Source organism: Streptomyces sp. NPDC046303, assembly GCF_055588085.1.
The window spans coordinates 56,309-111,089 of record NZ_JBVJFA010000021.1 but is presented as its reverse complement, the minus strand read 5'-3'; the positions used below and the strand labels follow the sequence as shown (position 1 = coordinate 111,089).

Annotated in this window: 52 protein-coding genes (2 of these 52 cut by a window edge); 31 read left to right on the top strand and 21 right to left on the bottom strand. The window is 73.9% G+C overall.

The annotated features are described in order from the left end of the window. The 7 genes from ACZ6I1_RS22665 to ACZ6I1_RS22635 form a co-directional block, all read left to right on the top strand. Window positions 1–903: the 3' portion of a ParA family protein gene (locus tag ACZ6I1_RS22665; RefSeq protein ID WP_362398297.1), read on the top strand. The gene continues 135 nt to the left of window position 1, outside the view; the window shows 903 of its 1,038 coding nt (coding positions 136–1,038); its start codon lies off the left edge, out of view; the stop codon is at window positions 901–903. Then, complete coding sequence (locus tag ACZ6I1_RS22660; protein ID WP_469289855.1) at window positions 888–1,397, top strand: hypothetical protein; 510 nt, start codon at window positions 888–890, stop codon at window positions 1,395–1,397. The genes ACZ6I1_RS22665 and ACZ6I1_RS22660 overlap by 16 nt, the downstream gene beginning before the upstream one ends. Before the next feature lie 1,930 nt (window positions 1,398–3,327). Next, the gene (locus ACZ6I1_RS22655) at window positions 3,328–4,107 is read left to right on the top strand and encodes a segregation and condensation protein A (protein WP_469289853.1); all 780 of its coding nucleotides are present in this window, start codon (window positions 3,328–3,330) and stop codon (window positions 4,105–4,107) included. Next, on the top strand, window positions 4,104–4,730 hold the full coding sequence (gene scpB, locus ACZ6I1_RS22650) for an SMC-Scp complex subunit ScpB (protein WP_469289852.1): 627 nt from the start codon (window positions 4,104–4,106) through the stop codon (window positions 4,728–4,730). The genes ACZ6I1_RS22655 and scpB overlap by 4 nt, the downstream gene beginning before the upstream one ends. Beyond that, entirely contained in the window at window positions 4,730–6,124 is a 1,395-nt protein-coding gene (locus tag ACZ6I1_RS22645) for a pseudouridine synthase (protein ID WP_469289850.1), read from the top strand. Before scpB ends, ACZ6I1_RS22645 begins: the two co-directional genes overlap by 1 nt. Window positions 6,125–6,282: 158 nt before the next feature. Next, complete coding sequence (locus ACZ6I1_RS22640; RefSeq protein ID WP_469289848.1) at window positions 6,283–7,053, top strand: NUDIX hydrolase; 771 nt, start codon at window positions 6,283–6,285, stop codon at window positions 7,051–7,053. Beyond that, a complete protein-coding gene (locus ACZ6I1_RS22635; protein ID WP_469289846.1) occupies window positions 7,050–8,078 on the top strand; it encodes an ADP-ribosylglycohydrolase family protein in 1,029 nt (342 codons plus the stop codon). The genes ACZ6I1_RS22640 and ACZ6I1_RS22635 overlap by 4 nt, the downstream gene beginning before the upstream one ends. Window positions 8,079–8,230: 152 nt before the next feature. On the opposite strand, the gene ACZ6I1_RS22630 is transcribed toward ACZ6I1_RS22635, so the two are convergent. The 3 genes from ACZ6I1_RS22630 to ACZ6I1_RS22620 are packed head-to-tail and all read right to left on the bottom strand — an operon-like array spanning window position 8,231 to window position 9,790. Beyond that, a complete protein-coding gene (locus tag ACZ6I1_RS22630) occupies window positions 8,231–8,911 on the bottom strand; it encodes a nucleotidyltransferase domain-containing protein (protein ID WP_469289845.1) in 681 nt (226 codons plus the stop codon). Window positions 8,912–8,939: 28 nt separating this feature from the next. After that, window positions 8,940–9,368, bottom strand: a complete 429-nt coding sequence (locus tag ACZ6I1_RS22625; RefSeq protein WP_469289843.1) for a Rieske (2Fe-2S) protein — start codon at window positions 9,366–9,368, stop codon at window positions 8,940–8,942. A 56-nt stretch (window positions 9,369–9,424) separates the two neighbouring features. Then, window positions 9,425–9,790 (bottom strand): DUF952 domain-containing protein, encoded by a 366-nt coding sequence (locus ACZ6I1_RS22620; protein WP_469289841.1) that lies wholly within the window; start codon window positions 9,788–9,790, stop codon window positions 9,425–9,427. A gap of 115 nt (window positions 9,791–9,905) precedes the next feature. Between ACZ6I1_RS22620 and ACZ6I1_RS22615 the strand changes: the two genes are divergently transcribed. The 5 genes from ACZ6I1_RS22615 (at window position 9,906) to der (ending at window position 14,681) form a co-directional block, all read left to right on the top strand. Further along, window positions 9,906–10,379 (top strand): YidB family protein, encoded by a 474-nt coding sequence (locus tag ACZ6I1_RS22615; protein ID WP_469289840.1) that lies wholly within the window; start codon window positions 9,906–9,908, stop codon window positions 10,377–10,379. A 112-nt stretch (window positions 10,380–10,491) separates the two neighbouring features. Next, window positions 10,492–11,592, top strand: coding sequence for a prephenate dehydrogenase (locus ACZ6I1_RS22610; RefSeq protein ID WP_469289900.1), 1,101 nt, complete (start codon window positions 10,492–10,494; stop codon window positions 11,590–11,592). Window positions 11,593–11,763: 171 nt separating this feature from the next. Further along, the gene (gene cmk, locus ACZ6I1_RS22605; protein WP_469289838.1) at window positions 11,764–12,498 is read left to right on the top strand and encodes a (d)CMP kinase; all 735 of its coding nucleotides are present in this window, start codon (window positions 11,764–11,766) and stop codon (window positions 12,496–12,498) included. Then, entirely contained in the window at window positions 12,426–13,142 is a 717-nt protein-coding gene (locus ACZ6I1_RS22600; RefSeq protein WP_469289836.1) for a lysophospholipid acyltransferase family protein, read from the top strand. The genes cmk and ACZ6I1_RS22600 overlap by 73 nt, the downstream gene beginning before the upstream one ends. A 75-nt stretch (window positions 13,143–13,217) precedes the next feature. Beyond that, window positions 13,218–14,681: a ribosome biogenesis GTPase Der gene (gene der / locus ACZ6I1_RS22595; protein ID WP_469289834.1), complete on the top strand. Its 1,464-nt coding sequence runs from the start codon at window positions 13,218–13,220 to the stop codon at window positions 14,679–14,681. Window positions 14,682–14,693: 12 nt separating this feature from the next. Here the strand turns inward: der and ACZ6I1_RS22590 are convergent, their stop codons facing one another. Then, the gene (locus tag ACZ6I1_RS22590) at window positions 14,694–15,089 is read right to left on the bottom strand and encodes a hypothetical protein (protein ID WP_469289832.1); all 396 of its coding nucleotides are present in this window, start codon (window positions 15,087–15,089) and stop codon (window positions 14,694–14,696) included. Window positions 15,090–15,206: 117 nt separating this feature from the next. Further along, the gene (locus ACZ6I1_RS22585; RefSeq protein ID WP_469289830.1) at window positions 15,207–16,013 is read right to left on the bottom strand and encodes a hypothetical protein; all 807 of its coding nucleotides are present in this window, start codon (window positions 16,011–16,013) and stop codon (window positions 15,207–15,209) included. Between the two features lie 295 nt (window positions 16,014–16,308). Between ACZ6I1_RS22585 and ACZ6I1_RS22580 the strand changes: the two genes are divergently transcribed. Together ACZ6I1_RS22580 and ACZ6I1_RS22575 are read left to right on the top strand one after the other, a co-directional pair. Beyond that, entirely contained in the window at window positions 16,309–17,085 is a 777-nt protein-coding gene (locus ACZ6I1_RS22580) for a LysM peptidoglycan-binding domain-containing protein (protein ID WP_469289828.1), read from the top strand. Window positions 17,086–17,116: 31 nt separating this feature from the next. Next, window positions 17,117–18,085, top strand: coding sequence for a helix-turn-helix transcriptional regulator (locus ACZ6I1_RS22575; RefSeq protein WP_469289826.1), 969 nt, complete (start codon window positions 17,117–17,119; stop codon window positions 18,083–18,085). Window positions 18,086–18,389: 304 nt separating this feature from the next. Here ACZ6I1_RS22575 and ACZ6I1_RS22570 read toward each other — a convergent pair whose 3' ends face one another. Both ACZ6I1_RS22570 and ACZ6I1_RS22565 read right to left on the bottom strand, forming a co-directional pair. Further along, window positions 18,390–19,454 carry a phosphatase PAP2 family protein gene (locus ACZ6I1_RS22570; protein ID WP_469289824.1) on the bottom strand — a complete coding sequence of 355 codons (1,065 nt, stop codon included), beginning with the start codon at window positions 19,452–19,454 and terminating at the stop codon, window positions 18,390–18,392. Between the two features lie 225 nt (window positions 19,455–19,679). Next, complete coding sequence (locus ACZ6I1_RS22565; protein ID WP_469289822.1) at window positions 19,680–20,816, bottom strand: hypothetical protein; 1,137 nt, start codon at window positions 20,814–20,816, stop codon at window positions 19,680–19,682. 278 nt (window positions 20,817–21,094) lie between these two features. Here ACZ6I1_RS22565 and ACZ6I1_RS22560 point away from each other — a divergent pair, with 278 nt between their 5' ends. Together ACZ6I1_RS22560 and ACZ6I1_RS22555 are read left to right on the top strand one after the other, a co-directional pair. Next, window positions 21,095–22,807, top strand: a complete 1,713-nt coding sequence (locus tag ACZ6I1_RS22560) for an MFS transporter (RefSeq protein ID WP_469289820.1) — start codon at window positions 21,095–21,097, stop codon at window positions 22,805–22,807. 111 nt (window positions 22,808–22,918) lie between these two features. Further along, window positions 22,919–24,091 carry an acyl-CoA dehydrogenase family protein gene (locus ACZ6I1_RS22555; protein ID WP_469289818.1) on the top strand — a complete coding sequence of 391 codons (1,173 nt, stop codon included), beginning with the start codon at window positions 22,919–22,921 and terminating at the stop codon, window positions 24,089–24,091. A gap of 9 nt (window positions 24,092–24,100) precedes the next feature. Here ACZ6I1_RS22555 and ACZ6I1_RS22550 read toward each other — a convergent pair whose 3' ends face one another. After that, window positions 24,101–24,550 (bottom strand): cell division protein SepF, encoded by a 450-nt coding sequence (locus ACZ6I1_RS22550; RefSeq protein WP_469289816.1) that lies wholly within the window; start codon window positions 24,548–24,550, stop codon window positions 24,101–24,103. Window positions 24,551–24,833: 283 nt separating this feature from the next. On the opposite strand from ACZ6I1_RS22550, the gene ACZ6I1_RS22545 reads away from it, so the two are divergent. The 4 genes from ACZ6I1_RS22545 to ACZ6I1_RS22530 all read left to right on the top strand — a co-directional run bounded on the left by ACZ6I1_RS22545 (window position 24,834) and on the right by ACZ6I1_RS22530 (window position 28,741). Next, window positions 24,834–26,156: a DUF5685 family protein gene (locus ACZ6I1_RS22545; RefSeq protein ID WP_469289898.1), complete on the top strand. Its 1,323-nt coding sequence runs from the start codon at window positions 24,834–24,836 to the stop codon at window positions 26,154–26,156. A 123-nt stretch (window positions 26,157–26,279) separates the two neighbouring features. Next, complete coding sequence (locus ACZ6I1_RS22540; protein WP_469289814.1) at window positions 26,280–26,822, top strand: DUF1684 domain-containing protein; 543 nt, start codon at window positions 26,280–26,282, stop codon at window positions 26,820–26,822. Between the two features lie 135 nt (window positions 26,823–26,957). Then, window positions 26,958–27,842, top strand: a complete 885-nt coding sequence (locus ACZ6I1_RS22535; RefSeq protein ID WP_469289812.1) for a S1 family peptidase — start codon at window positions 26,958–26,960, stop codon at window positions 27,840–27,842. A 98-nt stretch (window positions 27,843–27,940) separates the two neighbouring features. After that, a complete protein-coding gene (locus ACZ6I1_RS22530; protein ID WP_469289810.1) occupies window positions 27,941–28,741 on the top strand; it encodes a hypothetical protein in 801 nt (266 codons plus the stop codon). Here ACZ6I1_RS22530 and ACZ6I1_RS22525 read toward each other — a convergent pair. Continuing rightward, complete coding sequence (locus ACZ6I1_RS22525) at window positions 28,674–29,534, bottom strand: alpha/beta fold hydrolase (protein WP_469289808.1); 861 nt, start codon at window positions 29,532–29,534, stop codon at window positions 28,674–28,676. The two genes, ACZ6I1_RS22530 and ACZ6I1_RS22525, sit on opposite strands and share 68 nt — an antisense overlap. A 96-nt stretch (window positions 29,535–29,630) precedes the next feature. On the opposite strand from ACZ6I1_RS22525, the gene ACZ6I1_RS22520 reads away from it, so the two are divergent. Beyond that, window positions 29,631–29,813 (top strand): hypothetical protein, encoded by a 183-nt coding sequence (locus tag ACZ6I1_RS22520; RefSeq protein ID WP_469289806.1) that lies wholly within the window; start codon window positions 29,631–29,633, stop codon window positions 29,811–29,813. A gap of 20 nt (window positions 29,814–29,833) precedes the next feature. Further along, entirely contained in the window at window positions 29,834–32,113 is a 2,280-nt protein-coding gene (fxsBH, locus tag ACZ6I1_RS22515; protein WP_469289804.1) for a radical SAM/SPASM protein FxsBH, inactivated beta-hydroxylase extension form, read from the top strand. Between the two features lie 27 nt (window positions 32,114–32,140). Here the strand turns inward: fxsBH and ACZ6I1_RS22510 are convergent, their stop codons facing one another. Next, window positions 32,141–33,259: a DUF3533 domain-containing protein gene (locus tag ACZ6I1_RS22510; protein WP_469289802.1), complete on the bottom strand. Its 1,119-nt coding sequence runs from the start codon at window positions 33,257–33,259 to the stop codon at window positions 32,141–32,143. 156 nt (window positions 33,260–33,415) lie between these two features. On the opposite strand from ACZ6I1_RS22510, the gene ACZ6I1_RS22505 reads away from it, so the two are divergent. The 3 genes from ACZ6I1_RS22505 to ACZ6I1_RS22495 all read left to right on the top strand — a co-directional run bounded on the left by ACZ6I1_RS22505 (window position 33,416) and on the right by ACZ6I1_RS22495 (window position 39,143). Continuing rightward, window positions 33,416–37,042 carry a DNA polymerase III subunit alpha gene (locus tag ACZ6I1_RS22505; RefSeq protein ID WP_469289800.1) on the top strand — a complete coding sequence of 1,209 codons (3,627 nt, stop codon included), beginning with the start codon at window positions 33,416–33,418 and terminating at the stop codon, window positions 37,040–37,042. Further along, window positions 37,039–38,094 (top strand): DNA polymerase Y family protein, encoded by a 1,056-nt coding sequence (locus ACZ6I1_RS22500; RefSeq protein WP_469289798.1) that lies wholly within the window; start codon window positions 37,039–37,041, stop codon window positions 38,092–38,094. The genes ACZ6I1_RS22505 and ACZ6I1_RS22500 overlap by 4 nt, the downstream gene beginning before the upstream one ends. Before the next feature lie 188 nt (window positions 38,095–38,282). Beyond that, window positions 38,283–39,143 (top strand): esterase/lipase family protein, encoded by an 861-nt coding sequence (locus ACZ6I1_RS22495; protein WP_469289796.1) that lies wholly within the window; start codon window positions 38,283–38,285, stop codon window positions 39,141–39,143. A gap of 54 nt (window positions 39,144–39,197) precedes the next feature. On the opposite strand, the gene ACZ6I1_RS22490 is transcribed toward ACZ6I1_RS22495, so the two are convergent. The 3 genes from ACZ6I1_RS22490 to ACZ6I1_RS22480 form a co-directional block, all read right to left on the bottom strand. Next, on the bottom strand, window positions 39,198–40,241 hold the full coding sequence (locus ACZ6I1_RS22490) for a lytic polysaccharide monooxygenase (RefSeq protein WP_469289794.1): 1,044 nt from the start codon (window positions 40,239–40,241) through the stop codon (window positions 39,198–39,200). 227 nt (window positions 40,242–40,468) lie between these two features. Further along, window positions 40,469–40,951 (bottom strand): ribonuclease FAU-1 family protein, encoded by a 483-nt coding sequence (locus tag ACZ6I1_RS22485; protein ID WP_469289792.1) that lies wholly within the window; start codon window positions 40,949–40,951, stop codon window positions 40,469–40,471. Further along, a complete protein-coding gene (locus ACZ6I1_RS22480; protein ID WP_469289790.1) occupies window positions 40,936–41,898 on the bottom strand; it encodes a GNAT family N-acetyltransferase in 963 nt (320 codons plus the stop codon). The genes ACZ6I1_RS22485 and ACZ6I1_RS22480 overlap by 16 nt, the downstream gene beginning before the upstream one ends. Before the next feature lie 52 nt (window positions 41,899–41,950). Between ACZ6I1_RS22480 and ACZ6I1_RS22475 the strand changes: the two genes are divergently transcribed. After that, on the top strand, window positions 41,951–42,355 hold the full coding sequence (locus ACZ6I1_RS22475; RefSeq protein WP_469289788.1) for a GntR family transcriptional regulator: 405 nt from the start codon (window positions 41,951–41,953) through the stop codon (window positions 42,353–42,355). A gap of 90 nt (window positions 42,356–42,445) precedes the next feature. Here the strand turns inward: ACZ6I1_RS22475 and ACZ6I1_RS22470 are convergent, their stop codons facing one another. Further along, window positions 42,446–43,543 (bottom strand): DUF5925 domain-containing protein, encoded by a 1,098-nt coding sequence (locus tag ACZ6I1_RS22470; protein ID WP_469289786.1) that lies wholly within the window; start codon window positions 43,541–43,543, stop codon window positions 42,446–42,448. Between the two features lie 206 nt (window positions 43,544–43,749). Here ACZ6I1_RS22470 and ACZ6I1_RS22465 point away from each other — a divergent pair, with 206 nt between their 5' ends. Next, complete coding sequence (locus ACZ6I1_RS22465; protein WP_469289896.1) at window positions 43,750–44,556, top strand: SGNH/GDSL hydrolase family protein; 807 nt, start codon at window positions 43,750–43,752, stop codon at window positions 44,554–44,556. A gap of 4 nt (window positions 44,557–44,560) precedes the next feature. On the opposite strand, the gene ACZ6I1_RS22460 is transcribed toward ACZ6I1_RS22465, so the two are convergent. After that, a complete protein-coding gene (locus tag ACZ6I1_RS22460) occupies window positions 44,561–46,270 on the bottom strand; it encodes a serine/threonine-protein kinase (RefSeq protein ID WP_469289784.1) in 1,710 nt (569 codons plus the stop codon). 260 nt (window positions 46,271–46,530) lie between these two features. Between ACZ6I1_RS22460 and ACZ6I1_RS22455 the strand changes: the two genes are divergently transcribed. Beyond that, a complete protein-coding gene (locus ACZ6I1_RS22455) occupies window positions 46,531–46,800 on the top strand; it encodes a hypothetical protein (RefSeq protein ID WP_374773277.1) in 270 nt (89 codons plus the stop codon). 57 nt (window positions 46,801–46,857) lie between these two features. On the opposite strand, the gene ACZ6I1_RS22450 is transcribed toward ACZ6I1_RS22455, so the two are convergent. The 3 genes from ACZ6I1_RS22450 to ACZ6I1_RS22440 are packed head-to-tail and all read right to left on the bottom strand — an operon-like array spanning window position 46,858 to window position 49,945. Next, entirely contained in the window at window positions 46,858–48,075 is a 1,218-nt protein-coding gene (locus tag ACZ6I1_RS22450) for a CaiB/BaiF CoA transferase family protein (RefSeq protein WP_469289782.1), read from the bottom strand. A gap of 56 nt (window positions 48,076–48,131) precedes the next feature. Then, a complete protein-coding gene (locus ACZ6I1_RS22445) occupies window positions 48,132–48,923 on the bottom strand; it encodes an ABC transporter permease (RefSeq protein WP_469289780.1) in 792 nt (263 codons plus the stop codon). Further along, the gene (locus ACZ6I1_RS22440) at window positions 48,920–49,945 is read right to left on the bottom strand and encodes an ATP-binding cassette domain-containing protein (protein ID WP_469289778.1); all 1,026 of its coding nucleotides are present in this window, start codon (window positions 49,943–49,945) and stop codon (window positions 48,920–48,922) included. Before ACZ6I1_RS22440 ends, ACZ6I1_RS22445 begins: the two co-directional genes overlap by 4 nt. Window positions 49,946–50,018: 73 nt before the next feature. Between ACZ6I1_RS22440 and ACZ6I1_RS22435 the strand changes: the two genes are divergently transcribed. Beyond that, the gene (locus ACZ6I1_RS22435; protein ID WP_469289776.1) at window positions 50,019–50,744 is read left to right on the top strand and encodes a TetR/AcrR family transcriptional regulator; all 726 of its coding nucleotides are present in this window, start codon (window positions 50,019–50,021) and stop codon (window positions 50,742–50,744) included. Between the two features lie 106 nt (window positions 50,745–50,850). Here the strand turns inward: ACZ6I1_RS22435 and ACZ6I1_RS22430 are convergent, their stop codons facing one another. Beyond that, a complete protein-coding gene (locus tag ACZ6I1_RS22430) occupies window positions 50,851–51,975 on the bottom strand; it encodes a type ISP restriction/modification enzyme (RefSeq protein WP_469289894.1) in 1,125 nt (374 codons plus the stop codon). Window positions 51,976–52,118: 143 nt separating this feature from the next. On the opposite strand from ACZ6I1_RS22430, the gene ACZ6I1_RS22425 reads away from it, so the two are divergent. Continuing rightward, complete coding sequence (locus ACZ6I1_RS22425; protein ID WP_469289773.1) at window positions 52,119–52,283, top strand: hypothetical protein; 165 nt, start codon at window positions 52,119–52,121, stop codon at window positions 52,281–52,283. A 108-nt stretch (window positions 52,284–52,391) separates the two neighbouring features. Here the strand turns inward: ACZ6I1_RS22425 and ACZ6I1_RS22420 are convergent, their stop codons facing one another. Both ACZ6I1_RS22420 and hmgA read right to left on the bottom strand, forming a co-directional pair. Further along, on the bottom strand, window positions 52,392–53,141 hold the full coding sequence (locus ACZ6I1_RS22420) for a GntR family transcriptional regulator (protein WP_469289771.1): 750 nt from the start codon (window positions 53,139–53,141) through the stop codon (window positions 52,392–52,394). A gap of 75 nt (window positions 53,142–53,216) precedes the next feature. Continuing rightward, window positions 53,217–54,539 carry a homogentisate 1,2-dioxygenase gene (hmgA, locus tag ACZ6I1_RS22415; RefSeq protein ID WP_469289769.1) on the bottom strand — a complete coding sequence of 441 codons (1,323 nt, stop codon included), beginning with the start codon at window positions 54,537–54,539 and terminating at the stop codon, window positions 53,217–53,219. Between the two features lie 158 nt (window positions 54,540–54,697). Between hmgA and ACZ6I1_RS22410 the strand changes: the two genes are divergently transcribed. Further along, on the top strand, window positions 54,698–54,781 hold the start of the coding sequence (locus tag ACZ6I1_RS22410) for a right-handed parallel beta-helix repeat-containing protein (RefSeq protein ID WP_469289767.1). It continues 2,082 nt past the right edge of the window; 84 of the gene's 2,166 nt are visible here — the first part of the coding sequence; it begins with the start codon at window positions 54,698–54,700; its stop codon lies beyond the right edge, outside the window.

Below are 54,781 nucleotides of genomic sequence, written 5' to 3'. Positions count from 1 at the left end.
TACGAACCGGACCCCGAGTACGCGGCCACCCTCGCCCCCGACGCTGCCCGCCAGCGCCGTGAGCGGATCGGCCCGACCGGACGCCCGCTCCCGTACTTCCCCATCCCGGGTCCGCTGACCGACCACGGTCCGGCGAAGATCATCGCGATGTGCAACCAGAAGGGCGGCGTGGGCAAGACCACGTCGACCATCAACCTGGGCGCCGCGCTCGCCGAGTACGGGCGCCGCGTGCTGCTCGTCGACTTCGACCCGCAGGGCGCGCTGTCCGTGGGTCTCGGCGTGAACCCGATGGAACTCGACCTGACGGTCTACAACCTGCTCATGGAGCGGGGCATGTCGGCCGACGAGGTGCTGCTCAAGACGGCGGTCCCCAACATGGACCTGCTGCCGAGCAACATCGACCTGTCCGCTGCCGAAGTGCAGTTGGTCAGCGAGGTCGCGCGCGAGTCCACCCTGCAGCGGGCCCTGAAGCCCCTGATGGCCGACTACGACTACATCGTGATCGACTGTCAGCCCTCGCTCGGTCTGCTGACCGTGAACGCCCTGACGGCCGCTCACAAGGTCATCGTGCCGCTGGAATGCGAGTTCTTCGCACTGCGCGGCGTGGCCCTGCTGACCGAGACCATCGAGAAGGTGCAGGAGCGGCTCAACCCCGAGCTGGAGCTCGACGGCATCCTCGCCACGATGTACGACTCCCGTACGGTGCACAGCCGCGAGGTGCTGGCGCGCGTCGTCGAAGCCTTCGACGACCACGTCTACCACACGGTCATCGGCCGCACGGTGCGCTTCCCGGAGACCACGGTCGCCGGTGAGCCGATCACGACGTACGCCTCCAACTCGGTTGGCGCCGCCGCGTATCGCCAGCTCGCCAGGGAGGTGCTCGCCCGGTGTCACGCCGAGTGAGTCTGCCCGGAGCCGACGAACTGTTCCGTACGACCGGCGGGATGGCGCTCCAGTCCTCCTCGCCGAGGCGGGGCGCCGACGAGGCGCCCGCCGCCGAGCACGCGGCCTCCTCGGCCGAGGGCGCGGCGGGGGAGGGCCGGAGCCGGGAGGCCGAGGCCGGCACGGAAGCCGTGGTGGGAGCACCCCGGCGGCCGCAGGAAGGTTCTGTCAACGGAGCCTCCGCGGCCCCGGGGGCGGGCGGACGCGGCAAGGGCCAGGGCCGGGGCGCCAACCGGCGGCCCAGCGGCCGCGAGCGGCACGACGAGAAGATCACGGTCTACGTCTCCGCCGAGGAGCTGATGGACCTGGAACACGCGCGGCTGGTGCTGCGCGGTGAGCACGGCCTGGCGGTCGACCGCGGCCGCATCGTCCGCGAGGCGGTGGCGGTCGTCCTCGCCGACCTCGAATCCCGCGGGGACGCGAGCATCCTCGTCCGCAGACTCCGCGGCCGCTGACCGCCTGCGGCGCGCCCGCCCGTCAACGCCCCGGCCCCGACGCGGGCCGGTCCGCGCCGCCGGCAGCGCCCCCGCCCGGCCCCGGCCACGGGCCACCCCATGCCGCGGGACGTCTCACCGGCTCACGTCCCCCGACACGGCACGCCGCCGCACTGCCCGACCGCGGGCAACGCGTACGCCGTGACACGTGGCACCGGCACCTGCGCCCCGGCGGACCTTCCCGGCCGCCGCGGGTGGCCGGCCGGTGGGGGTGCCCCGGCGGGCTGCAAGCCCTCTGTTTGGTGGTGCGTGGCACCGGCACGCTCCGGTCCGGTGAACCTTCTCGCCGCGTGTGGCCGACCGCGCGTGCCGAAAGCCCTCGCACTTGGTGGTGCGCGGCACCGGCAGGTTGCGGTCCGGCGAACCTCCCCGGGAACCCCGCCTGGGGTCGGTGCCCGGGCCGCACAGCGCGTCCCGAGCGAGCGGGCCGCGGGCCCTCCGACTTCGTGGTGCGCGGCACCGGCAGGCTGCGGTCCGGCGAACCCTCCCGGTAACGCGCCTGGGGCCGGTGTCCGGGGCGGGCTGCCGGACCGCGCAGCGCGTCCCGAGCGGGCCGCAGGCCCTCCGCCTCCGGGCACTGCGTGTGGCCGTCCGGGGGGTCTCCGGCAGGGATGCCCCGGCGCACTGCCGGACCGCGCAAGCGCATCCCATGCGGGCCGCGAGCGGTCCGACCTCGTGGTGCCCGCGGCAACGGCACACCGTGACCGCGGTGAACCTTCCCGGGCTCCGCCCGGGGCCGTCTGACGGGAGTGGTCTCCGGCCGGATGCCCCGGCGGACCACCGGACCGCGCAAGCGCGTCCATTCGAGCTGCAAGCCCACCGACTTCGTAGTGCGTGGCACCGCCACACCGTGACCCGGCGAACCTCCGGCACCGCTGGGGGCATGGCCCCGGCCCGGCGCCGCGGCGGGCTGCCGGACCGCGCGAGCGCGTCCCGCCCTCCGACTTCGCGATGTGCGGAACCGGCACGCTGCGACCCGGTGAACCCGCCTGGGTCGTCCGGCCACGGAGGTGGCGACCGCACACGCGTCCCATGATGCGGCGCACTGGGCGCCGCGCCCCGGCGGAGCTGTCCGGCCCTCGGACTAGGCTGCGCGTACGCCGCCGTCCCCGCACCACCCTGGAACCCGATGTCCCTCCCCGCCGAACCCGGACGCCCGCCCCGCCGCCTTCTGGGCCGGGGCCCAGGCGTGCCGGGAGACGCCGCAGCGAGGCCTGCAGCGCTCGCTGAGCGGCCCGCACCGCCCGAAGGCGGGGCGGAGCACTCGGAGGCCTGCGAGGCCGCGGACGGAGCCCCTGGCGCCGAGAGGGCCGAGGGCCGGGCGGACGGGCTCCCTGGCGCCGGACGGGGCGAGGGTCGGGTGGCCGAGGAGGCCGCGGGGCCCGCCGCGCGGCCGGCGACGTCCGAGGCCGGGCCGGAGTCCCAAGACGCACCTGCACCGTCCGAGGGTGGGGCGGAGCTCACACCGGCCTCCGAGACCGCGGACGGGCCCCCTGGCGCCGGGCGGGCCGAGGTCCGGGCGACCGCGGCCCCCGTGTGCACCGCTGCGCGGCCGACGTCGTCCGAAGCCGGGCCGGAGTTCGACGGCCGGGCCCCTGGCGCCGGACGGGGCGAGGGTCGGGTGGCCGAGGACGCCGCGGGGCCCGCTGTGCGGCCGGCGGCGTTCGGGGCCGGGGCGGGGTTCCAAGACGGTGGGCACGGTTGTGCGGCCGTCGGTGCGCCTGCACCGTCCGAGGGTGGGGCGGAGCTCACACCGGCCTCCGAGACCGCGGACGGGCCCCCTGGCGCCGGACGGGCCGAGGTCCGGGCGGCCACGGCCCACGCGAGCCCCGGCGCAGGCGGCCCGGACGAGGGCACCGCGCAGCCCGCCGGAGGCGACGGGCGGTTTACGTTGCGGCTCGCGAACTTCGAGGGGCCCTTCGACCTGCTGCTCCAGCTGATCTCCCGGCACAAGCTCGACGTCACCGAGGTCGCGCTGTCCAAGGTCACCGACGAGTTCATGGCCCACATCCGCGCCATGGGCCCCGACTGGGACCTCGACCAGACCACCGAGTTCCTCGTGGTCGCCGCCACCCTGCTCGACCTGAAGGCCGCCCGGCTGCTGCCGGCCGCCGAGGTCGAGGACGAGGCCGACCTCGCCCTGCTGGAGGCCCGCGACCTGCTCTTCGCGCGCCTCCTCCAGTACCGGGCGTACAAACAGATCGCCGCGATCTTCGAGGAGCGCGCGGAGGCCGAGGGCAGGCGCTACCCGCGCACCGTCGGCCTCGAGCCGCACCACGCCGACCTGCTGCCCGAGGTCGTCATCACCATCGGTCCGGAAGGCTTCGCCCGCCTCGCCGTCAAGGCCATGCAGCCCAAGGCCAAGCCCCAGGTCTACGTGGACCACATCCACGCGCCGCTGGTCAGCGTGCGCGAGCAGGCCGGGCTCGTCGTCCGGATGCTGAAGACGCGCGGCGAAGCCACCTTCCAGGAGCTCACCGAGGACGCCGCGGACACCCTCACCGTCGTCGCGCGCTTCCTGGCGCTCCTGGAGCTCTACCGCGAGAAGGCGGTGGTCCTCGACCAGGAAGAGGCCCTGAAGACCCTCACCGTCCGCTGGAGCGGCGGGGACGGCGACGGCATGCCGACCGTGACCGACGAGTTCGACCAGATCGTGGAGGCCAAGGAATGAGCAGCGACGTGGCCGCGCTGGCGCTGAAGCCCGCGCTGGAAGCCGTCCTCATGGTCGTGGACGAGCCCGCGACGGAGGCGCACCTCGCCAAGGTGCTGGAGCGCACCCCGCGGGAGGTCGCGGACGCGCTGCGCCAGCTCGCCGACGAGTACACCCTCCAAGGGCGCGGATTCGAGCTGCGCCTGGTCGCCGGCGGGTGGCGGTTCTACACCCGGGCGGAGTTCGCGCCGGCCGTCGAGGGCTTCGTACTGGACGGCCAGCAGGCCCGTCTCACCCAGGCGGCGCTAGAGACCCTGGCGGTCGTCGCGTACCGCCAGCCGGTGAGCCGGTCGCGGGTCTCGGCGGTCCGCGGAGTCAACTGCGACGGGGTCATGCGCACCCTCCTCCAGCGCGGTCTGGTGGAGGAGGCGGGGACGGAACCCGAAACAGGTGCGATCCTGTACAGGACGACGAACCACTTTTTGGAGCGGATGGGCCTGCGCGGCCTGGACGAGCTCCCGGAGCTCGCGCCCTTCCTCCCCGAGGCGGACGCGATCGAAGCCGAGACGCAAGAAGGTGTGCCGTCGTTCGATCCGGACGCACCGGACACCGATGAAGACGACGACAAGACGACGGACATTTGATGCGAAGCAACGGCAACGGCGGCGGCAACAGGAACAGCGGCGGCGGCGGTGGTGGCGGACGCGGTGACTCCCGCGGCGCCGGCTCCTCCGGCGGCGGCTACCGCGGTGGCGGCTCCTCCGGCGGGGGCGGCTCCCGCGGCGGCTCCTCCGGCGGCGGCGGCTCCCGCGGCGGCTCTTCCGGCGGCGGTGGCTACCGCGGTGGCGGCTCCTCCGGCGGCGGCGGTTCCCGCGGCGGCTACCAGGGCGGCTCTTCCGGCGGCGGCTACCGCGGCGGCAGCTCCTCCGGCGGCGGCTACCAGGGCGGCGGCTACCAGGGCGGTGGCTCCGGCTCCCGTGACCGCGACCGCGAGCAGGCCCCCCAGCGTCCCCGCAACCCCCGCCCCGAGGAGCGCCGCTACGACGTCGGTCCCGAGGGCGAGCGCAGCGGCCGCTCGGGCCCCAAGGCCGGCGGCGGCGGTGCCCGCGGCGCGGCCGCGCGCGGTGGCGCCAAGGGCGGCCCCAAGACCTCCAAGACCCCCGGCATCGGCGGGGCCGGCGGCCCGCGCCGCGGCCCCGGCAGCCGCAGCGGCCAGTCCCGCCCGCGCGAGCTGGACGCGCGGATCGAGGAGCGCGTGCGCGACCGGTACGCCGACAAGCCCGTGATCAAGACGCCGAAGACCTTCCCGGGTGCCGAGGAGGAGGGTGAGCGCCTGCAGAAGGTGCTCGCCCGCGCCGGCATGGGTTCGCGCCGCGCCTGCGAGGAGCTCATCGAACAGGCCCGTGTCGAGGTCAACGGCGAGATCGTGCTGGAGCAGGGCAAGCGGGTCCTGCCGAAGGACGAGATCAAGGTGGACGGCCTGACCGTCGCCACCCAGTCGTACCTGTTCTTCGCGCTGAACAAGCCGGCCGGCGTCGTCTCCACCATGGAGGACCCGGACGGCCGCCAGTGCCTCGGCGACTACGTCACCAACCGTGAGACGCGTCTCTTCCACGTCGGCCGGCTCGACACCGAGACCGAGGGCATCATCCTGCTCACCAACCACGGTGAGCTGGCCCACCGCCTCACGCACCCGAAGTACGGCGTGAAGAAGACCTACGTCGCGGCCATCACCGGCCCGCTGCCGCGCGAGATCGGCAAGCGGCTCAAGGACGGCATCGAGCTGGAGGACGGGTACGCCCGCGCCGACCACTTCCGCGTCGTCGACCAGGTCGGCAAGAACTACCTGGTCGAGGTCACCCTCCACGAGGGCCGCAAGCACATCGTCCGCCGCATGATGGCCGAGGCCGGCTTCCCGGTCGAGAAGCTCGTCCGGACCTCCTTCGGGCCGATCGAGCTCGGCGACCAGAAGTCCGGCTGGCTGCGCCGCCTGACCAACACCGAGGTCGGCATGCTGATGCGCGAGGTCGGTCTGTAAGGCCCAGGCAGTACCGCCCGATCCCGGGCCGAAGAGCCCGCAGTGCCCCCGGCGCTGCGGGCTCTTCGCTTGCCCGACGACCCCCCGACTGTTTATAGTCAATTCGACTATTAATAGGCCGTCGGGGACGGCCTCCGCGCCCGTCCACAGGAGCCGCGATGACCGCCGGATACGACCCGGCCGCTTTCGTCCCGTTCGCGGTGACCGTCGACCTCGCCGTCTTCACCGTGCGCCGGGGGCTGCTGCACGTACTGCTGATCCGGCGCGGGCAGGAGCCGTACGAGGGGGCCTGGGCGCTCCCCGGCGGCTTCGTCGCACCCCGCGAGTCCGCGGAGACGGCCGCCCGCCGCGAACTGGCCGAGGAGACCGGCCTGCCGCAGGACGTGGTGGCGGCCCTGCACCTGGAGCAGCTGCGCACCTACAGCGAGCCGGACCGCGACCCCCGGATGCGGGTGGTTTCGGTGGCCTTCACGGCGCTGGTCGCGGACCTGCCGGAACCGGCGGAGGGGGGCGGCGGGGACGCGGTCCACGCCCGCTGGGTGCCCGTCGGCGAGGTCGGGTCCCGGCCGGGCCCCGGCCGGGGGGACCGCCGTCCCGTTCCGCTCGCCTTCGACCACGCCGTGATCCTGGCGGACGCGCGGGAACGGGTCCGCTCGAAGCTCGAGTACACCTGCCTGGCCACCGCCTTCTGCCCGCCCGAATTCACCCTCGGGGAGCTCCAGGCCGTCTACGAGACGGTCTGGGACACCGCCCTGGACCGCCCCAACTTCCGCCGCAAGGTCCTGGCCACACCCGGTTTCGTCGAGGCCGTACCGGGCGCCGCCCGGCTGACCGGAGGCCGCGGCAAACCGGCCGCCCTGTACCGGCCGGGACCGGCGACCGCCCTGCACCCGCCCCTGCTCCGCCCCTCGGAAGGAAACAAGCGATGACGACGATGTCCACGCCGACGAAGCGGGCCGCGACCGGCGCCCTGATCGGCCTGGCCCTGGGCGACGCCCTCGGCTTCCCGACGGAGTTCAACGACGTGCCGTCGATCCTGGCCAAGACCGGCCCGTGGCGGGAGATGAAGCTGCCCCGGCCGGCGATCGTCACGGACGACACCCAGATGACGCTCGCGCTGGCGCGGGGCATCCGGACGGCCCTGGAGGGGGGCCCGGTCGACCCGCCGCACCTCGCCGGTCCGGTCCGGGAGGAGTACGTCGCCTGGTACCACTCCCCGGAGAACAACCGGGCCCCGGGCAACACCTGCCTGACGGCCTGTGACCTGCTGGACGATCCGGAGCGGGACTGGCGCGACGCCAGCCGGCTCGGCTCCAAGGGCTGTGGCGCGAACATGCGCGTGGTCCCGGTGGGACTGGTCCCCGGCTGGACCGAGGAGGAGCGGGCCGGCGCCGCCCAGCTCCAGTCCGCCCTCACCCACGGCCACCCCACCGCGCTGGCCGCCTCCGACCTGACCGCACGGGCGGTGTACCTGCTGGCGCAGGGCGCCGAGGTGACGGGCCTGGTCGGACGGCTGCGCTCGTACGCCCTGGAGAACCGCACCCGCTACCACGAGCGGTGGCTCGGCGACCTGTGGATGCGGACGAGCTCCGACGCCTCCCCGGAGTCCTACATCGCGCGCGGCTGGGACGAGTGCCTGGCCGCCTTGGACCGCCTGTCCGCCGCCCTGCGCACGCCCTCCCCCGAGACCGACCCCTGCCTGACCACGGGCGAAGGCTGGATCGCGGAGGAGGCCCTCGCCACGGCCCTGCAGTGCTTCCTGCTCTTCCCCGACGAACCCCTCCTGGCCCTGCGCCGCGCCGCCTGCACGGCCGGCGACTCCGACTCCATCGCCTGCCTGGCCGGGGCCTTCGCCGGCGCCCACCTCGGCGGGGACGTCTGGCCCCGGGACTGGGAGGGCCGCATCGAGTACCGGGCCGAACTCCTCGCCTTCGGCGCCCTCTGGGATGCCTGATCCAAGCTGGACGCACTGACAACCGAAGTCGCTGCCGAGCACGGCGGGTACGAAGGTCCGGAACTCGGCGCGGTGCGCGAGGACTTCGAGGCGCTGCACGCGGTGCTCGACGCCGCGCAGGCCGCCTCCGCGGCGGGCGCGGCACGGCTGACCTACGCGGCCGAGGCGCGCCGGGTGCGCTGCAGGAAGTCCTCGACGCGGGCCCGGTCCGGCTCCGCCGGGAGGGGCGTCCCGGTCAGGGCGGTCTCCGTCTCCTCCTGGAGGCGGGACATCCAGGCGTCGACCTCGTCCCAGGTGGCCTCGCCGCGGCGGACCGCGAGGAGGCGCTCACGGTGCGGGCCCGCGTCGATCTCCAGGCGGCCCGTGCGCAGCAGGTCGCGGCAGGACAGGAGCAGGCGCAGCAGGTGCATGGCGTGCTTCCAGCGCGGGGCGCCGTGGATGCGGACGTCCGCGAGGAGTTTGCCGCGCTGGGAGGCCGCGTACCGGCTGAAGCTGGTGTGGGCCCGGCGGGAGAGGAAGGCCCCCCGGAGCGAGAGCAGTTCCTCGCCGACCGGGGGCAGCCGTTCCACCAAGGGGGAGTGGAGGCACTCCAGGATGTTCGGGTTGGCGCGCAGGGCCAGTTCGCAAAAGCGCTCCAGCTCCCACGAGAACTCCTCGTCCCGCGGGCCCTCCACGTGCGCGGGGGGCTTCTCGAACCGCCAGAACAGCGGCGTCGGGGCGAGGTAGACACCGCGCCGGTCGGTGTCGCTCGCCTCCGTCGCCAGCCCGAACGCCCGGGAGCCCATCACGCACTGGTACACCGTGTGGTCCCGTACCAGGGTCAGTTCGTCCATTCGGGGAGACTAGGGCCGTGGCCGGCCGCTAGGCGAGCGAGATACTGCCGTCCGCCGCGACCGTGATCTTCTTCTCCTCCAGCGGGCGGGTCGCCGGACCCTTGGTCACCGCGCCGTCCGTGTCCTTGAACTTGCTCATGTGGCAGGGGCAGACGATGGTGCCGTTCTCCACCGTGGTCACGAGGCAGCCCTGGTGGGGACAGACCGCCGAAAAACAGTGGAAGGACCCGGCGGTGGGCTGGGTGACCACCAGCTTCTCGGCCTTCAGGACCGTGCCGCCGCCGACGGGTACGTCGGCCGCCTTGGCGATGGCCTTAGCCGCGGGTGCGTTGGGCGCGGACTCGCTCGCGGGCGGCTTCTCGCCGCTGTCGCCGCAGGCGGTGAGCGCGCCTCCGGCCAGGACGGCCGCACCGGCCGTCAGTACGGTGCGCCGGGCGGTGGGCGTGGGCTCGCTCATGGTGTCTCCTCGCTTCGTGACCGGATGGCGTGCAGCATCCTGGCCTGCGGCGGGCTTCAGGAGAAGCCTGCCGCGCCGTTTCGGTGGCCCGGCTGCCACGGTGCCAGTGAGGCAGGACTGCCGGGTGGGCGTACGACCTCCCACACGCGGATCACGGCCTCCCGGTTCAACGGGCCGTGGACGTGCGGGTAGCGGCCGCCGGTTTCACCCTCGCGGCGGACCTCGGCGCTCAGGGCGTCCTCGTCGAGCTCCACCGCGAGCAGGATCCCCGGTACCCCGCGGTAGTGCGCGTCGGCGATCGCGAGCGCCGTGGGCCGGTCCGCCGAACAGTGCACGAAACCCTCCGAGTCGAGCGAGGGCGGGGCGTACGGCCGGTCGGGTGCGGCGGTCCAGTCGGCGAGCGGGACGAGGTGGAAGATCATGCCGTTCGTTCTACCGCAGGGCCCGGGGGCGGGCGGCGGGGGTCGTGCGCCAAGTGGCGGCACTGTGCGGTTCGGGTGACATTGTCCGTGTCTCGACGCCGGGTACGCCGCTTCCGTGCGGCCCGGTTCCTCCGTGAAAGGCAGGATCATGGCGGGTAACGACCTCGGCTCCCTTCTCGGCGGCCTCCTCGGCGGCGGCCAGGGCGGCGCCTCCGGCGGCGGCAACATCCTCGGCTCACTGCTCGGCTCGCTCACGGGCGGCGGCGGAGCGAGTGGTGCGCAGGCGGCCGGAGGCGGAGCGAACAACCCGCTCAGCGGCCTGCTGGAGATGCTCAGCAGGTCCGGCCTCCTCGACCAGGCGCAGTCCTGGGTCGGCCCCGGCGCGAACCAGCCGGTCAGCGCCGACCAGATCAAGGAGGCGCTGCCGGGCGACACGCTCCGGAAGGTCGCCGAAGAGTCGGGCGTCTCCACGGACCAGGCCGCCGACCAGATCGCCCGGGTGCTGCCGGCCGCGGTCGACAAGCTGACACCGAACGGCGCGGTGCCCTCGGGTTCCCTCGAGGACATCATCAAGGCCCAGAACCTCTGACGCGGTTGCCCGCCGGGGCCCGGCCGCCGTCCCACTGGGCGGGCGCCGGGCCCCCGCGCCGTCCCGGCTGGCTACCCTGGCCCGACAGCCCGTCACCTCGCCGAACGCAACCCTGGAGTGCCCCGTGAGAACCGCCGTCGTCATCGGAACCGGACTGATCGGCACCTCCGCGGCGCTCGCGCTGACCGCCCGCGGGATCACCGTCCACCTCGTCGACCACGACCCGGCCCAGGCGCACACCGCGGCCGCCCTCGGGGCCGGCACGGACGAGGCCCCCGAAGGCAGGGTCGACCTCGCGATCGTCGCCGTGCCCCCGGCCCACGTGGCGGCGACGCTCGCCGACGCGATCGGCCGCCGGGCGGCCCGCGCGTACGTGGACGTGGCCAGCGTCAAGGGCGGACCGCGCCGGGAGCTGGAGGCGCTCGGCGTGGACGTCGCGGAGTACATCGGCACGCACCCGATGGCGGGCAAGGAGCGGTCGGGCCCGATGGCCGCCACCGCGGACCTCTTCGAGGGCCGCCCCTGGGTGCTGACCCCCACCCGGGACACGGACCACGAGGTGCTGAACCTCGCCCTGGAGCTGGTGTCCCTGTGCCGGGCCGTACCCGTCGTGATGGACGCGGACGCCCACGACCGGGCCGTGGCGCTCGTCTCCCACACCCCGCAGCTGGTGTCGAGCATGGTCGCCGCACGGCTGGAGGAGGCCGACGAGACGGCCGTCCGGCTGTGCGGGCAGGGCATACGGGACGTCACCCGGATCGCGGCCTCCGACCCGCGGATGTGGGTGGAGATCCTGTCGGCGAACCCGGGCCCGGTCGCCGACGTGCTGGCCGGGATCGCGGCCGACCTGGAAGAGACCGTGGAGGCGCTGCGGAGCCTCCAGTCGGCCGACCTGGAGAAGCGGCGGGGCGGCGCCGCCGGGATCGAGGACGTGCTGCGGCGCGGGAACGCGGGCCGGGTCCGGGTGCCGGGCAAGCACGGCGCGGCGCCGACCGTGTACGAGACGGTGGCCGTGCTCATCTCCGACCAGCCCGGGGAGCTGGCGCGGATCTTCGCGGACGCGGGCCGGGCCGGGGTCAACATCGAGGACGTGCGGATCGAGCACGCGACGGGGCAGCAGGCCGGTCTCGTCCAGCTGATGGTGGAGCCGCGCGCCGTGGCCGGCCTGACGGCCGAGCTGCGCGAGCGCGGATGGGCCCTGCGACAGCAGTAGGCCCCCACCCTGTGCCCCCCGGCCGCACGTGCCGACCGGGGGGCGGCCGGCGGCGGGCCCGGGGGCGGGCCCGGACGGGCGGGGTCGGGGGCTCCCGGGGCCCGGTAACCTGGAGCAGGGGCGTTTTCGCGCGCCCAGACACGTACGCGCAACCAGGAAGGTGCCCGCACCGTGGAAACCGCAGCTCCGGCAGCCGTGATCGTCGCCATCGACGGTCCCTCCGGCACGGGCAAGTCCAGCACCTCCAAGGCCGTGGCCGCCAAGCTCGGGCTGCGCTACCTCGACACCGGCGCCCAGTACCGGGCCATCACCTGGTGGATGATCAGCAACGGCGTCGACACCGACGACCCGCAGGCCATCGCCGTCGCCGCGGGCAAGCCGTCGATCGTCTCCGGCACGGACCCGGCCGCGCCCACCATCACCGTGGACGGCCTGGACGCCTCCGGCCCCGTCCGCACCCAGGAAGTCACCGCCAAGGTCAGCGCCGTCAGCGCCGTCCCCGAGGTGCGCACCCTGATCACCGAGCTGCAGCGGTCCATCGCCGCCGAGGCGGCCGCCGAGGCCGACGGCATCGTCGTCGAGGGCCGGGACATCGGCACCACCGTGCTGCCCGACGCCGACCTCAAGATCTTCCTGACCGCCTCGCCCGAGGCGCGCGCCGCCCGGCGCAGCGGCGAGCTCCGCGGCAAGGAGGCCGCCGACCTCGCGGCCACCAAGGCGGCGCTGATCAAGCGCGACGCCGCGGACTCCGGCCGCAAGACCTCCCCGCTGGCCAAGGCCGGCGACGCCGTCGAGGTGGACACCACCGAGCTCACCCTCGACCAGGTCATCGAATGCGTCGTGACCCTCGTCGAGGAGCGGCGCAGCACCAGCGGGACCACACAGAAGCGGGCGGGCCGCAAGTGAGCGATACGCCCTCCCCCAAGGGTGCGGCGGTCGGCAGGCGCATCGGCATCGGGCTCATGTACGGGCTCTGGAAGCCCCGCGTGCTCGGCGCCTGGAAGGTGCCCGCCTCCGGCCCCGTCATCCTCGCCGTGAACCACTCGCACAACATCGACGGCCCGATGGTCATGGGCACCGCGCCCCGGCCCCTGCACTTCCTGATCAAGAAGGAGGCGTACGTCGGTCCGCTCGGCCCCTTCCTCGACGGGATCGGGCAGGTCAAGGTCGACCGCAGCGGCACCGACCGGACGGCGATAACCCGCGCCCTCGGCGTGCTCGACAATGGAGGTGCCCTCGGCATCTTCCCCGAGGGCACCCGGGGCGAGGGCGACTTCGCTTCACTGCGCGCCGGTCTCGCGTACTTCGCGGTCCGCAGCGGCGCGCCCATCGTGCCGGTGGCCGTGCTCGGCAGCGGCGACACCAAGGGCCGGCTCGTCAAGGGCCTGCCCGCTCTCAAGAGCCGGGTCGACGTCGTTTTCGGCTCGGCCTTCGACGCGGGGGACGGCAGTGGCCGCCGTACCCGCACCGCGCTGGACGAGGCCACCGTACGCATCCAGGACCGGCTGACCGCCCACCTGGCCGACGCCAAGCGCCTCACCGGCCGCTGAGCGAGACTTGACCTAGTAGTGGAACCGCGCTGCGCGGGCACCACCGACCACCACGAACGACGAGGAACGGACTTCATGAACGACCAGCACGACCACGGAGCACTTGGCGATGCCGAGTACGCGGAGTTCATGGAGCTCGCCGCGGAAGAAGGCTTCGACATCGAGGACGTCGAAGGCGCGATCGAGGAGGCCTCCGCCGGCCCCCTCCCCGTCCTCGCCGTCGTCGGCCGGCCGAACGTCGGCAAGTCGACCCTGGTGAACCGCATCATCGGCCGCCGCGAGGCGGTCGTCGAGGACAAGCCCGGCGTCACCCGCGACCGCGTCACGTACGAGGCCGAGTGGGCCGGCCGCCGCTTCAAGGTCGTCGACACCGGCGGCTGGGAGCAGGACGTCCTCGGCATCGACGCCTCCGTCGCCGCCCAGGCCGAGTACGCCATCGAGGCCGCCGACGCGGTCGTCTTCGTCGTCGACGCCAAGGTCGGCGCCACCGACACCGACGAGGCCGTCGTCCGCCTGCTGCGCAAGGCCAAGAAGCCCGTCGTGCTGTGCGCCAACAAGGTCGACGGCCAGAGCGGCGAGTCCGACGCGGCCTCGCTCTGGTCCCTGGGCCTCGGCATGCCGCACCCGGTCTCCTCGCTGCACGGCCGCGGTACCGGTGACATGCTGGACGCCGTCCTCGAGGCCCTGCCCGAGGCGCCCGAGCAGACCTTCGGCGGCGCCGCCCCCGGCGGCCCGCGCCGCATCGCGCTGATCGGCCGCCCGAACGTGGGCAAGTCCTCGCTGCTGAACAAGGTCGCGAAGGAGGACCGGGTCGTCGTCAACGAGCTGGCCGGCACCACCCGCGACCCGGTCGACGAGCTGATCGAGCTCGGCGGCATCACCTGGAAGTTCGTCGACACCGCCGGCATCCGCAAGAAGGTCCACCTCCAGCAGGGCGCCGACTACTACGCCTCGCTGCGCACCGCCGCCGCCGTCGAGAAGGCGGAGGTGGCGGTCATCCTGATCGACACCACCGAGACGATCAGCGTCCAGGACCAGCGCATCATCACGATGGCCGTCGAGGCGGGCCGCGCGATCGTGATCGCGTACAACAAGTGGGACGAGCTCGACGAGGAGCGCCGCTACTACCTCGAGCGCGAGATCGAAACCGAGATGCAGCAGGTCTCCTGGGCGCCCCGCGTGAACGTCTCGGCGCTCACCGGCCGCCACATGGAGAAGCTGGTCCCGGCGATCGAGACCGCCCTCGCGGGCTGGGAGACGCGCGTCCCCACGGGCCGGCTGAACGCCTTCCTCGGCGAGGTCGTCGCGGCCCACCCGCACCCGATCCGCGGCGGCAAGCAGCCCCGCATCCTGTTCGGGACCCAGGCGGGCAGCAAGCCGCCGCGGTTCGTCCTCTTCGCCTCCGGCTTCCTGGAGCACGGCTACCGGCGCTTCATCGAGCGCCGGCTGCGCGAGGAGTTCGGCTTCGAGGGCACCCCGATCCACATTTCGGTGCGGGTGCGCGAGAAGCGCGGCGCCCAGTACAAGAAGAAGAAGTAGGCGCTCCGGGGGTCAGTAGCCCCGGCGCGGAGCGGGCGGCAGGGCCGCCGGGATGGGCGTCATCCCGGTCTGGCGCTGCCGCCCGTCTGCGTATCCGGCGCCGCCCGCGTACGAGTACGCGGGTGCGGGCGTGGGTGCGGGCGCGGGCTGCGGCTGAGCCACGTAGGTGGGCTGCCAGTCGGTCCGCTGCCACGGGGAACCGTTCCAGCCGCTGTCGTACGAGCTGCCCGTGCCGGTGTACCCGCCCCCGTACGAGAAGGCCGTGAACCCGAGGTCCTCCTCGCCCGTACGGTCGCCCGGCAGCGCCCGGAAGGCGCGCAGGTACTCCGAGTACAGGGCGTCGTAGATCGGGGTGTGCGAGACGGGGCTCGTACGGGACGGGGCGCGGGAGGAGTCGTATGGATGCACGTATCAGCCAACGAAACCGGCGCCCTGCGGATGCGGGGTGACGGGCGGGAAAACGCGGATCGCCGCCGGGGTCGGCCCCGGCGGCGATCCGCGTTTTCCGTGCTGTGGTGCCGTGTGTCAGGCGCCCGGCGTACCGGCCAGGGGCATGGAAGCGGCCACGAGCTTGCCCGCGGCGGCGGCCTTGTCCAGGGCGTCGCGCAGCAGGTCCTCACGGGGCTGCTGGCCGATGGACCCGACCGGGGCGGCGTAGATGAGCACCCGCTGGGTCTTGTTGACGGCGTTGCGCCAGCCCTCGGTGACCGACAGCGCCTGGTGCGCCTGCCACCAGGCGACCGGGCGGCCGCCGTCGGCTCCCGGCTGCAGGACGGCGTGCAGCTGGCCGCCGGCGAGCAGGACGGACCACCCGCTCAGCGCGGTCGGCAGCTGCGCGGTGTCCGTGACGGGGATGAAGCCCTGCTCGATGAGGAGCGGGAGGAAGTCGTCGCCGGGGCCGTCACTGCCGGGTCGGGCGATCGGGGCGGTCGGCTCGACCACCAGGGCGGGGTGCAGCTCCCCGCCGATCAGGACCAGGCCGCTGGTGATGCCCAGGACGGCCTGGCCGCCGGGCACGTTCTGCGGGGCCTCGCCGGCGGCGGGCGAGGCCGGGCTGTCACCGGTGATGCTGGCGACGGCGCCCTGGAGCTGCTCCTCGGACACGGTCACCACCTGAGAGGGGATGCAGGTGGCATGGGCGAAGGCAAGGACGGCGGTCTCCTCGCCGACGAACAGCACCGTGCTGGTGCGGTCGTTCTCGGGGTCGCCCGGAGTGCGGCAGGAGGTGCAGTCGTAACTGCGCGGCGCGTCCTCGCCGACGAGCAGCCTGTCGGCTTCTTCGTCACCGATCTCGGCACGTACCTCATCACTGACGTCGAGCATGCGCGGCACGGGGTGGCTCCTCGGCATAGGTGCGGGGGCCGGGTGGTTCCCGGCTCGCCGGGCTCAACGGGGGAGCGGCGGCCGGGGTCACGCCATTGGAGGGAACGGAATCGAACCGGGCCCCCGTACGAGTGAACCGTCCGGCCGGGCCTTCGTTTCGTGCCAACTGTTTTCTGATTGTGCGCAGTTGATGGCCGTGATTGGCCGTTTGCGGGAGGGGTGGCCGGTCGGCCGACCGGGTGGGGTGCGGGGTCGCCCGGCGCGCCGGTCCCGGGGGGCCGCCGGCGCTGCGTAGCGTGACGCGATGCCCCACCTCCGGATCCGGCGTCGCCGGCGGGCCAGGGCCCGTCCCGTCGCCGCTGCCGTCGCCGCCGCGCTGGCTCTCGTACTCCCGGCCGGTGCGGCGGCGGCCCTCGCCCCGCCCCCGCCCGCCCCCGGGCCGGCGGGGGCGGCGCACCCCGGCTCGCCGGGGGTGATCGGAAACGGGCCGGGGGACTGCGGGCCGGGCGGGGAGTGGCCCTGGGACTGCATCGCCGACTGCGAGAGCAGCGGGCGGTGGGCGATCAACACCGGCAACGGGTTCTACGGAGGGCTGCAGTTCTGGCAGCCGACCTGGGAGGAGTACGGGGGGCTGCTGTTCGCGCCGCGCGCCGACCTGGCGAGCCGGATCCAGCAGATCAGGGTGGCGGAGGACGTGCTCGGCACGCGGGGCTGGGACGCCTGGCCGACGTGCTCGAAGCGGTACGGCCTGGCCGGGCGGATGCACGTGGTGCGGAGCGGGGACACGCTCGATTCGATCGCGCGGAAGCACCGGGTGGAGGGCGGCTGGCAGGCGCTGTACGCGGCGAACCGGGAGGTGGTCGGGGCGCGGCCCGAGGCGCTCGTGACGGGCACGCTTCTGGTCATTCCGGAGCGGCCGCCGGCCCCGCCCCCGGCCCGGCCACCGGGTCCGGTGGATCCGGGCCCGGTGCCGGTGGACCCGGGCCCGGTGGATCCGGGTCCGGTGGCTCCGGCCGGTCCGGCGCCCGTTCCGACGGCCCCTCCTCCGTCGCCCCGGCCGCTGCTCCCGTACCGGCCCTGAGGCGCGCGGGACGCGCTGGCAGACTTCGGCCATGCTCGAGACCTCCGCACGACTGCTGCGCCTGCTGTCCCTGTTGCAGGCCCACCGCGAATGGACCGGGGCGGACCTCGCCGACCGGCTCGGGGTGACGCCGCGGACCGTACGGCGGGACGTGGACCGGCTGCGGGAGCTGGGCTACCCGGTCAACGCCAGCCCCGGGACCGGCGGCGGCTACCAGTTGGGGGCCGGGGCCGAGCTGCCGCCGCTGCTGCTGGACGACGACGAGGCCGTCGCCGTCGCGGTCGGGCTGCGCACGGGCGCCGGCAACGGGGTCGAGGGGATCGGGGAGGCCTCCGTACGGGCCCTCGCCAAGCTGGAGCAGGTGCTGCCCTCGAGGCTGCGGCGCAGGGTGTCCGCGCTCAACGAGTTCACCGTGCCGATGCTGCGCGTGGCCGAGCGGTCCACCGTGGACCCCTCGGTGCTGACCGAGCTCGCCGCGGTGTGCCGCGACAGCGAGCGGCTCCGCTTCGGGTACCGCGACCACGAGGGCAACGTCACCCGCCGCACCGTCGAGCCGCACCGGCTGGTGTGCACCGAGCGGCGCTGGTACCTGGTCGCCTGGGACCTGGAACGCGAGGACTGGCGGACGTTCCGGGCGGACCGGATCGAGCCCGCCCCGCCCCACGGACCGCGGTTCGCGCCGCGCGAGCCGCCCGCCGGGGACCTCGCCGCGTACGTCTCGCAGGGCGTGTCGCAAAGGGCGTACGCGGCCCGGGCGGTGGTGCGGCTGAAGGTGTCCGCCGAGGAGGCGGGCCGGACCATCGGGCCGAGCAGCGGCGCCCTGGAGCCGGTCGACGGGCAGAGCTGCCTGCTGCGCACCGGAGCGGTCAGCCTGGACGTCCTGGTGATTCACCTCATGCTGCTCGGCTGTGAGTTCGAAGTGGTCGAGCCGCCGGAGCTGACGGACCGGATCAGGGCCGCGAGGGATCTGCTGGGGCGCGCCCTGGAGCCGCCGGGGTGAAGGAAATGTGGCGGACCTGAGGGGGATTCACCCGGTCTGGTCCACCGGTCCCGTGACAATCTCCTACCGGAATTCCAGAGGTTCGGCAGGGCGTTTCGGAAGAAATTCCAATGCGCCCGAACGGCGGGCGTGTCGCGGGCCGGAAAACAATTGGAGGTTGTCGATATTCTGTGACACAAGCGTGACCCGGGACGGACGAACGTGTCGGCGTGGCGCTGACGAACGGCGAAGGCGGGCCGGGTCGGTGACCCGGCCCGCCTTCCTGTCGCGGGGTGCGGTGGTGCGTACCGGCGCCCCGTGTCGTTCAGCCGCCGGCGACCGGGCGGGCCGCGGTGCTCCGGGCGGCGGCCCGCTCGCCGTGGGCCGGCCGGCGGCTGCCGGCCGGGGTGCCCGGGGTCCGCTCGGAGCGGATCAGGTGCGGCCGTGCGGTGATCAGAGCAGCCGGCCGGGGCGCCGGGGTGTGCACGGCCGCGGCGGCGTGCGCGGGGGCCGTCGTCGCGGGCTCCCCGGCGGTCTCCGTGGCGGCGGCGGGCTCGAGCCGCCACTTGCCGCCCGCGGACAGCAGCGGGGTGAGCGCGGAGACGACCGGCGCGGGCATGCGGCCGGTTTCGGCGCGGCGGCGCAGCAGTTCGCGCAGCTCGAAGACGTAGGCCTCGGTCCGGGCGATGAGCGGCTCGAACCAGGGCAGGGCCAGCAGGATCAGCAGACCCGCGGACCACCCGAGCAGCACGTCGCTGACCCAGTGCGTACCGAGGTAGACGGTGGTGGCGCCGACGCTCAGCGAGACGACGGCGGACACCACGGACAGCACCCGCCGGGTGACCACGGTCGACGCCAGGTAGGCGAGGATCCCCCAGGTCACGACGGCGTTGGCGGTGTGGCCGGAAGGGAATATATCGCCGCCCGCGAAGAGTTCGGCCGAACCGATCTCGGTGGCGTAGTGCGGGCCGAGCCGGCCGAGGCCGAGCTTGACGGACCCGACGGTGACGTTGAGCAGGAGCAGCGCCACGCCGAGCGTGATCAGCGGGCGGAGGGTGTGCTGTCGCCAGGAGCGCCAGCCGAGCCATGCGGCGACCATGACCGCGGTGGGTCCGCGCTGGCCCAGTACGACGAGGTAGTCGAGGAAGGCGTGCAGCTGCGGCCACTGCTCGTAGGGCCGGAAGAACATGACCTGCCAGTCCAGGCGGACGAGCCAGGACGTGGTCAGTACGGCCACCACGATCGCGAGATAGAAGGCGAGGGTCGATCCGAGGAGCACGACGCGGTGCCGGCTCATCTGCGGGGTTTGCAGATGAGCCGGTCGCTCTGGTTCCCGGTCCAGGCGGGCGAACACCCGCTCCAGACGGGTCAGGATTTGATCGGTACGCACTCAATCGACGTTACCGCGCGCCGATGCTCGGGCCGCGCGAATCGCGGGCTTTGTGATGACCATGTGATGTGGAGTTGGTCTCACGCGGGACTTAATTCCCAGCATTTCGGCAATGGTTGGAGCGTTCCCGATCCACCGCCCCGGCAATTGTTCCGCACACTTACCCGCACTTTATTCAGCGACGCGTTTCCTTTGCCGAACGATGGATCGGAATGATCCATTCCGCTATGGGGGTCCCGAGCCGTTCAGCCAGAACGCCCCGTAGACCGCCGAGACCAGGGCCGCCGCGCCCAGCGCCAGCGCCGCCCGCCGGGTCCGCCACCGCGCCAGAGCCACCGCCACCGGCAGCGCCAGCGGGAAGGCCGGCAGCAGGAGCCGGGGCTTGGAGCCGAAGTACCCGGACGCGCACAGCGCCAGCGCCACCACGATCCCGCCGTACACGAGCAGCGGCAGCGGCTGACGCTGCCGCACGCAGCGCACGTACAGCCAGAGCACCAGCACGACCCCCGCGATCAGTCCGAGCCCGGCCGCGAAGGCGGGCGAGGCGAGCTTCGCCCCGATGAACCGGGCGAAGGCCCAGCCGCCGTCGAAGCCGTTGCCCCAGCCCCCCTGCACGTCCAGGTAGCCGAACAGCCCGCCGCCGGTGCGCGCGCCGACCCACAGCACGTACGCCCCGGCCCCCAGCGGAGCCAGCAGCGCCCCGGCCGCCATCCGCCACGACCGCTCACCGCCGCGCCAGGCCAGTACGACGGCCACCCACACCGCCGCGACCGCCGCGGCGCCGACCGGGCGGGTCAGTCCCGCCCCGGCCGCGAGGAGGCCGGCCGTGAGCCACCGGCCGCGCAGGGCCCCGTACAGCGCCCAGGCGGCCAGCGCGGTGAACAACGACTCGCTGTAGGCCATCGACTGCACGATCCCGACGGGCAGCGCCGCCCAGACGGCGACGGCGAGCACGCCGGCCCGGCGGCCGTGCAGCAGCTCCGCCACGGCGAAGATCCCCCACGCCGCGGCGAGCCCCGCCAGCGCCGAGACCACCAGCCCCGCGGAGCCGTACGCCAGTCCCGTCGCCGCCGACACCAGCCGCTCCAGCCACGGCAGCAGCGGGAAGAACGCCAGGTTCGAGTGGACGTCCCCGTTCGGGAGGACCACCTCGTACCCGTACCCCTCGGCGGCGATGCGCGCGTACCAGAGCGAGTCCCAGCGCGCCGACAGCAGCGTGTGCGGGCTGCTGCCGGCCGCCGCGCACCACACCGCGAGCACGGCGACCCCGAGGACGCGCACCGCCGCGAACACGGCGAGCGCGGGCGCGGCGACGGCGAGCGTGGGCGCGGCCCGGCGGAATCCAAGATCTTTCACGGGCATGATTATCGGTGGCGCGCGCCGCGGCCGGCCGGGACCACGGGCCGTGAGCGCACGTGCACGAGGGGGAAGGGGCGGGACAGGGGAGTGGCGCACGCCACAGCGCGGCCTCCACCGGGATGAGAGCTTGACCACGTGTGGGGCAGGCGAACTCGCGTACGCTGACCGTTCACTCGCGTGTCGATGCCGGACCCCGTTGGACGCCGCACAGCGCACCACCCCCCGTGGCTCCGCAAGACGCTGGTCCGCCGAGCGCGAGGGATCACCTGGGAGGTACATGCATGTCGGGGACGAACGCGGCCGGAGTCCGGACCACTGGCCCCTGGCAGCGGCTCCGCGCGGCCTCCGGCGGCGGCAACCGCTGGGTCGTCCTGGCGGTGCTGTGCGTCAGCCTGGTCCTCGTCGCCCTCGACGCGACGATCCTGCACGTCGCCGTCCCCTCCCTCACCGAGGACCTGCGCCCCGGCTCCATCGAGCTCCTGTGGATCGTCGACGCCTACCCGCTGGTCTGCGCCGCGCTGCTGATCCTCTTCGGCACCCTCGGCGACCGGGTCGGCCGCCGCCGCATACTCCTGCTCGGCTACGGGCTCTTCGGCGTGGCCTCGGCCATGGCGGCCCTCGCCGACAACGCCCAGATCCTCATCGCCGCCCGCGCCCTGCTCGGCATCGGCGGCGCGATGATCATGCCCGCCACCCTGTCGATCCTGCGCCAGGTCTTCCCCGACCGGCGCGAGCGGGCCCTCGCCATCGGCATCTGGACCGCCGTCGCGGCGATCGGCGCCGCCAGCGGCCCCGTACTCGGCGGCTTCCTCGTCGAGCACTTCTGGTGGGGCTCCGTCTTCCTCATCAACATCCCGCTGATGGCACTGATCCTGCCGCTGGGGCGCTGGCTGCTCCCCGAGTCGAAGGGCTCCTCCGACGGACCGTGGGACGTGACCGGCGCGCTGATGGCCGCCGCCGGCGTGCTCGGGTCCGTACTCGGGATCAAGCGGCTGGGCGCCGAGCGGGACCTCCTCGACCTCGAGGCGCTGGCGCCGCTGGTGATCGGGGCGGCGCTGCTGGTCCTCTTCGTACGGCGGCAGAAGCGGCGTCCGCACCCGCTGATCGACATGCGGATGTTCTCCCGCGCCGCCTTCTCCACCTCCGTCGGCTGCATCGTGCTCGCCATGCTGGCCCTGGTCGGCCTGGAGCTGATCGCCGTCCAGTACCTCCAGCTGGTGCTGCACCTCAGCCCGCTGGAGACCGGTCTGCGGCTGCTGCCGCTGACCTTCGCCGCCATGGCCGCCGGGGCCACCGGGTCCTACACCCTGGCCCGGATCGGCCCGCGCACCATGGTCTCGCTGGGCTTCCTGCTCACCGCGTTCGCCGTGCTCCTGCTCACGCTGATGGGGCACCACGACCGGCCCGTCCTGCTGACGGCCGGCTTCATCCTGCTCGGGTTCGGGCTCCAGACCACCCTGTTCGCGGCGTACGAGTCCATGCTCAACGAGGCCCCGGCGGCCACCGCGGGCGGCGCGGCCTCGATCGGCGAGACCTCGTACCAACTGGGCGCGGGCATGGGCATCGCGCTGCTGGGCAGCGTGATGAACGCCGCGTACGCGCCGGGACTGGCGGGGGTGCCGGGGGTTTCGGACGCCGACTCGGCCGCTGCCGCGCACTCGCTGGGCGAGGCCTACCAGATCGCCGCGCAGCTCGGCGGGCCGGCGGGGGAGGCGCTGCACGCGGCGGCGCGGAACTCGTTCGTGCAAGGCCTGCACGTGACGCTGCTGGTCAGCGCGGGGTTCTTGGTCGCGGGTGCGGTGATGGCGCTGAAGCTGCCGCGGGTGATGGACTGCGGCGCCGACGCCGACGGGGTCGGCGGGGTCTGCAAGGCCGACGTGGTGCGGCTGCCCGCGCAGGCGGCCGCCGAGCCGGCCGCGCCGCGCGGCGCGAAGATCCCCGCTCCCGCGGAGCCGGACCCGGCCGTGGGCCGCGTGTCGGGGCGCGCGGGCTGAGCCCCGGGCGTGGGGGAGGGGCTGGATTTGCCCGGCGGCGGTGGCTAGCGTCAGCGGCGCGGCGTAAAACTTGCGCTGCTAGGTTCTGTATCCAGGCCGCCGGGAGGCCCAGTGTCCGCGTTCCTGCCCCTTGATCCGCTCGGGATCGACGAGCTCCTCGGACCCGAGGACCTCGCCGTCCGGGACACCGTCCGCGACTGGGCCGCCGACCGGGTGCTGCCCCACATCGCCGGCTGGTACGAGAGCGGCGAGCTCCCCGGGATCCGCGAGCTGGCCCGTGAGCTCGGATCGATCGGCGCGCTCGGGATGTCCCTGGAGGGGTACGGGTGCGCGGGCGCCAGCGCCGTGCAGTACGGGCTCGCCTGCATGGAGCTGGAGGCGGCCGACTCCGGCATCCGCTCGCTGGTCTCCGTACAGGGCTCCCTCGCCATGTACGCCATCTGGAAGTACGGCTCCGAGGAGCAGAAGCAGCGCTGGCTTCCCGGCATGGCGGCCGGTGAGCTGATCGGCTGCTTCGGGCTGACCGAGCCCGACGTGGGATCGGACCCCGCCGCGATGCGGACCCACGCCAAGCGCGACGGCACCGACTGGGTGCTGACCGGGCGCAAGATGTGGATCACCAACGGGTCCGTCGCCGCGGTCGCCGTGGTGTGGGCGCAGACCGACGAGGGGATCAGGGGCTTCGCCGTCCCCACCGACACGCCGGGGTTCTCGGCGCCCGAGATCAAGCACAAGTGGTCGCTGCGGGCCTCGGTGACCAGTGAGCTGGTCATGGACGAGGTGCGGCTGCCCGCGGACGCGGTCCTGCCGGGCGTCACCGGTCTCAAGGGGCCGCTCGGCTGCCTCAGCCACGCGCGGTACGGGATCATCTGGGGCTCGATGGGCGCGGCACGCGCCAGCTTCGAGTCGGCGCTCGACTACGCGAAGACGCGGGAGCAGTTCGGCAAGCCGATCGGCGGCTTCCAGCTCACCCAGGCCAAACTCGCGGACATGGCCCTCGAACTCCACAAGGGCGTCCTGCTCGCCCACCACCTGGGCCGGCGGATGGACGCGGGCACTCTGCGGCCGGAGCAGATCAGCTTCGGCAAGCTCAACAACGTCCGCGAGGCCATCGAGATCTGTCGCACCGCGCGGACGATCCTCGGTGCCAACGGGATCTCGCTCGAATACCCCGTCATGCGGCACGCCACCAACCTCGAATCGGTCCTCACCTACGAGGGCACCGTCGAGATGCACCAACTGGTGCTGGGCAAGGCGCTCACCGGGCTCGACGCCTTCCGGTGAGGGCCCTGCCTAGCTCTGGTTGAAGAAGTCGCGCGAGCGGCCGCCGGGCTCGCCGCTCACGATCTGGGTGTCGGCCGGGGTCAGCAGGAAGACCCTGGTCGCCACCCGCTCGATCGAACCGCGCAGCCCGAAGGTCAGTCCGGCCGCGAAGTCGACCACGCGCTTCGCGTCGCCCGGGTCCATCGACGACAGGTTCACGATCACCGGGACGCCCTCGCGGAACAGCTCGCCGATGCCCCGCGCGTCGCGGAACCCGTCGGGGGTGACCGTCGCGATGCGCCGGCCCTGCTCGACGGCGGACTCGGAGGCCACTCTGACGCGCGGGTCGGTGACCCACTGCTCGCCGGGACCGGCCACCGAACCCTGGCCCGCCTCCGCGTAGTCGTCGTCGTAGTAACGCTCGTCGTCGCTGTCCTCCACGAGACCCAGCCAGGCACTCGCCTTGCGCACCGAACCCATGGACGCCTCCTTTCACCGTGGTCAGTCTGTCTTCTTTCCGCTGCCCCTATGGTCGTCCATGATGCTGACAACGCGCCAAGTGGATAGCCGCCGCGCAGGGGTTTCGTGACGGTACTGGTGCAGAACATCCGTTGCACGGTCAAGGTTCCTGGCAGCTACCACTGCTGACTGAGTGAAAATACGACCGTTGCCGCCGGACGGGTGGCCGGTGCGGACGTACGGGTGAAGGACGCGGGTCGATACGATGCCCGGCAGGCACGCGTACGACACACGGGGGAAGCAGTTGTTCGGCATCGTCAGACCTTGCACGCACAGGCTGGGCGAGCGGTTCAAAGCGGAGTGGATGGCTCATCTGTGCGGGCTGTGCCTGGCACTTCGCGGTGACCACGGCCAGTTCGCCAGGATCGTCACCAACTACGACGGGCTGCTCGTTTCCGTTCTGACGGAGGCTCAGTCCGCAGCCGCGTCCGCCGCCCGGCGCACCGCCGGGCCCTGTCCGCTGCGCGGGATGCGCACCGCCCCGGTGGCCAACGGCGAGGGCGCCCGGCTCGCCGCCGCCGTCTCGCTCGTCCTGGCCTCCGCCAAGGTGCGGGACCACGTGGCCGACCGGGACGGGCTGTTGGCCCGCGCCCCCATAGCCGCGGCCGCCCGCAAGGTGGCCCGCGGCTGGGACCGGGCCGGGGCCCGCACCGGGGCCTCGCTCGGCTTCGACACGGCGGTGCTCGTCGACGCCGTGGACCGGCAGGCCGGCATCGAGACGCTGGCCGGGCCGGGCACGCCGGTGCTCGTGGTGACCGAGCCGACGGAGACGGCTACGGCCGCCGCCTTCGCGCATACCGCGCAGCTGGCCGGACGGCCAGGCAACGCCCCCGCGCTCGCCGAGGCCGGCCGGTACTTCGGGCGGCTCGCGCACCTGCTGGACGCCGTGGAGGACCAGGCGGCCGACGCCTCGGCCGGCGCCTGGAACCCCCTGACCGCCACCGGGACCTCACTGACCGAGGCCCGGCGCCTGTGCGACGACGCCCTGAAGGGCATCCGGCTCGCGCTGCGCGAGGTCGAGTTCGCGGACGCCGGGCTCGCCCACCGGCTGCTGGTGCACGAGCTGCGCACCTCGGTGGACCGCGCCTTCGGAACCAGCAGCTGCGGGCACACGGCGACCGCCTCCGCCGGGCAGGGCGGCAACCCGTACGCGGGCGGACCGCACCCGGGCGGGCCGTACGCGGCCGCACCGCAGGCGAACGGCCCGTACGCGAGCAGCCCGTATGCGAGCAGCCCGTACGGGAACGGGAATCCCTACGGCGGCAGCCCCTACGGCCCGGGCGCTCCCCACGCGCCGGGCGGGCCGGGGATGCCCCCGCCGCCCATGGGGCCCGGCGGCGGTGGCGGGGGTGGCGGCCGGCCTCCGCAGAAGCCGCGGCGCGGACTGCTCGCGGGGTGCGCGGTGGCCCTGGGGCTGTTCTGCACCTGCCAGCTCTGCTGCACCGAGCACGAGGGGCCGTGGTCCCGGGAGAAGAAGAAGCCGTGGTGCGACAACTGCGACTGCGGCAACTGCAACTGTGACTGCGGTTGCGGTGACTGCTGCTGCTGTCCCTGCGACGGCTGCTGAGCCCTCGCCTGCTGAGCCCTCGCCTGCTGAGCCCCTGTCAGGCCGGGGCGCCTTCACGGCGTGCAGGTCCGGACGGGGTACTCCACGGTTCCCGGCCGGACCCGCGTGGAAGGGTTGAGCGGCATGAGCGATGACGCAGACGATCCGCCCGCCGACTGGCGGAAAGAGCACGAACGACGGGTGTCCGGCGTGTCCGCCCCGTCCGGGCCCCTCGCGCTGACCGGCACCCGCTGGCTCGCCGACTACCCGGAAGGTCGAATTCCGGCCGTTCCGGGATCCTGGCGCACCACCGGGGCCTCGGTGGCGCCGGCCGCGGCTCCGGAGGACTCCGTTCAGCCCGACGGCGAGCCCTTCACCGGTGAGGCCGTACTCGCCGCCGACGCCTCCCCGCCCTCGCGTACCCGGCACGTCGACGAGGAGGACGGCAGCCCCCGGGCCGTCTTCGGCGATGCCACCGGCGGACGCTCCGGCCACCGCTTCCGTTTCCTCACACCCGGGGCCTCGACCGAAGACGGCCGCATCACCGTGGATTTCCACCGCGCCCCGCCGCCCTCCCGTGCCTTCGCCGACCACTTCATCTGCCCCTTTCCGCCGCCCGGCAACAGGCTGCCCTTCGAAGGGGCGGCGGGGGAGCGGCGGCTGAAAGGCGCCCTTGCCGCCCGGTAACAAACGCCACCACACTCCCGACAGTGCTTGTCAGGGGCACGGCACAAATCGTGTGCCGTACGTCCCTCGACTGCGCCTCACGGGCTCCGGCACCCCCACGATCGCCGGGCCCCCGACCCTCTCGGAGGACGAGAAGTGAGGATCAAGAGCATCACCCGTACCAGGCTGCTCGCGGCGGCCACCGGCCTGGCCGCCGTCGCAGCACTCGCCGCCCCCACCGTGGCGAACGCGGACCCACAGGACGGCGGATTTAGCGCCGAGCGACTGGCCTCGGCCGGCGCGTCCGTCCTGCGCGCCGACGTCGCGGGCACCGCCTGGCACACCGACTCCGCCACCGGGACCCTCGTGGTCACCGCCGACTCCACCGTCTCCGCCGCCGACCTCGCGCGCATCAAGCGCGAGGCCGGAGCGGACGCCGGGGCCCTGCGCATCGAGCGCACCCCGGGCAAGCTGACCAAGCTGGCCTCCGGCGGCGACGCGATCTACGCGTCGAGCTGGCGGTGTTCCCTCGGCTTCAACGTGCGCAGCGGCAGCAACTACTACGCCCTGACCGCCGGGCACTGCACCGACGGCGCGGGCACCTGGTGGACCAACTCGGCCCGCACCACCGTGCTCGGCTCCACCACCGGATCCAGCTTCCCGAACAACGACTACGGCCTGATCAAGTACGCCAGCAACTCGCCGGTCCCGCCGGGCACCGTCGGCAGCCAGGACATCACCAGTGCCGTCAACGCCACCGTCGGCATGTCGGTGAAGCGGCGCGGCTCGACCACCGGTACCCACAGCGGTTCGGTGACCGGTCTCAACGCCACCGTCAACTACGGCAACGGCGACATCGTCTACGGCATGATCAGGACCAACGTCTGCGCCGAGCCCGGCGACAGCGGCGGCCCGCTCTACTCGGGCACCCGCGCGGTCGGCCTCACCTCCGGAGGCAGCGGCAACTGCTCCTCGGGCGGCACCACCTTCTTCCAGCCCGTGGTCGAGGCCCTCAACGCCTACGGCGTCAGCGTGTACTGACCCGCCGGCGGGTAGGAGACCCGCCCGGCCTGCGGCACAATCATCAACCCCCGCCCGAACTGCCGGGCGGGGGTTCGTCTTTGGGGGGAGACACGAGCATGACCAGAGCACCTTCCGGGCGGGGAGGCCCGTTCTCCGACGCCCAGCGGCGCATCCGCCGCAACCGCTGGCTCTTCACGGCACCCCTGGTGCTGCTGTGCGTCCTGGCCGCTGTCCTGGTCTGGGAGATCGTGCGCGGGAACATCCCCGAAGCCTCCCGGGCCCACTGGCCCTGGCGGCTCCAGCTGATGAGCGCGGAACCCCTGGCGAGCCTGCTGGCCGTCGCGGCGGGCGCCGTCCTGGCGCGGGCGCAGTACGCGCGCACGGTACGGCCCGCGCTGGGATGGCGGTCCGAGTTCATGCCGGGGCTGCTGCCCGGCCCCGCGAAGTCCTGGAACGTGGGCATCCTCAACGGCGGACAGCACAACGTGGTCCTGGAGCGGGTGGACTACCACCTGGTGATGGCCGCGGACCCGGCGGTGGAGCCGGACGGGGCCGACGTGCGGTGGACGGGCCTGGCAGACGTCGGCGAGCGGCTTGCCGGGGAGGGGCTGCGGGCCGCCGTCGACTTCCGGATCTCCTCCTTCGGCGCCGGGTACCCGCTGGTGGCGACCGGTACGTACGAGACCGTCGGCGTGGGCGTGTTCTCGAAGCGGTTCATCGACGAGGTACGCGCCTTCTACATGCGCATACGCGTGGTGGACAGCGTCGGGGACACGCACGAGCGGATCATCGAATGCCTCGAGGGCGCCAGGGAGGCGGTGACCGCGCCCGTCGAGGAGCAGCCGATCGTCACAACAGCCAGTCCAGGACCTCCGGCTGCGCGTACTGAGCCGCGAAGTGACCGGCCCCGGGCTTGATCACGGCAGTGCTGTGCGCGATGTGCCCGGCCAGCCAGCGGAAGTGGCCCAACGGCGAGAAGGCGTCCTCCGAACCGCGCCAGAGCAGGACCCGGCCGTGGATCGAGCCGGGGTCGAAGCCCCAGGGCCGGCAGAACGCCAGGCTGTCGTCCAGCCAGCCGTACACGGAAGTGCGCAGCGCCTCCCGGTAGTTGTCCAGGATCACCTGGTGGACCTGGTCGTCCGAAAGGACCGGCAGGTCGGCGTCGGCGAGATCGGCCCGCAGGTCCTCGAGCAGTCGGCCCGGGTCACGGCTGATCTCCGCCGCGCGCGGGGTGAGCCGCCGCTCCAGGGCCGCGGGATCGCGGACCGCGAGGGCGTAGTGCTCCGCGTTGTGGGGCGTCATTCCGGCGAACCAGTCGAGTCCGGCCCCGTCCCACGGCGCCAGGCTGACCAGGGCGGCCGTCCCCGTCACCCGCTCCGGGAGCAGCGCCGCACAGGCGAGGGCGTGCGGACCGCCCCCGGAGCGGCCGACGACGGCGAAGGTGTCCACACCCAGGGCGTCCGCGACGGCCGCGGAGTCGCCGGCGGCGTCGGCCACCGTCCGCCCCGGGGCCCGCTCGGAGTCCCCGTAGCCGGGCCGGTCGTACGCGAAGAAGCGGATGTCCGGGAAGCGCTCCGTGATGTCGCGCAGCGCCGTACCCAGACGGCTTCCCGGTGTCCCGTGGTGCAGCAGCACGGGAACCCCGCGCGGCGCTCCCCAGACCTCGGCCACGAGCGTGCGCCCGTCTCCCGCCTTCACCTCGACCCGCACGACACCTCCGCGGTCTTCCGGCTTCCTGCGGATGTCTCTAGTGTCATGACGACCGCTCTCCTGATGGAAACACACCACGACCCTGAGGGGGGAACCGTGACGACCACCCAGAAGCAGCAGACAGCCGCCGTGCCCGTGCGGCCGGAGCCCGGCAGCCCGACCCGTTTGTCCTCGCTCACCGCCCGCGGGGCGGACGCCGACCTGCGCATCGCCCGCGTGCTGCCCGGGGCTTCCGCTCCCGGCGACAGGCGGACGGTCACCTTCAACTCCTCGCTCTGAGCACGGGCACACCCGTCGCGATGGAGTCCGCCGGGGCCGGGGCCGGGGCCGGGGCCGAGGCCGTACGGCTCATCCCGTTCCGTGAGTTCGTGGTCAAGGTGCACAGCAGATGCGATCTCGCATGCGACCACTGCTACATCTACGAACACGCGGACCAGAGCTGGCGGCGGCGGCCCGCCGTGGTCTCCGACGCGGTCGCGGAGCGGCTCGCGCAGCGGCTGGCCGAGCACGCGGCCACCCACGGCCTGCCCTCGGTGACCGTCATCCTGCTCGGCGGCGAGCCGCTGCTGGCAGGCCCCGCCCGGCTCCGGAGCCTCTGCGCGGCCCTCACCGGCGCCCTCGACGGGGTGAGCGCACTCGACCTGCGCATCCACACCAACGGGCTGCGGCTGAACACCGCCTTCCTGGACCTGTTCGACGCGTACGGGGTCAAGGTCGGGGTGTCCCTCGACGGGGACCGTGCGGCGAACGACCGGCACCGCCGCTTCGCGAACGGCCGGAGCAGCCACCCCGGGGTCCTCGAGGCGCTCGCGCTGCTGCGGCAGGACCGCTACCGGCACCTGTACCAGGGGCTGCTCTGCACGGTGGACGTGGCGAACGACCCCCGCGCGGTCTTCGACGCGCTCACCGCGCTCCAACCGCCGCGCATCGACTTCCTGTTGCCGCACGCCACCTGGGAGACGCCGCCGGCCAGGCCCGACGGACGCCCCGACGCGTACGCCCGGTGGCTCCTGCAGGTCTTCGACCAGTGGGAGGCGCGGGGCCGGCCGGTTCCCGTCCGGATGTTCGACTCCCTGCTGAGCACCCTGCGGGGCGGGCCGAGCCTGACCGAGTCCCTCGGCCTCGCGCCCACGGACCTGGTCGTCGTCGAGACCGACGGCACCCTGGAGCAGGCCGACTCGCTGAAGACCGCTCACGAGGGCGCCGCCGCCACCGGTTTCGACGTTTTCACCCACACCTTCGACGAAGTGGCGGCCCACCCCGGCATCCGGGCCCGCCAGGCGGGCCTCGCGGGCGTCAGCGCCCCATGCCGCCGGTGCCCCGTGGTGCGCTCCTGCGGCGGCGGCCTCTACGCACACCGCTACAAGGCCGCGAACGGCTTCGACAACCCCTCCGTCTACTGCACCGACCTGCGGGAACTCGTCGACGGGGTCGAGGCGCGCACCGCCCCGGCCGCCGTCGCGCCCGAGAGCGCCGGCCCCGCCGGGCTCGCGGCCTCCCAGCACGAGCTGACCCGGGTGCTGCTGGCCCGCTTGAACGCGGAGCCGGCCGTCGGGGGCGACGAGGACTGGCAGCGGTCCTGGGAGCTCCTCATGGCCGTGGAAGCCGCGGCGCCGGAGGCCCTGGACGCCGTACTGGACCATCCGTACACCCGTACCTGGCTGCTCGCCGCCCTGGACCGCGTACACCGGGGGCGGGCACCGGGCGCGGCACCCGCCCGGCAGCTGTCCGCGATGACGGCAGCGGCCGTGGTGAGGGGGCGGCTGGAGGACGCCGCGGCCGTCGTGCACCCGGGCGGGGAGCTGTACCTGCCCACGCTCGGGCTGCTGCGCGGGGACGGGGACGGCCCGATCGAGATCAGGGCCACCGCCACCGGGTTCTCCGTACGGGAAGGTCGCACCGAACGGCTCTTCGGGCCGGCCTGCGGGGATCCGCGCTGGCAGTCCGTACGGACGTGGCCCGGATCCGGGGCGCAGGTGCCGCCACTGGCCCTGGAGGACCTCGACCCCCTCCGGGACTGCTTCTCCCGCCGGCCCCGGCCGAGGCTCACGGAAGCGGAAGCCGCGGACTGGCAGCGCCGCCTCGGCGCCGCCTGGGAGCTGCTGCACCGGACGGTGCCGCGCCTGGCGCGGGAGACCGCGGCCGGGCTGGGCGTGCTCACCCCGCTCGGGGACGCGGCGCGCACGGAGGCCGCGGGCATCGCGGGGCGGTGCGGGCCCGGGGTGCTCGGCGTGCCGTACGCGGCGGACGTACGCCGCACCGCGCTCGCGCTGCTCACCGGTCGGCGGCGGGCCGCGTTGCGCGAGCTGACCGAGGTCGCCGACCTGTACGCGCTCGACGGGGAGTGGCTGTACGCGTCCCCGTGGCGGGATCGGCCGGTGCCCGTGTCGCAGCTGCTGGCCGATGTGCACGCGCGGGTGGCGGCCGAGGAGTACCGGAGGTCGCAGGACCCGGGCGGCGAGGGCGACGGGGATGCGATCAAGGGGGCTCTGGACCGGCTCTCCGGCGCGGCGGAGCTGACGGTGAGCGGCAAGGCGGTCGTGGCCCGGCTGCGCCGGGAGTTCGCATCGGGGATCTGACGCGGGGCCCCCGGATCGGGAATGTGTTCACCGGGCTTCCGTCCCCTCGCTCGCGAACCGGGGGACCGACGGCGCGTCGTCGGGCAGCCCGCTGCCCACGGCGGCTCCCGGCCGGCCACCGCGGAAGAGCGCGCAGGCGATGGTGATCGCCGAGCCGGCCACCGCCCAGGCGGCCAGCACCAGCATCGGCCCGGTCGTGCCGTTGCCCTTGAAGTATGCGATGGAGCGCGCGGCGTACGTACCGGCGCCCGGCGGCAGGGCCGGGCCGATGGCCTTCCAGAACGGCGGCAGCAGCGGGTAGGGGTAGGCGCCGCCCGCGCTCGGGTTGCCGAACACCACGACCAGCAGGATGGCGAGACCGATGCCGACCACGCCCGCCAGCCCCTGGAAGGCCAGGGTGATCGCGCCCACCGCGAAGACGACCAGGGTGCCCAGCCCCCACAGGGCCACGAGCGAGCCGGGCAGCGCGTCCAGGACCGGTCCGGCGATGACCGCGCCGAGCAGGCCCGCGGCGATCGCGTAGACGAGCAGCGCGCCGAGCCGGATGACGGCGCGGGCGGAGTTCGCGGGCCGGGCGCCGGCGCTGATGGCGAGGATCGCGGCGCACAGGTAGCCGCCCACGCACCAGCCGACGACCAGGTAGAAGGAGCTCAGGCCGCGGCTGTCGCCCCGGTCGGCCGGGGCCACGTCGGTGACCTGCACGGTCCGGCCCTGGGCCTTCTCCACCGCGCCGACGATCTCTTCGAGGGCCTGCGAGAGGGAGGCCCCGCCCCCGGAGGCGACCAGCAGCCTGTCGGTCCGCCCGGCCGGGTCGACGATCAGCGCGCCGTCCACGTCCCGGTTCTCGATCATGCGGATCGCGGCGGCCTCGTCCTCGGCCGTACGGGGATCCAGCGGCCTGCCGGGCAGGGCGGCGAGCCGCTGCGCGGACTGCTCGGCGACCGGTGCGGCGGGCGCTGCCACGGCGATCGGGATCTCGCTGGGCTTCGGGTGGTGGAAGGCACCGATGTACGAGGTGATGAAGGCGAGCTGGAGGGCCAGCACCCCCAGGACCAGCAGCGCTGCCCGGGTGGTCACGGCGTCCTTGATCTCGGCGAGGAAGCCGCCGGACGGACCTGCGTCGGTGCTCTCGGTGGGCTGGGTCATGCTCCCACGCTCGGCGTACGGGGGGCGGGTCGCAGCAGGAGTGGGCCGAACGGATGACCGATCCGGATGATCGAACAAGTGTTTCGCACGGGTATTCGAATTGCTCTATGGTGGAGAGCGGGGGAGGTGTTCTACGAGGGAAGCAGGAGGCCGCGGGTGCCTGGTTTTACGCATCTGCACACCGTTTCGGGGTTCTCCATGCGCTACGGAGGCTCGCACCCGGAACAGCTGGCGGAACGTGCCGCCGACCGGGGCATGGACGCCCTCGCCCTGACCGACCGCGACACCCTCGCGGGCGCGGTGCGGTTCGCGAAGGCCTCCGCGAAGGCCGGGATCCGGCCCCTGTTCGGGGTGGACCTCGCCGTGTCGCCTCCGGCGGGGCCGGCCGGGCCGGGGGGCTCGGCCGGCCCCGCCGCGGGCGGCATGCGCACGGGCGTCCGCGGCTCCGGCTCCGGCTCCGCGGGCCGGGCGGGCTCCGGCGAGGCCTCGTACCGGCGGCGCAACCCCGTCAAGGGCGGCGCCTTCATCGACGAGTCCGCTCCCCGCGCGGTCTTCCTGGCCCGGGACGGGGCCGCCGGATGGGCCGAACTGTGCCGGATGGTCACCGCTGCCCACGCGGGCGCCCCCGAGGTCCCGCTGCTGCCCTGGAGCGCCCTGCGCGGAGAAGGCGTCTTCGTCCTGCTCGGCCCCGGCTCCGAAGTGGGGCGGGCGCTCACCGCGGGCCGCCCCGACCGGGCCGCCCGGCTGCTCGCCCCCTGGCGGGAGGTCTTCGGCGACTCCCTGCGCCTGGAGGCCGTCCATCACGGCCGCACCGGCACCGGACCCGGCTCGCTCCGGCTGGCCGCCCGTACCGTCGGCTTCGCCGCCGAGCAGGGCGTCCGTGCCGTACTGACCAATGCCGTCCGCTACGCGGACCCCGGCGAGGGCCCGGTCGCCGACATCCTCGACGCGGCCCGCCGCCTGGTCCCCATCGACTCCAGCGGCCCCCTCGACAGCGGCGAACGCTGGCTCAAGGACCCGGCCGCCATGGCCGAGGCCGCCGACCGGATCGCCCGGGCCGCCGGCCTGCGCCCCGCCGACGCGCGGCGCCTCCTCGCGGAGACCCGGCACACCGCCGACGCCTGCGCGGTGGACCCCGAGGACGACCTCGGCATGGGGTCCGTGCACTTCCCCGAGGCCCGTCTCGTCGGCGCGGCCCACCGCAGCGCCCAGCGGGTCCTCGCCTCCCGCGCCTCGGCGGGCATGGTGCTGCGCGGCTACGCGGACGACCGCGCCTACTGGGAGCGCATGCACCACGAGCTCGACATCATCGCCTACCACGGCTACGCCTCCTACTTCCTGACCGTCGCCCAAGTCGTGGACGACGTACGGGAGATGGGCATCCGGGTGACCGCACGCGGATCCGGCGCCGGCTCCCTCGTCAACCACCTGCTCGGCATCGCGCACGCCGACCCCGTCGCGCACGGCCTGCTGATGGAGCGCTTCCTGTCCAAGCGCCGGCGCGTCCTGCCCGACATCGACATCGACGTGGAGTCCGCCCGCCGGCTGGAGGTCTACCGGCGGATCATCGACCGGTTCGGCACCGAGCGCGTCGCCACCGTCTCCATGCCCGAGACCTACCGGGTCCGGCACGCCATCCGCGACGTCGGCGCCGCCCTGTCCATGGACCCGGCCGTCATCGACCGGCTCGCCAAGGCCTTTCCGCACATCCGGGCCCGCGACGCCCGTGCCGCGCTGCAGGAGCTCCCCGAACTGCGCGACGTACGCGGGGAGTCGCACGGGCGGCTGTGGGAGCTCGTCGAATCGCTCGACGCGCTGCCGCGCGGGATCGCCATGCACCCGTGCGGGGTGCTGCTCTCCGACGCCTCCCTGCTCGCCCGCACGCCGGTGGTGCCCACCAGCGGCGAGGGGTTCCCGATGTCCCAGTTCGACAAGGACGACGTGGAGGAGCTCGGGCTGCTCAAGCTCGACGTGCTCGGTGTGCGGATGCAGTCCGCGATGGCCCACGCGGTCGCCGAGATCCGGCGCGGCACGGGGCAGGAGCTCGACCTCGACGACCCGGCGCAGGTGCCGCCGGGGGACCGGGCCACCTACGAACTGATCCGCTCGGCCGAGACGCTGGGCTGCTTCCAGATCGAATCGCCGGGCCAGCGCGACCTGGTGGGGCGGCTCCAGCCGTCGACCTTCCACGACCTGGTGGTCGACATCTCGCTGTTCCGGCCCGGCCCGGTGGCCGCCGACATGGTCCGGCCGTTCATCGAGGCCCGGCACGGGCGGGCGCCGGTGCGCTTCCCGCACCCGGACCTGGCCGACGCGCTGCGCGAGACGTACGGGGTGGTGGTCTTCCACGAGCAGGTCATCGAGATCGTGCACGTCATGACCGGCTGCGGGCGGGACGAGGCGGACCGGGTGCGGCGCGGGCTGTCCGACCCCGAGTCGGAGGGGCGGATCAAGGTCTGGTTCGCGGCGAAGGCGGGCGAGCGCGGCTACCCGGTGGAGGTGATCGCCCGCACCTGGGAGATCGTGGAGGCCTTCGGCTCGTACGGCTTCTGCAAGGCGCACGCGGTGGCCTTCGCGGTGCCCACCTACCAGTCGGCATGGCTGAAGGCGCACCACCCGGCGGCCTTCTACGCGGGGCTGCTGACCCACGACCCGGGGATGTACCCGAAGCGGCTGCTGCTGGCGGACGCGCGGCGGCGGGGCGTACCCGTGCTGCCGCTGGACGTGAACCGGTCGGCGGCCGCCCATCGCATCGAACTGGTGTCCGATGCGGGTGCGGCCGGTGTGTGGGGGCTGCGGCTCGGGCTGTCCGACGTCCACGGCATCAGCGAGGCCGAGGCGGGCCGCATCGAGGCCGGGCAGCCGTACGCCTCCCTGCGCGACTTCTGGGACCGGGCGCACCCGGGCCGGCCCGTGGCCGAACGGCTGGCACAGGTCGGAGCGCTGGACGCGTTCGGCGCCAACCGGCGCGACCTGCTGCTGCACTTGACGGAACTGCACGGAGCGCAGCGGGCCGCCGGGGTGCGCGGGCCCCAACTCCCGCTGGAGGGCGGCCGGTCCACGGCCTCCGTCGGGCTGCCCGACCTGACCGAAGCGGAGCGGCTCAGCGCCGAGCTGGGCGTCCTCGGCATGGACGCCTCGCGGCACCTGATGGCGGACCACCACGCCTTCCTGGCCGAGCTGGGGGTGATCCCGGCGCGGCGGCTGCGCGATGCCGGGCACGGCCAGACGGTCCTGGTCGCGGGGGCCAAGGCGGCCACCCAGACCCCGCCGATCCGGTCCGGGAAGCGGGTCATCTTCACGACGCTGGACGACGGGACGGGCCTGGTCGACCTGGCCTTCTTCGACGACAGCCACGAGCGGTGCGCGCACACCGTCTTCCACTCCTTCCTGCTGCTGGTACGGGGAGTCGTGCAGCGGCGGGGCCCGCAGAGCCTGAGCGTGGTCGGGGCGGCGGCGTGGAACCTGGCGGAACTGGTGGAACTGCGCACGGCCGGCGGTCTGGAGGCGGTCGCGGCCCGGCTGGCCGCCTCGGGCGGCGGTGCCGGTGACGGTGACGGTGACGGTGGCGCCGACCGCACGGGCAACGGCAACGGCAACGGTGACGGCAGTGGCAACGGCGACGGCGCGGACGAGGGTGCGGCGGGCGAGCGGGGCGCAGGCCGCCGGATCCACTTCTCCACGGGGTACGAGATGAACCCCTGGGCCGACCTCCAGCCCCCCGGCACCGGCCCCGCGACGGGCCGCAAGCTGTGGCACTCCAGCCCGGGGAGCGCGGGATGACCTCCGACCGGATTGCGGGCGCCCCGGCGGGATCCCCGCGGGCGGCGGACCGCAGCGTGATGTGCCTGCGCCTGCACCCCGCGGACGAGGGGCCGCTCGGGGCTCCGGAGTACGCCGGGGTGCTCGCGCTGCTCGGCGGGATCACACCGGCCGTGCAGGCCCTGCCGCCCGACGGGGCACTCGCCGAGGTGCGGGCCGCACTGCGGTACTTCGGCTGCGACGCCGGCCGGCTGGCCGCCGTGATCCGGGTCCGTGCCCTCGCCCTGTACGGCGTGGACTGCACGGTCGGCGTGGCCGGCAACCCCATGCTGGCCCGGGCGGCGGTCCGCGAGGCCCGGCCCGGGGGCACCCTGGTGGTCCCCGACGAGCCCGCCGCCGTCCGGGCGTTCCTGGCCGGCAAGCCCGTCACCGCCCTCGACGGCGTCGGCCCCAAGGCCGCCCGCACCCTGTGCTCCTACGGCCTCGACTCCGTCGGCCGGGTCGCCGCCGCCCCGCCCGCCGCCCTGCGGCGGATCCTCGGCGCCCGGCTCGGCCGCGAGGTGCAGGAGCGCGCCCTCGGCATCGACCGGACCCCCGTCCGGCCCGGCGCGGCCGCCCGCGCCGTCGCCGCCGAGCGGACCTTCGACCGGGACGAGCTGGATCCCGTACGGCACCGGCGGGCCCTGCTCTCGCTGGCCGACGAGCTCGGCACGAAGCTCCGTACGCTTCGTACACAAGAGGGCCGGGGCCAGGTCTGCCGCACCCTCTCGCTCACCGTCCGCTGCGCCGACCGCACCACGCTCACGCGGACCCGCACCCTGGCCGAAGCCACCGCGCACTCCGCCACCCTGACCGCCACGGCCTACGCCCTCTACGAGAGCCTCGGTCTGCAACGGGCCCGGGTCCGCGCGCTGTCCCTGCGGGCCGAGGGGCTGACCCCGGCCGAACGGGCCGCGCGGCAGCTCAGCCTCGACCCCGAGGACGAGAAGGCCCGACGGCTGGAGGCCGTCACGGATCGCGTCCGGGCCCGGTTCGGGCCGCACGCCATCGCGCGCGGCTCGCTCGCGGCCTGAGGGAGCATCGAAAACCGCCCAACACGCGAGTTTTTACCGACGCGTAACTTCCCTGTGTTGCTACTCACCCGTAATTTGGCGGCAGCAGCGCCCCTTGTGATCCGGATCACGGGACGAACCCCCACGCTCCATCCCCGACTCGACCTTCCCCAGCACGACGCTGGGCGGTACCCCATGGAGATCACACGATGCTGCCCTGGAGACGCCTGCTCCGCCCGCTGGCCGTCCTCGCCCTCACCGCCGCCGCACTGGTCGCCCCCACCGGCGCCGCGCAGGCCGCGACCGCACCCAGCAGTGGCTGGAACGACTGGTCCTGCAAACCGTCCGCCGCGCACCCGCGCCCCGTCGTCCTCGTACACGGCACCTTCGGCAACTCGTGGGACAACTGGCTCGGCCTCGCGCCGTACCTCGTGCACCGCGGTTACTGCGTCTACTCGCTCGACTACGGGCAACTGCCCGGCGTGCCCCTCTTCAACGGGCTTGGTCCCATCGACAAGTCCGCCGAACAGCTCGACGTCTTCGTCGACAAGGTGCTCGCGGCCACCGGCTCCGCCAAGACCGACATCATCGGGCACTCGCAGGGCGGCATGATGCCCCGCTACTACCTGAAGTTCCTCGGCGGCGCGGAGAAGGTCAACGCGCTGGTCGGCCTCGCCCCCGACAACCACGGCACCACCCTGCTCGGACTGACCAAGCTCCTCCCGTACTTCCCCGGGGCCGAGGACCTGATCAGCACCGCGACCCCGGGCCTCGCCGACCAGATCGCCGGATCCCCCTTCCAGCAGAAGCTGAACGAGGGCGGGGACACCGTGCCCGGGGTGAAGTACACGGTGATCGCCACCCGGTACGACCAGGTGGTCACTCCGTACCGGAGCGCGTTCCTGGACGGGCCGAACGTCAAGAACGTCGTACTCCAGGACCTGTGCGCCCTGGACTTCTCGGAGCACGTCACGATCGGGCTCACCGACCGGATCGCCTGGCACGAGGCGCTGAACGCCCTCGACCCGGCACACGCCGAACGGACCACGTGCGCATCGGTCTTCGACTGACGCGCACGCGGTCCGCAGTGGTGTGAACCCGCTGCCGTGGCGGCTTCCTCCCGGTTACCGCCGGGAGGAGCCTCCGGCCGTACGGCGGCGGGCCAGCCCGAACAGCACGGCCGCGCCGACGGCCAGGACGCCGGCGCCGCCGATCGCGATCAGGGGGGTGGCGCTGCTGCCGCCCGTCTCCGCGAGGTTGTCCTTCCGCGGGGCCGTGGCCGAGGGCACCGGGGCCGCGCCCGCGGTCCCGTTCGTCTTCGGGTCGTTGTCGCCGTGGCCGTTGTGCTCCACGGTGGACTTGTCCGCTCCGTCGGCGATCTGCTGGTCGCTCGGGGCCGAGGGAGCGTCGGTGACCGCCTCGGCCGGCCCGGCGTCACCGGATCCGGCACTCGGCTGGGCGCTCGGCTTGCCGCTGGGCTTGCTGCTCGGCTTCGTGCCCGGCTTCGTGCCCGGACCGCCGTTGTCCTTCCCGAAGACCACGTCCGAGCAGGTGTAGAAGGCCTCCGGGCTGTCCGAGCGCTGCCAGATGCTGTAGATCAGGTGGCGGCCGGACTTGGCGGGGACGGTCCCGGAGAACACGTAGTCGCCGTTCTGCATCCCCGGGTCGGTGGCCTTCGCGAACGGCGCGGGCTCCAGGTCCGACCACGCCAGCGGCTTCGCCGGGTCGTACCCGTCCTTCGTCACGTACAGCTCGAAGGAGCCCTTGTGCGGGGCGGTCCCCTTGTAGCGGAAGGTGTGCGCGCCCGCCGTCATGGGGCTGGCGGGCCAGTCGGCGCGCGCCAGGTCCAGGCCCTGGTACTTGTCGTTGCCGGCCGAGCAGAGCTGCCCGTTCGGGATCAGCGCCCGGTGGTTGCCGGCCGCGTTGGCGATGTTCACCGCGTTCCAGTCGTAGAACGCCTGGGCCCCGCTCGCCGCGACCGCCGCCTTGCACGCCGCGGACCGGGGGGACTCCGGGCCCTCCGCGTAGCACGCCGCGACCCGGCTGACCGGGTCCGTCATCGAGCCGTGCGCGGCCGCGGGAGCGGCGGCGTACGCGGCCACCGCGAGCGGGGCGAGGCCGGCGGCGGCGATGCGGGTCAGCGTGACGGTACGGCGGCGTGCGGGCATGGGTGGATCTCCTTCGGGCACAAGGCAGGGGCGCGCCAGCGGAATCGGGAGCGGGCCCTGCGGCGCCGCCCCCCGGCGGCGCCACATCCGGCCCTTCCTGTCCTGGCCCTGCCAAGCTAGCCCGCGGATCCCCGCGTTTCCCCGCGATCGGCCCCCACACGGTGATCCTTAGGATCCGCTTAAGGAAGCGCTAAGCGGGGCCTACAGAAACCGCCTTCCGGAGCCCGCTAGGCGAGGAGTGCGGGGAGTCCCGCCGGGGTCCTGGCCTGGTCGTCGAGGGCGTCGAGGGCGCGTACGGCCTGGGCGGCGGCCTCCGGGTCGCCGGTGGTGAGCCCGCTCGCGGCGAACTCGTCCTCGTCCAGGCGCAGTACGCAGGAGCCGTCCGCGGAGACCCACAGGTCGAGGTCCAGGTCCTCCACGAGGATCTCCCCGCCCCGCAGCAGCGCCGGGCGCGTGACGTCGCAGTACCAGCCCTTCAGGACGCCGTCTGCGGTCCACACCTCCTTGACCGCGTACCAGCGGGTCCGCCAGAAGTGCTCGACGAACACGTCGCCCGGCTCGAAGCGGACGAAGCCGAAGTCCCGCACGCCCTCGGCCGCCCAGGGGGCCCGCACCGAGATCCGGTCGCCGTCGTCGGCCACCCGCACCGCCGGGTAGCGGATCTTCGTCCGGCCGGCCTTGGTCAGGACGACGGTCAGTTGCTCGGCCATGCGCTCCCCGGCTTCTTCGTGTAGCGCGTCTCGCTCGCGCAGATCTCGTACCCGAACCACTTGTTGATGGCGAGCATCGGTCCGTTGGCCGCGTCGTTGCCGGTGAACGCCTCGGTGTACCCGGCCGCGCGGGCCTGGTGGAGGGACGCCGTCTTGGCGAGCTTGGCCAGGCCCCGGCCGCGGAAGGCGCGCCGGGTGCCGGTCATCGCCGTGGCGTAGCGGGTGGCCCCGTCGGTCCTGGCGGCGGTGAAGGCCGCCACCGCGCCGTCCACGAGCACGACGACGGTCAGCTCCTTGTCGAGGTCCGGACTGTTCCAGGTGTGCGCGAGCCAGTCCTCGTAGTCGTCGAACTCGGCCGCCACGTCGCCGGGTTCGTCGGAGGTCGTCTCCGCGTCGGCCTCGAAGAGCGGGCGCGGGTCGGCGGCGAAGGCGGTGGCGGGGCGCAGCTCGACCCCCGCCGGGAGCTCCTGGGGGAGCGCGGGCAGCGTGCCCGTCGCCAGGTCCAGGCGCAGGAAGTGCGCGGACCGGCTGGGGCGGTAGCCGCGCCGCTCGGCGAAGGCGCGGTGGGCGGGGTCGTCGAGGACCCAGGCGTACGTGTCCACCGCGCCGTGGGCGGCGAGGTGCTCCTCGGCCGTACGGAGCAGCAGGCTGCCGGCGCCGAGGCCGCGGTGCGCGGGGTCGACGTACGCGTTGACGTACGACTGGCCGGGCTCGGGGCTGTCGTGGGCGATGCCGACCTGGGCGGTGCCGATGACGAGTCCCTCGTCGGTGTGCGCGAGGAGGAGGCGGAAGTGCGCGTCGGGGTGGGCGGAGTCGACCTCGAAGGCGACACCCTGCGGCGTGGTGATCAGGAAGGGCAGGGCCGAGCGGCGGACCCGTACGACGGCCTCCGCGTCGTCCGCTCGGCCGGGCCCGCTCGGGCGGAGGTCGCGGATCAGAACAGTCATGTGGCCGACGCTACGGGCGGACGCGCGTCCGGCGCCTCCCAATTAACCGGCGATGGGGGACAATCGCGCCGTGACCTCGACGAACCTGAAGATCACCATCAACACGGCGGCGGGCTCGGCCGCGCCGTACGAACAGCTGCGCGCGCAGATCGCCGACCGGGCCCGGTCGGGCAGGCTGCCGGCGGGCTTCAAACTGCCGACGGTGCGGGGACTGGCGGAGGAACTGGGGCTCGCGGCCAACACCGTGGCGAAGGCGTACCGGGCGCTCGAGGCGGACGGGGTGATCGAGACGCGGGGCCGCCATGGGACGTTCGTCGCCGCGGCGGAGGGTGAGTCCCGCGAGGCCGCGGCGGCCGCGCAGGCTTTCGCGGAGCGGGCGCACCGGCTCGGCCTGACCGAGGCCGAGGCCGTATCGGCCGCGACCGAAGCCCTGCGGGCCCGCTACGCCGCCGACTAGCCCCTGCGGAGCCGCCGCCCGTACGGGCGCTCCGCGCGGGGTCTGGGGCGGAGCCCCAGGAGGCTCGGCCGCAGGCGAGACGAAGCCCGCCTACAGGTAGAGGCCCGCCTCGGAACCGTGCGGCTGCGGAGGGAGCACCGCCGCCGGCCCCGTCCCGCGGCGCAGGGCGAAGAGTTCGGCCAGGCTGGCGCCCTCGCGGGAGACGCCCTCGTCCGTTCCCAGCCAGTCCACCGCCTCGCGGTGCGTCAGCCGGCCCACCTCGATGCGGGCCAGGCAGCGCCCGGGCCGGACCACCGCCGGGTGGAGCCGCTCCAGGTCCTCGTTCGTGGTGACGCCGACCAGGACGTTGCGGCCCTGCCCCAGCAGACCGTCCGTCAGGTTGAGGAGGCGGGACAGCGCCTGGCCCGCCGTGTGGCGGGCCTCGCCGCGGATCAGCTCGTCGCAGTCCTCCAGCAGCAGCAGCCGCCAGCGTCCCTTCGCCGTGCCCTCCTCCTCGCCGATCGCGATGTCCATCAGGTAGCCCACGTCGTTGAACAGCCGCTCCGGATCCAGCACGCAGTCCACCTGGCACCAGTCCCGCCAGGAACGGGCCAGCGTGCGCAGCGCCGAGGTCTTGCCCGTCCCGGGCGGCCCGTGCAGCAGGAGCAGCCGGCCCGCGATGTCGTCCGGGGTCACCTTCATCAGCCGGTCCATCGCCCCGGCCACCGGCGCCGTGTAGTTGGGCCGGACCTCCGCCCAGGTCCCGGCCGCGATCTGGCGGGTCGTCCGGTACGGGCCGCGGCGCGGGGAGACGTACCAGAACCCCATCGTGACGTTCTCCGGCTGCGGTTCGGGATCGTCCTGGGCCCCTTCCGTGGCCCGGCCGAGCACGCCGGCGGCGAGTTCGTCGCTGACCGCCGTCACCGTGACGTCCGCGCCCCGGCTCCAGCGGGACACGAGCATGGTCCAGCCCTCGCCCTCGGCGAGGGTGGCGCTGCGGTCGCTGTCGCGCGCCGAGCGCAACACCGTGGCCCCGGGCGGCAGCAGGGTGATGTCCGGCTTGACCCGGTCGATCGACACGCTGTGCGAGAAGGGCTGTTCGCCGGACGCGAACCGGCCGAGGAACAGCGCATCGACGACGTCCGACGGCGAATCGCTGTCGTCGACGTTGAGCCGGATCGGCAGCGCGTCATGCGGGTTGGCTGGCATGGCGCCCATGATCCGGCACCCGGTGTCCCCGTGCACCCGTGTTTCGCCGGTTCGGGTGGACGGTTTCCCTCTTCAAACACCCCGGGGGTGAAGGTCCGGACAGCAAACCTGCCCCGAAAATTCTTGGCATGAACACTTCCAGCCAACCTCGGCTCCTTGTACCACGGACTCAGGAGTAACCCCCACAAGGAGCCGCACACATGAGCATGAGAATGCCGCGCTTCGCCGCGCTCGCCTCCACCCTGTTATTGGCCGCGGGCGCCGCCCTGTTCGGCGCCGGCCAGGCGGCCGCCGCCGCCCAGGCCGACTTCGGATACGTCGCCCTCGGCGACTCGTACTCCTCCGGCGTCGGTGCCGGCAACTACGACAGCGGGAGCGGCGCCTGCAAGCGCACCACCCGCGCCTACCCGGCCCTGTGGGCCGCCGCCCATGCTCCGCAGACCTTCTCCTTCGCCGCGTGCGCAGGCGCCCGTACGGGTGATGTGCTCGCCAACCAGCTCACCCCGCTGAACTCCGGCACCGACCTGGTCAGCATCACCATCGGCGGCAACGACGCCGGATTCTCCGACGTCATGACGACCTGTGTGCTCCAGTCCGAGTCCACCTGCATCAGCCGCGTCAACCAGGCCAAGGCGTACGTGGACACCACGCTCCCCGGCCAGCTCGACCAGGTCTACAACGCGATCGACAGCCGCTCCCCGAACGCCCGGGTCGTGGTCCTCGGCTATCCCCGCTTCTACAAGCTGAACGGCACCTGCACCACCGGCCTGACCGAAGGCGAGCGCGCCGCCATCAACGGCGCGGCCGACCACCTCAACGCCGCCATCGCCAAACGCGCCGCCGACCACGGGTTCGCCTACGCCTCGGTCGTCGGAGCCTTCACGGGCCACGAGATCTGCTCCGGCAGCGCGTGGCTGCACAGCGTCAACTGGCTCAACATAGGCGAGTCGTACCACCCCACCGCCGCCGGGCAGTCCAGCGGCTACCTGCCGGTCTTCACCAACGCCGCCTGACCGGCTAGGGACTGACGGACGGTTCCGCCGTCGGCCCGTCGTCCTCGGCCGGCGGGCTCGGTGACGTACTGGCGCCAGGGGAGGAGGCCCCGCTCGTCGGGGTCTCCTCCTCGCACGTCACGGAGACGGCGACCCACTGCGTGGCCACCTCGGCCGGTCCCCGCACCTCCAGCCGGACCGCGTCCTCGTAGCCCGCACCCGGAACGTGCGTGAGCTCCGTGTGCTCCAGCCGCCGGCTCCTCGGCCCGCCCTCCTCGTACGCGAGGGACTGCCAGTCCGGGCCGGAGGTCGTCCCGCTCCGCGTGGCCCAGCGGTACTCCAGCCGGGCCGGGGTGCTCTCCACCTCCACGGTGGCGGTGAAGGAGGGCGCGCGGTCCGCGGGCGGCGGGCAGCTGCCGCGGTACGAGGCGCGCACGGTGTCCACGTACACCGAGACGTGCTGCCCGGGAGCGGCGGAAGCCGACGCGGACGCGGGGGCGGAGGCGGACGGGAGCGCGGAAGCCGCGGTGGTGACGGTACGGGCGGTGCTCGCCGTGCCGGTCGGGGCGACTCCGCCGCTGCTGCCGTCCGTGTCCTGCCGGTCCTTCAGCAGCAGCCATCCCAGGGCGGCCACCGCCAGCAGCAGCACCACGATCCCGGCGGTGAGCACGGCCCCGGCCCGGCCGTCGCGCGGCGGCTGCCCGGACGGGGACGCGGGCGAGGACGCGGGTGTGGGTGTGGGTGTGGGCATCGGCGGCGTGGGATCCCCGTACGGGGCCGGCCGCGGCTGCCGGTGGTCGTGCTGCCGGGGGTGCTGTGCGACGGCCGTCGGAGAGTCCGGCCCCGACACCGGCCCGCCGGACGCGCGTACGGCCCCGCCCGCGCCCACCACCCGCAGCATCCGGGCCGCCTCCGCCGCGGGCAGCCGCTCGGCCGGGTCCTTCCGCAGCAGCCCCTCCAGTACGGGCTCCAGCGGCCCGGCCCGGTGCGGCGGCGGCAACTCCGCGTCGACCACGGCCCGCAGCGTGTCCAGCGGGGTCGCCCGCCGGAACGGCGTGCCCCCCTCGACGGCCGCGTACAACATGATCCCGAGCGACCACAGGTCCGACTCGGGCCCCGGATCGCGCCCCAACGCCCGCTCGGGTGCCAGGAATTCGGGCGATCCGACCACCTCGCCCGTCATGGTGATGGCCGAGGAGCCCTCCAGGCTCGCGATCCCGAAATCGCTCAGGACCACCCGGCCGTCGTTGGCGACCAGCACGTTCCCGGGTTTCACGTCACGGTGCAGCACGCCCGCCTCGTGCGCGGAACGCAGCGCGGCCAGCACCTGTTCCCCGAGGTGCGCGGCGCGCTGCGGACTCATCGGCCCCTCCGCCTCCAGTACGTCGGCCAGCGTGAGTCCGCGCACCAGCTCCATCACGATCCAGGGCCGGCCGTCCTCGGAGGCCACGTCGTAGACCGTGACCACCCCGCGGTGCGAGACCCGGGCCGCCGCCCACGCCTCCCGTTCCAGCCGCCGGTACATCCGCTGGAGTTCGGCGGGCTCCAGTCCGGCGGGCGCCCGCACCTCCTTGACGGCGACCTCGCGGGCCAGGACCTCGTCCCGGGCCCGCCACACGATGCCCATCCCGCCGCGGCCGAGGGGATCCAGCAGGCGGTACCGGCCGGCGATGACACGGCCGCTGCCCGGTTCCCCGCTCGTATCCCCGTCCACACCGGCCACATTCCCACTCACATGAGCTCCCATGCGTCACCAGGCGATCACTTCACGTTAGCGCAGGGTGCGCGAACTGGCCCCTGTCGTGACGTGGGTCGCGCACCGGACCTCCGAAACCGCCGCGCCTGTGCGGAGAGTAACCGTCGACTCCGCTGAGTAATCGTCAACTCCCCGTAGAGATAGGGGTAATTCACACCACCGGGATACCCGAGCGCGACGCGGGGACGATAGGGTTAACCTGCCCGGGCCGGGTGCCCTCGTACGGGTGGGGAGAGATCATGGAACAGATAGCAATGCGCAGCAGGCCGCCTCGCGTGCCTGCCATCACCTGCGGCAGCAACGCGACCAGCTCGCGCCTCGACCGCCATCTCGCCGTGCTGGGCGGACCTGCCGTCCCGCACCGGGAGACCGCCGAGGCGACCCTGCTGATGCGCGAGCTCACGTCCCGCGACCACACGCACCGTCTGCGGAGCCGGAGCGCGCGCGTCTCGCTCTTCGCGCCGCTGCGCCGTCTGCGTCGCACGCTCTTCGGCAGCCGCCGCTCGTAACAGTCCCCGTACCGCAGCCTTTTCTCCGGCTCGGCTCCCGGCTCCGGCTCCCCGGCCCTACGCCACCACACCCTCCCGGCGCAGTTCCGAGATCTGCGCGCCCGTCATCCCCAGGGCGCGCAGCAGGGTCTCGGTGTGTTCACCCAGCGCGGGCACCGCACCCATGTGCGGTGCCGCGCCGCCCGGCAGTCCGATCGGCGGGAGCAGGGCCCGCAGCGGACCGGCCGGTGATCCCACCTCCCGCCAGCGGTCCCGGGCCGCCAGCTGCGGGTGTCCGGCCAGCTGGGCCACCGAGTTCAGCCGCGCGCAGGCGATACCGGCCGCCTCCAGCCGCCCGATCGCCTCGTCCGCGTCGAGCCGGCCCAGCGCCTGCGCCACCACCGCGTCGGTCTTCTCCCGGTTGCCGGTGCGCGCCGCATTCGTCGCGAACGCCGGATCCTGCGCCAACTCAGGCTGCCCGAGCACCTGTTGCGCGAGGCGCTGCCACTCCCGGTCGTTCTGTACCGACAGCAGCACCCGGTCGCCGTCGGCCGTCGGGTAGGCGTCGTACGGTGCGATCACCGCGTGCGCGAGACCCGTCCGTACGGGCTGCTCGCCGCCGTGCATGGTGTGGTGCAGCGGATGCCCCATCCACTCGGCGAGCGCGTCCAGCATGGACACCTCCACCCGGCCCCCGCGTCCGGTGACACCGCGGCGCAGCAGGGCCGCGAGCACCCCCGAGAACGCGTACATGGCCGCTGCGATGTCGGCCGCTGGGATCCCCGCCTTGACGGGCTGCTCCGGGGTGCCGGTCACCGAGACCAGCCCCGCCTCGCACTGCACGAGCATGTCGTAGGCGCGCTTGTGGGCGTACGGGCCTTCGGCGCCGTAGCCGGAGACGTCCACGGCGACCAGCCGCGGATAACGCGCGCACAGCGCGGCCGAGTCGAGCCCGAGCCGGGCCGCCGCGCCCTGCGCGAGGTTCTGCACGAAGACGTCGGCGCCGGCCAGCAGCCCGTGCAGGATCTCCCGGCCGCGCGGGTCCTTCAGGTCGAGCGCGAGCGACTCCTTGCCGCGGTTGGCCCACACGAAGTGCGAGGCGAGGCCGTGCGCGGTGGTGTCGTAGGCGCGCGCGAAGTCGCCGCCGTCGGGGCGCTCGACCTTGATCACCCGGGCGCCCAGGTCGGCGAGCTGGCGGGTGGCGAAGGGGGCCGAGACGGCCTGTTCGACGGCGACGACGGTGATACCGGCGAGGGGGAGGGGCTGGGGCTCGGGCGCGGCGCTTTCGGTGTCCATGGCATGGATGCCTATCCCGTCGGGCCCCGTCCTGTCACCCCCCTGTGCCACAGCGCCTACGGGGTGAGGCCGCGCGCGAACCGGCGGGTGGCCGGCGGTACGAAGAGCGCGAGGAGGACGAGCGACCAGACGACGGCCCCGGCGACCGGATGGGCGACGGGCCAGGCGGCACCCGCCGCGGCCTCGCCCCCGGCGTTTCCGCACAGCTCGCGCACGGCGGTCGCGACGGCGCTGATCGGGTTCCACTCGGCGACCGTGCGCAGCCACCCGGGGAGCCCGGCGGTCGGCAGGTACGCGCTGGACAGCATCGGCAGGACGAAGGTGGCGCCGCCGAGCTGGCCCGCCGCCTCCTCGTTCTTGCTCAGCAGGCCGAGGTACGTCCCGACCCACGCGGTGGCGAAGCGGAACAGCAGCAGCAGGCCGAAGGCCCCCAGCGCGCCCGGCAGGCCGTTCTCGATCCGCCAGCCCATCGCCAGCCCCACCAGCATCAGGGGCACCATGGAGACCGCGGTGGTGAGCAGATCGGCGGCGGTCTGCCCGAGCGGTACCGCGGTCCGGCTCATCGGCAGCGCCCGGAACCGGTCCATCACCCCGCGGTGGGCGTCCTGCGCCGCCGTGAACAAGCCGCTCATCAGGCCGTTCGCGGCAGTCGCGGCGAGCAGCCCGGGGACCAGGAACTCGCGGTACTCGGCGCCCGGCATCGCGAGGGCGCTGCCGAAGACGTAGCCGAAGAACAGCAGCATGGTGACCGGCATGGTCTGGGTGAGGATCAGCAGCGCCGGGGCGTGCCGGGCCTTCTGGAGCTGGCGGGTGAGGACGGCTCCGCCGTCGGACAGCCAGGTGCTCATGCGGCGTTCTCCTTCCGGGCCGTGTTCCGGGCGGCCCTGTCCTGGGCCGTGTTCTGGGCCGCTTCCTGGGCCGCCTCCTGGGTCGCGGGGATCCGGGTGAGGCGCAGGAACACCTCGTCGAGCGTGGGCGGGCGCAGGGCGGCGTCGGTGACCGCGATGCCGCAGGTATCGAGCTCGCGGATGATCCGCGGCAGGGTGAGCCCCGGGTCGAGCACGGTGACGCCGACCGTCAGCCGTTCCTCGTCGAGCACCGGCCGGCCGCCCGTGAGCTGGTCCAGTACGGCGGCGGCGCCGGAGAGGGCCTCGCGCGCGGGCACGGTGACCTCGGCGTAGGCGCCGATCCGGGCCTTGAGGCCGGCGGGGGTGCCGTGCGCGACGGCGCGGCCGCGGTCGACGACCGCGATGTCGTCGGCGAGCCGGTCGGCCTCCTCGAGGTACTGGGTGGTGAGCAGCACCGTGGTGCCCTCGTCGGCCAGTTCCCGTACCGCGGCCCAGATCTGCTCGCGGGCCGCCGGATCGAGACCGGTCGTGGGCTCGTCCAGGAAGAGCACGCGGGGGCGGGTGACCAGTCCGGCGGCCAGGTCCAGCCGCCGTTTCATGCCACCCGACCAGGTGCCGGCCACCCGGTCCGCCGCCTCGCCGAGCCCGAAGCGCTCCAGCAGCCCGTCGGCGCGGTCCCGGCCCGCGGAGCCGCGCAGTCCGGCGAGGCGGGCGAAGAGCCGCAGGTTCTCGCGGCCCGTCAGGTCCCCGTCCACGGAGGCGTGCTGGCCGGTGACCCCGATGGCGCGGCGGACGGCCCCGGGGTCGCGGGCGACGTCGTGGCCCGCCACCAGGGCGCGGCCGCCGGTGGGTGCGGTGAGGGTGGTGAGTATCCGGACGGCGGTGGTCTTGCCCGCTCCGTTGGGGCCCAGGAGGCCGCAGACCGTGCCCTCGGGCACGGCGAGGTCGAGGCCGCGCAGGGCGTGGACCTGTCCGTAGTTCTTCTCCAGACCCTCACTCAGTACAGCGTACGTAGTTGTCATGTGCGACACCGTACCTCACTACGTACGGCGTACGTAACTAAGATGGTGGCGAGACGACGAGGTGATCTGAGCGATGACAGCCGGCGGGCGACCCGCTGAACCCGAAGTGATCTGGACCCGGCCCCAGCGGGCCGGGCGCGGACCCAGGCCCGCGCACAGTCGCGAGTCGATCGCCGCCGAGGCGGTGCGGATCGCCGACGCGGAGGGGATCGACGCCGTCTCCATGCGGCGCGTGGCGGCCGGGGTCGGCGCGGGGACCATGTCCCTCTACAACTACGTGCCGCGCAAGGAGGACCTGTACGAGCTGATGGTCGACGCGGTCAGCGCGGAGTACGCGTTCCCCCCGCCGACCGGCGACTGGCGGGCCGACGTGCTCGCGCTGGCCCGCCAGACGCGGGCGCTGATGCACCGCCACCCGTGGCTGCCGCGCCTGCTGAGCCCCGTCTACGGCTTCAGCCCGAACGCCCTGCGCTACCTCGAGTACAGCCTGGACTGCCTGGCGCCGCTCGACGCGCCGGACGCCGAGAAGCTGGAGCTGGTCGCGGCGGTCAACGGCGCCGTCGCCACGTACGTGGCGGGCGAACTGGCGCTGGCCGAGCGGGCCCGGTCGCTGCCCTGGAGCGAGGCGGAGGAGCAGGGCGTACGGACCGCCTGGCTCGGCTCGCGCCTGGCCACCGGGCAGTACCCGCGGCTGGCGGCCGCCCTCACCGGCGGCGGCCCGGTCCCCGGTGCGGGGCTGGACATGGCCGCCGTGTTCGACCGCTCGCTGGCGCGGCTGCTGGGGGCCTGGGGGCCGTAGGCCGGGCGCGGCCGCGTCTGTCTGTGGGGCTGGTGGTGGCTGGTGGTTGCTCGACGGCGCCCCCCAGGGCGGCGCGACGGCGCCCCCAGGGCGGCGCGACGGCGCCTCAGAGCAGCGCGAACTGCCCGCCCGGGCCCTCTTCCCGGTGGTCCAGGACCGAGGCCGGGCGCCTGGCCGAGCGCGGCGGCGGCAGCACCCCGGCCGCGCGCAGCTCGCCCGCGGACAGGGCGGGGCCGGGTTCGAAGGCGGCCCGCTCCGGAGCCAGATCGGCCAGCAGCGCCAAGGTGGTGACCAGGGCCAGCAGCTCCGAGGTCCAGGCCTGCGGCCACTCGGCCGGACCCAGGGCCTCCAGTCCGTCGGCCGCCGGGTCGCGGTGCGCGCCGCGGGCGGCGAACCACGCCTCCAGTACGCGCACGCCCTGCGCCTCGTACGCCCACGCGCCGGGCGGTACGGGGGACACGGTCCCGCCGCCGAGGCTCAGCGTCTCGCTCCCGGCGTCGTACGCGAGCTCGCGCGGCCATGCCGTGACCGCCGAGCGGACGTACGGGCGGCGCCCGCCCGGCAGCCGCGGCGGCTCGCCCCCGCGGGCCCCGCGCAGCTGGACCGTGAGCAGCCGGTGCCCCAGCTCCAGCCCGGCCCGCCAGCGCGCGGGATCGGCCGCGAGCGGGACCTCGTACCCCCGCGGCCCGGGGCGGCCCGCCGCGAGGATCCAGCACAGCACGTCCTCGGGCCCCACCCAGCCGCCGTACCGCTCGCCGAGCAGCGGCAGCAGACCGGGGGCGAAGTTCGGCTCGGCGCCGCCGGGGCGCCGGTGCAGCGGGCGGATCCGGCCGAGGCGGCCGGCCGGGAGGTGCGCGGTGACCAGCGGCTCCGGGGTCTCCACGAGGAACAGCTGGTGCTCGTCCAGGACCCGCCAGAGCTCCGGGCGGGCCGTGTCGATGAGCCGCTGGTCGGGCAGCAGCCACTGTTCGTCGAAGGGCTCGCGCAGCACCCGTACGGGGTCGGGGCACGGGCCGGGCTCGTCGGTGAAACGCGCGGTCGCCGCCGAGCGCTGGCCGGGCAGCGCGGCAGCGCCCGCGGCGGGCGTACGGCTGCGGCTCGGGCGGAACAGCCGGTCCCGCTCGGCTCCTTCGGTGCCGGTCAGGGCCGCCCAGCGGGCGCGGAGGGCGGCGGGATCGGGCGCGGCCACCCAGTCCCGGCCCAGGCGCAGGCCGCCCACGGCCCAGGGCATCAGATCGTCCAGCAGCGGTACGTCGTCGCTCACGCCGCCGATGGTAGCGACGGCATCCGGTGGCCGGGCTGTGTCCAGGCCGAAGCGATACGCTCCTTATATACGTATACGTACCGTATCGACCGAGGAGACAGGAGACGGTCATGAGTCAGTACGACGAATACTCGACTCCGTCGCAGGCCGAGGGCGAGCGGCTGGACGAGGACCTGGACGAGGCCCAGCGCAGGCAGCGGCACCCCCAGACGATGCGGACCACGCCGTCTCAGGCGGAGGGCGAGCGCGGCAAGGAAGAGGACGAGAAGAAGTGACGCGTCACGCGACGCGCGAGTGACGGGGGCGCGACGGGCGGCGCGACGGGCGGCGCGACGGGCGGCGTGACGGAAGGTGTGGCGCCGCCCGTCAGTGTGCGCCGCCCGTCAGTGCGCGTCGACCGTCACCGTGAAGGAGAACCGGTCGCCGCGGTAGCGGATGCGCGCCACGTCCACCACCCGGCCGTCCTCGTCGTAGGTCACGCCCGTGTAGTGCAGGATCGGGCTGAGCAGCGGCACCTGGAGCAGCTCGGCCGTCTCGGGGTCGGCGAGCCGCGCCTCCACCGTGTCGGTGATCCGGCTGATGCGCACCCCGACGACGTCCCGCAGGACCTTCGTCATCGGCCACCGTTCGAGATCGGCGAGCCGGACCGCCTCGGCGAGCTCCGGAAGGACCGCGTTCTCCACCCAGTTGGTCGGCTCGCCGCTCTCGCGGTCGTGGCGGAGCCGGCGGTACGTGACCACCTCGGGCGTGTCCGGGAAGTGCTCCAGCAGCTCCCCGGACACCACCGTGCGCCCGTGGCCGAGAATCGTCGTACGGTCGCCCGACTGCTGGGCCACGATCGCGTCGACCGAGCCCAGCAGCCGCACCGGGGAGCCGCGCCGCGCGCCCGGTTCGATGAAGGTGCCGCGCCGCCGGTGCCGGCTGATCAGGCCCTCGCCCTCCAGCTCCTTGAGCGCCTGCCTCATGGTCAGCACGCTCACCCCGTAGTGCTCGGCCAGCTGCTCCTCCGTCGGCAGGCGCAGCGAGGCGTCCGGAGTGCGCCCCAGTATCGAGGCGCGCAACGACTGTGACACCTGGTACCAGAGGGGCAGTTTCCGGTTCAGGACCAGTGAGTCGGGGGCGAAGGCGGTCACGGGTGGCGGTTCTCCGTACGGCTGGACGGCGATGCTGCGCGGCGCAGGCGCGCTACGCAGGGTATGCAGTGCGGGTCAGGCGCGGAAGTGGCGCTGCAGGCCCTGCCACACGTCGTCGTACCCGCGCTGGAGGTGCTCCGCGCCGGCCGCCTGGGCGGTGGCGGTGATCGGCCAGCGGGTCTCGAACATGAAGGCCAGGCCGTCGTCGATCTTCTGCGGCTTCAGCTCGGCGGCGCTGGCCCGGTCGAAGGTCTCCCGGTCCGGGCCGTGCGCGGACATCATGTTGTGCAGCGAGCCCCCGCCCGGCACGAACCCTTCGGCCTTGGCGTCGTAGGCGCCCTCGATCAGGCCCATGTACTCGCTCATCACGTTGCGGTGGAAGTACGGCGGGCGGAAGGTGTCCTCGCCGACCAGCCAGCGCGGGGCGAAGACCACGAAGTCCACGCCCGCCAGCCCCGGGGTGTCGGAGGGCGAGGTCAGCACCGTGAAGATGGACGGGTCGGGGTGGTCGTAGCTGATCGAACCCAGGACGTTGAAGCGGCGCAGGTCGTAGACGTAGGGGACGTGGGTGCCGTGCCAGGCGACGACGTCGAGCGGCGAGTGGTCGTAGGTGGCGGACCAGAGGTTGCCGCAGAACTTGTTGACCACCTCGGTCGGGCGGTCGAGGAGGTCGGGGGTCTCGTACGCGGCCACCGGGGCCCGGAAGTCGCGTGCCGCGGCGAGGCCGTTGGCGCCGATCGGGCCCAGGTTCGGCAGCTCGAAGGGCTGGCCGTAGTTCTCGCAGACGTAGCCGCGGGCGTCGTCCCCCAGGAGCTCGACGCGGAAGCGCACGCCCCGCGGGATCAGGGCGACCTCGCCGGGGCCGGCGCCGATCAGGCCGAGCTCGGTGCGCAGCAGCAGCCCGCCGCGCTCGGGGACGATCAGCAGCTCGCCGTCGGAGTCGCTGAACACCCGGTCGTTCATGGAGGCGTTGGCGGCGTAGAGGTGGATGGCCATGCCGGTGCGCTGGGTGGCGTCGCCGTTGCCGCCGAGGGTCCACAGGCCGGCCAGGAAGTCGGTGCCGGGGGCCGGGTCGGGCAGCGGGTTCCAGCGGAGCCGGTTCGGGTCCGCCGGGACCTCCGTGAAGGGCCCGGTGCGCAGGGCCCCGTTGTCGATCCGGGTGAAGGGCGGGTGCGCCGCCGACGGCCGGATCCGGTAGAGCCACGAGCGGCGGTTGTGGGTGCGCGGCTCGGTGAAGGCGGAACCGCTGAGCTGCTCGGCGTAGAGGCCCAGAGGTGCGCGCTGGGGCGAGTTCCGGCCGAGCGGCAGCGCGCCGGGGACGGCCTCCGAGCTGTGCTCGTTGCCGAAGCCGGTGAGGTACTCCAGCCCCTCCGCCGTCTTCCTGGCCTGCTCGCTCATGTGCTGCTCCCGCTCCGTCGAAGGAATCCTATGGTCTACAGTAGGATTCCGCGGGCCGCACGTCAACGGGGCCCTTGGCGCGGAGGCCGCCTGCCGGGCGGAACGGATTCGCGCAGAGGGGGCTCCCAAAAGATGAACATTGCTCTACTCTCACGCGCATGTCGTGGACCCGCAGGTTCCCTGCCGTGCCGGCGGCGCTCCTCGCCGCCCTCCTCGCCCTCCTGTCCCTCTTCGCCGCCGCG

What these genes read in the sequence shown, in the direction of transcription:
- ACZ6I1_RS22475 (WP_469289788.1), top strand. Translation starts at nt 41,951, where the DNA reads ATGGGGGACAATCGCGCCGTGACCTCGACGAACCTGAAGATCACCATC.
- ACZ6I1_RS22490 (WP_469289794.1), bottom strand. Translation starts at nt 40,241, where the DNA reads ATGCCCGCACGCCGCCGTACCGTCACGCTGACCCGCATCGCCGCCGCC.
- ACZ6I1_RS22440 (WP_469289778.1), bottom strand. Translation starts at nt 49,945, where the DNA reads ATGACAACTACGTACGCTGTACTGAGTGAGGGTCTGGAGAAGAACTAC.
- ACZ6I1_RS22445 (WP_469289780.1), bottom strand. Translation starts at nt 48,923, where the DNA reads ATGAGCACCTGGCTGTCCGACGGCGGAGCCGTCCTCACCCGCCAGCTC.
- ACZ6I1_RS22500 (WP_469289798.1), top strand. Translation starts at nt 37,039, where the DNA reads ATGACCTCCGACCGGATTGCGGGCGCCCCGGCGGGATCCCCGCGGGCG.
- ACZ6I1_RS22435 (WP_469289776.1), top strand. Translation starts at nt 50,019, where the DNA reads ATGACAGCCGGCGGGCGACCCGCTGAACCCGAAGTGATCTGGACCCGG.
- scpB (WP_469289852.1), top strand. Translation starts at nt 4,104, where the DNA reads ATGAGCAGCGACGTGGCCGCGCTGGCGCTGAAGCCCGCGCTGGAAGCC.
- ACZ6I1_RS22495 (WP_469289796.1), top strand. Translation starts at nt 38,283, where the DNA reads ATGCTGCCCTGGAGACGCCTGCTCCGCCCGCTGGCCGTCCTCGCCCTC.
- ACZ6I1_RS22540 (WP_469289814.1), top strand. Translation starts at nt 26,280, where the DNA reads ATGAGCGATGACGCAGACGATCCGCCCGCCGACTGGCGGAAAGAGCAC.
- ACZ6I1_RS22430 (WP_469289894.1), bottom strand. Translation starts at nt 51,975, where the DNA reads ATGCCCTGGGCCGTGGGCGGCCTGCGCCTGGGCCGGGACTGGGTGGCC.
- ACZ6I1_RS22455 (WP_374773277.1), top strand. Translation starts at nt 46,531, where the DNA reads ATGGAACAGATAGCAATGCGCAGCAGGCCGCCTCGCGTGCCTGCCATC.
- ACZ6I1_RS22575 (WP_469289826.1), top strand. Translation starts at nt 17,117, where the DNA reads ATGCTCGAGACCTCCGCACGACTGCTGCGCCTGCTGTCCCTGTTGCAG.
- ACZ6I1_RS22450 (WP_469289782.1), bottom strand. Translation starts at nt 48,075, where the DNA reads ATGGACACCGAAAGCGCCGCGCCCGAGCCCCAGCCCCTCCCCCTCGCC.
- ACZ6I1_RS22620 (WP_469289841.1), bottom strand. Translation starts at nt 9,790, where the DNA reads ATGATCTTCCACCTCGTCCCGCTCGCCGACTGGACCGCCGCACCCGAC.
- ACZ6I1_RS22485 (WP_469289792.1), bottom strand. Translation starts at nt 40,951, where the DNA reads ATGGCCGAGCAACTGACCGTCGTCCTGACCAAGGCCGGCCGGACGAAG.
- ACZ6I1_RS22510 (WP_469289802.1), bottom strand. Translation starts at nt 33,259, where the DNA reads ATGACCCAGCCCACCGAGAGCACCGACGCAGGTCCGTCCGGCGGCTTC.
- ACZ6I1_RS22565 (WP_469289822.1), bottom strand. Translation starts at nt 20,816, where the DNA reads ATGCCCGTGAAAGATCTTGGATTCCGCCGGGCCGCGCCCACGCTCGCC.
- ACZ6I1_RS22560 (WP_469289820.1), top strand. Translation starts at nt 21,095, where the DNA reads ATGTCGGGGACGAACGCGGCCGGAGTCCGGACCACTGGCCCCTGGCAG.
- ACZ6I1_RS22635 (WP_469289846.1), top strand. Translation starts at nt 7,050, where the DNA reads ATGACGACGATGTCCACGCCGACGAAGCGGGCCGCGACCGGCGCCCTG.
- ACZ6I1_RS22640 (WP_469289848.1), top strand. Translation starts at nt 6,283, where the DNA reads ATGACCGCCGGATACGACCCGGCCGCTTTCGTCCCGTTCGCGGTGACC.
- ACZ6I1_RS22530 (WP_469289810.1), top strand. Translation starts at nt 27,941, where the DNA reads ATGACCAGAGCACCTTCCGGGCGGGGAGGCCCGTTCTCCGACGCCCAG.
- ACZ6I1_RS22550 (WP_469289816.1), bottom strand. Translation starts at nt 24,550, where the DNA reads ATGGGTTCGGTGCGCAAGGCGAGTGCCTGGCTGGGTCTCGTGGAGGAC.
- ACZ6I1_RS22580 (WP_469289828.1), top strand. Translation starts at nt 16,309, where the DNA reads ATGCCCCACCTCCGGATCCGGCGTCGCCGGCGGGCCAGGGCCCGTCCC.
- fxsBH (WP_469289804.1), top strand. Translation starts at nt 29,834, where the DNA reads ATGGAGTCCGCCGGGGCCGGGGCCGGGGCCGGGGCCGAGGCCGTACGG.
- der (WP_469289834.1), top strand. Translation starts at nt 13,218, where the DNA reads ATGAACGACCAGCACGACCACGGAGCACTTGGCGATGCCGAGTACGCG.
- ACZ6I1_RS22470 (WP_469289786.1), bottom strand. Translation starts at nt 43,543, where the DNA reads ATGCCAGCCAACCCGCATGACGCGCTGCCGATCCGGCTCAACGTCGAC.
- ACZ6I1_RS22480 (WP_469289790.1), bottom strand. Translation starts at nt 41,898, where the DNA reads ATGACTGTTCTGATCCGCGACCTCCGCCCGAGCGGGCCCGGCCGAGCG.
- hmgA (WP_469289769.1), bottom strand. Translation starts at nt 54,539, where the DNA reads ATGAGCGAGCAGGCCAGGAAGACGGCGGAGGGGCTGGAGTACCTCACC.
- ACZ6I1_RS22425 (WP_469289773.1), top strand. Translation starts at nt 52,119, where the DNA reads ATGAGTCAGTACGACGAATACTCGACTCCGTCGCAGGCCGAGGGCGAG.
- ACZ6I1_RS22645 (WP_469289850.1), top strand. Translation starts at nt 4,730, where the DNA reads ATGCGAAGCAACGGCAACGGCGGCGGCAACAGGAACAGCGGCGGCGGC.
- ACZ6I1_RS22600 (WP_469289836.1), top strand. Translation starts at nt 12,426, where the DNA reads ATGCGTCGTGACCCTCGTCGAGGAGCGGCGCAGCACCAGCGGGACCAC.
- ACZ6I1_RS22625 (WP_469289843.1), bottom strand. Translation starts at nt 9,368, where the DNA reads ATGAGCGAGCCCACGCCCACCGCCCGGCGCACCGTACTGACGGCCGGT.
- ACZ6I1_RS22465 (WP_469289896.1), top strand. Translation starts at nt 43,750, where the DNA reads ATGAGAATGCCGCGCTTCGCCGCGCTCGCCTCCACCCTGTTATTGGCC.
- ACZ6I1_RS22630 (WP_469289845.1), bottom strand. Translation starts at nt 8,911, where the DNA reads ATGGACGAACTGACCCTGGTACGGGACCACACGGTGTACCAGTGCGTG.